The following is a 51019-nucleotide window of genomic DNA, read 5'->3' as shown; positions in this document are numbered from 1 at the left end:
AAGGGCCTAACGTCAAAAGAAAAAGGCCAACCCATCGCGGGGTTGGCCTTTGTCGTTTTGCTGGCGCACAGAGGGTTTGGCTTTTGCCTTTGACTTTCCTGCCCTTTGCGGCGCCTTGAATTTTTGTAAGCGGGCGGAAAAAGGAAGGAGGCTGTCTGAGCGAAGCGAGTTTGCCTCCTTCCCCGCCCGGTTACGGAAATTCAAGGAGGTTGTCGCCGCATCGGGCGCGCCTTTCTTTGCTTACTTTCTTTGGCAAGACAAAGAAAGTGAGTCGGTCCCGGCAGGGAACGAAAGGGAGGTGGACCACCCAGTCCAATCGTTGGCTGAGAACGCAACCAGAGGATCAGGCGCGCACGAACAGCCAAACCGTCAGGACGACGCCGACGACAACAACAAAGCCGCGCAGCACCTTCTCCGGCAGCCGGTGCAACAGCCACGCCCCAGCAAACCCGCCCGCGATGCCGCCGATGCCCAGGGCCAGCACTGCCGCCCAGTTCACCTGCGGCGAGAACGCAAACACGGCCACGGCTGACGCATTCATCGTCATGGCGAGTACGTTCTTGGTGGCCGCGGCCATGCGCACCTGCTGCCCTGCCACGGTCAGCGCCGCCAGCATCAAAAACCCAATCCCGCCACCGAAGTAGCCGCCGTAGATGGCAATCGCAAACTGGATCGTCGCCAACGTTGTGCTCGACAGGCTGGAGGCGGCATGCAGCGGCTTGCGCCGGAAGCTGCCCCACGCAAACACGCTGGTGGCAAACAGCACGAGATACGGCACCAGCTTGGCGAAGAACGACGGCGGTGTCGCCAGCAGCAACAGCGCGCCAAGCACGCCGCCGATCAGGCTGATGACGATCAACTGCTTGAGCGAGAGGTGATGCGCGCCAGCATCCACGCCGCCGGCCAGTTTGCGCCCGGCCACCGACGTGGTGATCTGGCTGGGGAACAGCGCGATCGTCGAGGTCATGTTGGCGGCCAGCGGGTTGAGCCCCGCCAGCAGCAACGCCGGAAACGTGATGAACGATCCACCGCCGGCAATGGCATTTTGCGCACCGGCATAGACGCCGGCCGCTGCAACGAGCAGGGCGGTGGAGAGCGAAAGCGTGGACATGAGCGGGGAGGAGGGCGATCGACTTGTCCGCGCATGGTAATGGAACGCCTGCGCGCGCGCTTGCTACCGATTGGGGGTGTTGCTTCCCCGCCGGCGCAGTTGCCATTCAATGACCTCGAACACGCCCTGCACGAGCAGCGCCAGGACGGCAGCCGGGATGGCGCCTGCGAGCAACGTTGCGCTGTCGTTGAGCGCCAGCCCGGTGGCAATGCGTTCGCCATAGCCGCCTGCGCCGATGAATGCGGCAATGGTTGCCGTGCCTACGCTGATGACGGCAGCCGTCTTGATGCCCGCCAGGATGACGGGCAGCGCCAGCGGCAAATCGACCACGCGCGTGCGCTGCGCGGGTGTGAAACCAAGCGCCAGTGCCGCATCGCGCAGGCCATCGGGCACCTGCTCCAGACCGACGATGGTGTTGCGCACGATGGGCAGCAGCGCATACAGCGCCAGCGCGATGAGCGCCGGCACCACGCCGATCGACCCCACTATGGGGATCAGCATGGCCAGCAGCGCCAGCGACGGAATCGTCTGCAGCACGCCCACCACCGCGAGGATCGGCTGCTTGATCCGCCGTCGTGCGGCAGCCAGACCCAGTGGCACACCAAGCAGTACTGCAACGCCTGTTGAGATGCCGACCAGCATGAGATGCCGTTGCGTCAGTCGCCCCAGGCCGTCGGTCAGTTGTGCGAAGAACGCGCGGGCTGGCGTGGCGGCGGGCGTAGTGCGCTGCCCGGCGAGGAACTGGCGCGCGACCTGCGCGAACGATTGGCTTTCCAGCTCGACGGCGGCGTTCATCGCCACCATGTCATCGCGTTGGATGCGGCCGGTGAGTGCGGTGATGGCCTGCCATTGCGCGGCGTGTTTCTGCGCGACGTCGCTGCGGTAGAGCAGCACCGCGTCGTAGCGCGGGAAGACGTGCGCGGTGTCATCGAGCACACGCAGATGCTCGCGGCGGATCTTGGCATCGGTGGAGTAGATGTCGATCACGTCGACCTGCCTGGCACGCAGCGCGTCGTAGGCAACGCCATGGTCGAGTCCGGTTGGACGTTGCGGCAGCGCATAGCGTGCAGCAATGGCCGGCCAGCCGTCGGCGCGGCCGAGAAATTCGTGCGACAGGCCGAGGCGCAGCGCCGGGTGCGTCGCCAGATCGGCAAGGGTGCGGATGTGCTCGCGTTCGGCGTCGGCCTCCTGCATGGCGAGCGCGTAAGTGTCTTCAAAGCCGAGCGGCACGCCCGCAGCCAGGCCCATGGGGCCAAGTGCACGGTTCACGTCGGCCAGTAGCGCGGCCTGATCTGGGTTGGCCGCTTGTGCCTGCGGCAGGTGAAGGATTTCAGCGGCGATGGTGCCGAGGTAGTCGGGGTAGGCGTCAATGCTGCCGTTCTGAAGCGCCGCGAAGACGATGGCGGTATTGCCCAGGCCCGGTACGTGTTCGGCTGGGCCACTTTGGGCGGCGGTCTGCGTGAGGATTTCGCCCAGCACGTACGACTCGGTGAAGCGCTTGGAGCCGATGCGCAGCGGTGCGTCTGCTGCCATCGCGGCGGGCGCGCTGCACGTCAGCCAGCCCAGCATGAGCCATACGAGGCAACGCCGGAGGAGGGGGCTACAGATCAGTCGCCGTGTATCCAAAGTTCGTTGAGGTCGGTCAGGCCCCAGTCGGTGGGTTCCTCTCTTGAAACGATCTGGTCGCCGGTGTGCGCCAGGTCGATGAGCTCGGGCGCAATCCGCGTGCCCGACGATATGGAGAAGAATACCTTGACCGTGGGCGTGAGCAACGCGCCCGGCGTGTGTTGCATGACCACGGCCAGCCGCCCCGAGCGCAACCGCACGAGCGAGCCCACCGGATAGATGCCCACGCTCTTGACGAAGGCGTTGAACACCATCGGGTCGAAATGGTTGCCGCGCCATTCGACCATGCGCTGGATCGCGTAGGCGGCTTCCCACGCTTTTTTGTAGGGGCGGTCGGAGGTGACCGCGTCATACACATCGCAGATGGCGCCCATGCGCGCAAACAACGAGATGCCTTCGCCGGCCAGCTTGTGCGGATAGCCGGTGCCGTCCATGCGCTCGTGGTGGTGCAGGCAGACGTCGAGCGCGATGTCGCGCATGCCGGTGTCGCCCACCAGGATGTCGTGCCCGGCCTGCGGGTGAACGATCACCGTACGGAATTCATCGGCGGTGAGCGCGCCCGGTTTGTTCAGCACCTCGGGCGGAATAGCGACCTTCCCGATGTCGTGCAGCAGACCGGCCAGGCCCGCGTCGCGGACTTCGTCATCGGACAGGCCGAGCTGGCGGCCGAGCGACACCATCAGCGCACACACGGCCACGGAGTGCAGGAAGGTGTAGCGGTCTTTCGTCTTCAGGCGCGCGAGGCTGATCAGTGCGCTCGGGTGGCGGTCGACCGAGCCGGAGATCGCCTCGACCAGCGGCAGCGCGTCACGCGCCTCGATGGTGCGGCCCATGCGCGCGTCGGAAAACATCGCCTTGACGGCAACTTCTGCCTTGCTGATCAGGCGCCCGGCACGGCGCATTTCTTCGGCGTGCGTAATCGGGCGCGGCGTGATGCCGGTGTCAGGCTGTGCTGACGGCGGGCTCGGGGGTGCGGGTGGCGCAGCGTTGGCTGCAGCCACGTCGGTGCCGCGTGCGGTATCGATCCAGACTTCTCGGATGCCGCTGGCACGCAGGCGTTGCAACTGGGTGGAATCTTCAACGCGAAAGCGGGCCCGCCAGAACGGGTGGTCCAGCCACGAGCCGACAAATTCCTCCAGATACATTCCCACCCGCAGGTGTTCGATGGCGATGCGCTTGCGCATGTTGGTGTTTAGACAATCGGATGCCTTGGCAGGGCACGTCCAATGCAGCGGGCGCAAGGGGGCGCTGCTGTGCCAATGGTTGCCATTCATCATATCGGACGCAGCGGGCGCGGCTTGAGGGGGGAAAGCCCGGTCATACCGGGTGCGACCGCGTGAGGCGAGGCCGTGCCATGTATGCGCCACGTAGTAAAGATGGCACCACACGCATGCTGCCGCCAGGGAAGACGAAGCAAAAAAAAAGGCGGCCGGAGATGGCCGCCTCAGTAAACCGGCACCGGCGCCGCTTGGGCGCCCGGCATCGGGGAGGGAGATGAATCAGGGGTGATGCAGATGTGCTTACAGGCCGTCGGTGAACGGGTCGCGCTTGCCGGCCAGTGCGCCATCGGTGTACGGGTCTGCCTTGCGCAGTGCGCCATCGGTGTAAGGATCGGCCTTGCGCAGCGCGCCGTCGGTGTACGGGTCAGCCTTGCGAGCGCCATCGGTGTACGGGTCGCCCTTGGTGACGGCCTGACCATTGGTGTACGGGTCTTTGCCCTGCACGCCGGCAGCGAAGGCGGGCACAGCAGCAATAGCGATCAGCGAGGCGATAAGCAGGTTCTTGGTCTTCATGATGGACTCCACAACAGGGGGGGTGAGCATTGCTGCAGGGCAGATTCGCTGCAGTGCAGTAACGCGATGGCATAAGCTTAGTCGTTGCTTGGGCGGTAAAAAAGCAGTTCTCTTAAACTCTTTGTTCAAAAAACACGAACAATTGTGACCCCTCAAGCACCGCAACCTGCACATAAGTCATTGATATGACACATGAATATGCGATGCGGGATAACCCTTACAGCGAACATCTGACGGTGCCGACCAGTAAAAAATTCCGGCCCGGGGTGCGACAGATTGTTGCGTTGCATTACAGACCTGGGGATTCCCCCTCCCTCCAGTAGGGCGGTCTGCCACTAAACATTCCACGCGAACGGTCGTTGAAGCAGATGCGGGCGACGCTTTCCGCCCCTGCTGCAAGGAAGACCATCATGACCATCACCACTGCGTCCATCGCCCGATTCGAGATCGACGGCGTCGCTTATCAGGCGAGGCTGTTTGCCATGCCGTTCTACGTGCCGGAAAACGGCCGCGTGCGTGCGCATGCGGTCGGGCGTCCGGAGATGCCGTTCGGTGGTGTGCATGTGCTTGCCCGATGGTTGGAGGCGCGCGTGCTGCCCGAAGGCGTGGGCTTGGTGATGGCCGATCGCCTGTTCTCGCATGGCGCGGTGGAGCAATGGTCGGGTGCCGATGGCGCGCGCGCGGCCAAGGTGTTGTCGCAGGTGGCGCTGGGCAGCAAGAACAGCCATCGCCTGTGGCGCAATACCGTGGCAGGCGGTTTTCGCGACGAGACGGCGTTCTTCCTGGGCGCTGCCTTCGTGCAGACCGATGCCGCCGTCGACGACGTCCGCCTGCTGGGCGATCTGATTCCGGCTGCCGAATGGTCGGGTGTGGCCGATGCCGCGTCCACCATGATGGGCCTGCACCTGTATCGCCCTGAGGAACCCGAAACGCTGGTCGATTGCGCGCTGCTGGCGCCGTCCTGGACGGAAGCCGCAGTGGAGCGTGCCGACGGCTATCGCGCGCTCACCCTGCTGCATTCCTTTACCGAAGACGACGAGGACATCCACGTCGACATCGAGTTGCTGCCGCCGGGCCAGGTCGTGCTGCAGGTGGAGTCGTGCTCGACGCGTTTTTCGGCGCGCTTCGACCCTGCGCTGCTGGGCCGCGACATGACCGATGCGCTGCTGCGCGATGCGCTCGCCCTGCAACACGGCCTCCCCGCCAACCTGCACTGACCCGACGCTGAACCCGCCGGCAAGCTTGCGCTTGCCTTGCGCATCCGCCGTACCCGCTGCACAGCGCCACCGCTTGGGCGCATCATCGCGGCTTCTTTCCTCACGCGCCGCCGCCCACCTGGGCCTGCGGCGTGTTCGCATGCCTGCCTTTGCCGTCATTCTCTCCACGTTGGCGCTCGATGCCATGGGCGTCGGGCTCATCATGCCCATCCTGCCGAGCTTGCTGCGTGAGCTCGATCACAGCGGTGACATCGCCTTCGAGTTCGGGTTACTGATCGCCGCCTATGCGCCCATGCAGTTCCTGTTTGCGCCGATCCTGGGGGCACTGGCGGATCGGTTCGGGCGCCGGCCGGTGCTGCTGATGTCGTTGGCCGGCGCGGCCATCGACTACCTGGTGATGGCGCTGTCGCCGCATGCATGGGTGCTGTACCTGGGGCGTGTGGTGGCGGGCATCACCGGCGCCAACTATGCCGTGGGCACGGCCTATATCGCCGACATCACAGCGCCCGCCGACCGTGCACGCCGCTATGGGCTGATGAACGCGTGCTTTGGTCTGGGCTTCATCGCCGGGCCGGCGCTGGGTGGCCTGCTGGGAGATTGGTGGCTGCGCGCGCCGTTTCTGCTGGCGGCGGTGCTCAACGGTGTCAATTTCCTGATCGCGTGTGTGGCGTTGCCGGAATCACGCCGTACCGAGCGCGCGCCGTTTGCCTGGCGCACGCTGCTGCCAGTGCAGTCATTGCGGCGCATGGCGCGCGTGCCGACGCTGCTGCCTTTCCTGATCGTGCTGGCCATCATCGAGATCGTCGGGCAGATTCCGCAGACGCTGTGGGTGATCCACGGTGAAGCGCGCTTCGGCTGGGACACGCGTGCGGCCGGCATGTCATTGGCGGCCTACGGATTGATGCATGCGCTGTCGCAGGCGTTCCTGACCGGGCCGATTGCGCGTGCCGTGGGTGAGCGCCGCGCCGTGGTGTTGAGCGTGATGATGGACATGGCCGGCTTTGCAGCCATGGCGTGGATCAGCGCCGGCTGGATGGTCTATCCGACCATGGTGCTGCTGTGCATGGCCGAGATCGGCATGCCCGCCATGCAGGCGATGTTGTCGCGCCAGGTGAGCGAACATGAGCAGGGCGAACTGCAGGGCGCGTTGGCCAGCATGGCCAGCGTCGCTGCCATGGTCGGACCGCTGGCGGCCACTGCGGTGTATGCGGCCACTGCGCAGTTCTGGTCCGGCACGGTCTGGCTGATGGGCGCCGTGCTCAACGGCGTGTGCCTCATCGTGCTGATGCAGCGTGCGGCCCGGCGCGCTGTTGAGGCATAGCGCGCCAGGGTCAGCAGGGGCTTACTTGGCAGGCACGTTCCACGGATACGTCAGCCACGCATCAAAGCGCTTGGCAAATTCACCGCTTTCCATCGTCTGCCGCAGCCACTGGTCGACGAAGTTCTTGAACACCACGTCGCGCGGCAGCAGGTAGGCCTTCTCCGAGAAATCGAACGGCGCCTCCGGGTGCACGGCGCACAGCTCCGGGTGCAGCTTCTGCTGCAGCTTGGTTTCCACCGCGTCGGTCATCATCAGGTCCGCACGGCCGGCGACGATCTCGTTGAAGATCGTCACGTTGTCCGGATACACGCGGATCTGCGCCTGCTTCAGATTCGCGCGTGCGAACTTCTCGTTGGTGCCGCCCGGGTTGACGATGGCGCGCACGTTCGGCTGGTCGATCTGCGCCAGCGTCTGGAACTTGGCCTGGTTCTCGCAGCGCGTGATTGGCGTCTTGCCGTCGCGCTGATACGGGATCGAGTAGAACGCCTTCTTCTGACGGTCCAGCGTCACCGACACGCCGCTCATGGCGATGTCGTAGCGGTCGGCGGCAAAGTCCTGCATCAGCGTCGACCACGTGGTCGGCACCACTTCCAGCTTCACGCCGAGCGCGCGGGCCAGTTGCTCGCCCATCTCCACGTCCAGGCCGATGAAGCGGCCGTCGGCGGGGGTCTTGTAGCTGAAGGGTTTGTAGTCACCCGTGGTGCCGACGCGCAGCGTGCCGCGGGCGATGATCTCGTCGAGGCGGTTGGTGGTCTGCGTGGTCTGGGCCAGGGCAGGCACGGCCAAGGCGGCGCACAGCACGAATGCGCTGGTGCGGATGAAGCGGTTAAGCATGAGTGTCCCCATCGGAAAGAGAAGCAAAAAGGCGCGGCTGCCGTAGCGCCGCGCCCGAATTGGTCTGGCATCCACCGCCAGCCGGTTATTGTCCGGCCGAAGGTCCTGCCGTCTTGTTCCACTGCAGCGCATTGAGCACCGCCAGCGACATCGCCGTCACCCCCGTCTTGATGGACGGCTCTGGCACCGGCGCAAACAGCGGCGAGTGGTTGGTCGGCAGCGGCTTCGCGCCCGGCTTGAGCGAGGCGAAGAACGTCTGCGGATCGTTCACGCCGATGAAGAAGAACATCGACGGGATGCCCGCGTCAACAAACGCCGAGAAATCTTCGCTGGCAGTGATGGGCGGCACGCGCAGCACGCGGTCGTTGCCAAAGGCGGTCTTGAACATCGCCTCCGTGCGCGCCACGACGGTCGGGTCGTTGTTGACCGCCTTGCCACCCTCGGTGATCTTGATCTCAGCGTCCGGCGCGCCTGACATCTCCGTCACCGCCTTGGCCGTGCGGCGGATGCCATCGAGCATCTTCTGACGGACCGCCGGCTTGTACGAGCGGATCGTCCCACGCAACAACACGCTGTCGGGGATGATGTTCTCTGCGCTGCCACCCTGGATGGCGCCAATGCTCACCACGCCGAACTCTTGCGGGTCTTTCTCGCGGCTGATCACGCTTTGCAGATCGACCACGAAGCGCGCGGCCATCATCACCGGGTCGATGGTCTTGTCGGGTGCGGAGCCGTGGCCGCCACGGCCCTTGAAGGTGATTTCCAGCCCATCGGAGTTGGACGTGATCGGCCCGCTGTTGAAGACGATCGAACCATACGGCCCCGGGCCCGTGTGCAGCGCAAACGCATAGTCGGGTTTGGGGAAGCGCTTGAAGAAGCCATCGTCGATCATGCTCTGCGCGCCGGACACGGTTTCTTCGGCCGGCTGCGCTACGAATACCAGCGTGCCGTGCCAGCGGTCCTTGAGCGACACCAGCGTCTTGGCCGTGCCCACCCACGACGCCATGTGCACGTCGTGTCCGCAGCTATGCGCCACGCCCACGTCTTCGCCGCGCCATTTGGTGTGCACGTGGCTGGCATAGGGCAGGCCGGTCTTCTCTTCCATCGGCAGCGCGTCGAGCTCGGTGCGCACCAGGATCGTTGGCCCTGGGCCGTTGCGATACACGGCCACCACGCCGGTCTTGCCCACGTGCTCCGTCACGTCAAAGCCAATCTTGCGCATCGTCTCGGCTAGTTTGGCGGCGGTGCGTGTTTCCTCAAACGCCAGTTCCGGATGCGCGTGGATGTCTTTGTAGAGCGCATCGAGCTGGCCATATTCAGCATTGACCGCCGCATCCACCGCGGGCTTGATCTGCGCCACATCGATCCCGCCTGCAGCAACCGACGCCTGTGCCGGCGCGGACGAACTGCCGCCGGGGCTGAATGGAATCTGCGCGAAGGCGGGCAGTACGGTCCCGGCCATCAACCAGGCGAGGGCTGTCCGTTTCAGGCGCTTCTGGCGGTGGGTCATGGGCATCTTCTTGTTGGCTCGTGTCGTTGTGGGCAAAGTCGTTGCTTCGTCAATCGATTCGATTATGCAGGGGGAGGCCGTTATGCACACCCGGGGTATCCCCAAGTCGACAGGTCAATGATCGTACGCCTGTGAAGCCGCCACGCTTGGCACTGGATAGGCGTTTTCCTAGACTGGGTTGGGTGTGCTGTTCCAGAGATCGAAACGCGGATGAATTCGACGTCGTGTCTACAGCTTGCGTTTCGCGATGCGCCGCCCGGTGAGACGGCGATTCGCGCGGCATTGGAAGCCGCGCAGCGGGTGCTTGAGCGCAGCGGCGTGTCGCCGCGCGACGCCTACGAGGCCTATCAAGCCTTTGCTACCGGGGCCGGCAGCCCCGATGTGCTGGCGCTGACCTTTGCCCGTGCTGAAGCCGAGGCAATGGACACGCTGGCCGCACACGGGTACGCCCGTTACGGCACGATCAGCCTCGCCGTTCTATAGCCTGTTCGATCGCCTGCTGACCGATTTCGGACTCGCGTCAGATTTCGGCCGTTTTCCCACCCAGCCGCCGTGCCGTTTCCGACACATGACGGTGGATGCGTGCGAGGAAATCGATCTCCGCGGCGCGTGTGGGCGAATGCCCCAGCGCTTGCGACAGGTGCGTCGCCACGAACGATGACTGCGGTGCCAACATGCTGATCAGGCGCAGCAGTTCACGCCGTGCCTGGGCAGCGTCGTAGCCGAGGTGGTCAGCCAGGGCCAGCAGGGCATCCTGATCGATGGCGTCGTAGCGGGCTTGCGCGTCGGGGGTGCGTTCGCCGTCGAGCGACAGCGCATCGGCATCCCACTCGTTGGCGTAGACGGCGGCGCAGAACAGGTGGTCGTGTGCGGCCAGGCGGACGCCGTCCGGGCCGATGTGGAAATGCAGCGTGCCAGCAGAGGCGTTGCGCCCGCCAATCAGCAGGCAGAACACCATCCAGCGGAACAGCGATGCCGTGGCGGCCGTCGGGTCGGCGCACATACGTGCGCATTGCGCGACCTGCTCAACGGTGATCGGCAGGAAGCGGTGCTCGGGCGAGAGCCCAAGCAATTGCACGGCGGACACGACATAGCGGGCCTGCACGAGCGCGGTGTCGTCGCTCTTGCAGCGCAGGGTGCGATCCAGGCGCTGCACGACGGCGGCAGTTTCCGGAAACTGGCGCAGGCCGAGGAAGGGCGTTTCCAGCCCGATGCTGCGGCCAAGCAGCGTGGCCCAGCAATGGTTGATGGTGGCGTAGGGCAGGTTGCTGCCTTCGCCCAGATCCAGCCGCACAAAATGGCTGGATTGCGCAGCGTTGGCCGGCGCGGCAAAGCGGCCCAGCCACATCGACACCGGCAAGCCATTGGAGGCCAGGAAGGGCAGGCTGATCTCGCTGGATTCCGGCACGGCACGCACGCCGTAGTGCGCGCGCGGTTCGGCCACGCGCAGCGGTGTGGGCTGGCGCGGGCGTTTAACGCTTTGCTGGAACTGCAGGACGAGATCGCGCTCGGACAGGCCGTCTGCGCGGCCACTGCAGGGCTTGAGCCCGGTGGGCACCAGCGACAGCGGGCCATCCAGATGCGGTGCAGCCTGTGCCAGATGCTCCAGCGCTGTCGCCGCAGCCTTGGGCGCCTCGCGTGCCGATTCCGGCAGCAGGTATTCAAAGAAGTGGCGTACCGGCTGGGCCTTTGCCGTATCGGCAATGTTGCCTGCGGCGCGCGGCAGATGCGGGCTCAGGTCAAAACCCTGCGAGGCGGTCCGCCACCGGGGGTCGTATTCGAACGCCCAACCGCTGCGGTCGCACGACAGTTGACCGATCAGATGCTTGTTCAGGTAGACGTCCAGCATGCGCGTATCCAACGTGTTTGACTGGAGCGTGCGCGGTTGGCCGTGTAGCGGAGGATCCGCCAGCCATCGGGAATTGCTGTGCGCAAATGCGATTGCGCGATTCCCTTGCACGCCCCTCTTCGACCGAGGCCCGAGCATAGCAAAGAAAATATAGGCAACAATCGGAAAAACCCGATTTCGGTGATGCAGTTTTCTGAAATCGGATTATCGAATCGTTAAGATCGAGTGCACGAAAGCCGATGTTTCTGGCGTCTATCTCAGTTTTGAGAATTTTTTAAGTCTGGCCGAAAATCCTTTGGTGACGCCATGGAAGACGTTTCAATGACGTCGAAATGGCAAGGTATGAATTGCAAGACGAGGATTTATCGCATTCGTGTCAGTAAATTGTCGCGTTGCACGAATTGGTGCCAAAGCGCCCCCACAATATGAAGGCCAGCGATGAAATACACCGCATTGCCAACAAATTCATGGGCTGATTTAAGTGTCGACTTCAAATCGGGGTTTTCTGCCACCAATCGGGGCAGCGTCCACGTGAGGAAGGTGACGTCCTTGCCGGCGGCCTGCACGAACAGGATGCCGCTGATGGGCATGGCGAACATGATGGCGTATAGCACCCAGTGCACCAGCTTGGCGCTGGCGATCTGCCAGGCAGCGCCAATGTTTGCCGGCGCGGTGTAACGCCAGCGCGCCCAGACGCGCACGCAGGCGAAGAGCAGGATGCACTGTCCCAGCATCATGTGGATGGACGTGAACAGTGCGCGGCCGGCGGAGCCCTTGGGCAGCGTGCCCTTGTATTCGATGGCCGCCAGCGCACCCGCGAACAGCAGGAACATCAGCCAGTGCAGGACGACGGAAGGGCGGGCGTAGCGCTCAGGCAAGGGCGACATGATGGTGTTTTCTCAGGGGAGGGAAGCACCACCCTAACGCACCCACCGGTCAAACAGATTGATCTCGCCCAGCCTGGCGGGCGAGATTTCACAAAAAGAACGATATCAGCGGCCCGAACGCGAAAGCGAATCCTTCTCGTTGGCAGTACTCGCCTTTTTGCCCAGCGCCAGTACGCCGGTCGACAGTGACGTGCCGAGCAAGATCACCGCGCAGCCCAGCACCATGTTGAGCGTGAGTTGCTCACCGAGGAACAGGATGCCCCACAGCACGCCAAACACCGGGATCAGGAAAGTGACAGAAGCCGCGCGCATCGGCCCCACATGTGCGATCAGCCGGAAGAACAGAATGTAGGCAATGCCCGTACAGGCGATGCCAAGGCCAATGACATGGAACCAGACGTCGCCGGTCGGCGTCTGCGCGGGCCACAGCCAGACCGCGAGCGGCGCCAGCACGATCGCTGCGAACAACTGGCAGCCAGTTGCGGTGGCCAGCGGCGGCACGCCGGTCAGGTAGCGTTTGGTATAGCTAGCGGCAACGCCATATAGCACGGTCGCGCCGATCGCTGCTGCCACAGCTAGCCCGCCCTGTTTTGCATCGATCACGGACGAGCCGCCAACCAGCACGATCACGCCCACGAAACCGATAGCTAGGCCCAGAACACGCCACGACGATAGTCGATCTCCCAACCAGAGAAAGGCGACGATCGCGGTGAACAGTGGCGTGGCGGCATTGAGCACGGAGGTGAAGCCGGCCGTCAGGGTCAGTTCCGCGTAGGCGAACAGGCAAAATGGAATGGCCGAATTCAGCACGCCTACAGCCAGCATGTGCGGCCAGTGCGTGCGGAGTGCACCAAGGCCCCCGCGCCACGCCAGCACGGGCACAAGGAAGCACGAGGCGATTCCCACGCGCAGCGCGATCAGCGCAACCGGTCCGAACTGCGGTGCGGCAACACGCATGAACAGGAAGGAGCCGCCCCAGAGGGCAGCAAGCGTCAGGAGTTCCAGCACATCGGAGCGGCGCATGAGGGTGTCTCGTTATCGTTGTGGGGTGTGAAACCGGGAGGGGGAACGTTGCGGACGCCATTGTCCGCGCTTCCAACGTTTCATGCTGATGCCAGATCCAGCGTGCCTTGGCGGGTGTCATCCGGCATCGGCAGGCGCGCACCCACCTGCGCGGGATGGCCTTCGAGCCGCAGCAGCGCGGCCTTGCGCGGCAGGCCGCCGGCATACCCGGTGAGGGCCCCGTCGGCACCCACCACGCGGTGGCAGGGGATGGCGATCGAGATCGGGTTGCGCCCCACCGCCGTGCCCACGGCACGTGCGTGCTCGCGCGTGAGGCCCAGGTGCGCGGTGATCTGGCCATAGGTGCTGCGCTGGCCGAAGGCGATCTCGCACAGCAGGCGCCAGACATCCTGTTGGAACGGCGTACCCGCAGGCGCCATCGGCAGATCGAAGATGCGCAGCTTGCCGGCAAAGTACGCCTCGAACTGCGCTTGCGCTTCACGGATGATCGTCAAGTCAGCGCCCGGTGCCATGCGCGCGGCGTTCATGGGAATCGTCTTCTGGCCGGTGAAGAACGCGCCGGTCAGATGTGTGGCCGTGGCGGTCAGCAGCAGATCGCCGAGTGGGCAGGGGAAGGTGTGGCGATACATGGTGGTCAGCTCGCAAGGGCAACCGGCGTGTCGGCTGGCTCGGGGTGGAACGCCTCGTCGCGGTGCCAGAGATGCATGGCGGCGTAAGCGCGCCACGGGGCCCAGGGTTCGGCGCGCGCGATCATGGCGCGGCGTGTGGGCAGGGCGCCATCGCCGTTGGCCAGGCGCTTGCGCAGCACGTAGTCGCCCAGCGGAAACGCGTTGGGCCAGCCGAGCGCGCGCATGGCGACGTACTGCGCGGTCCATTCACCAATGCCGGGCAACGCTTGCAGTGCAGCCAGCGTGGGGGCGAGCGGTACCAGCGGCTCCAATCGTAGCTGGCCGCCATCGATGGCGCGGGCAAGTTCAACCACGGCAACGGCGCGACTGGCCTGCAGGCCGGTGTCGGCAGACAGCGTGCGCGGGTCGACTTGTGCCAGCGTGGCAGCGGAGGGAAACGTCATCGAGAGGCCGGGGCGCCCGTCATGCGGTTGCGCCAACGCGTTGCCATGCGCAGCCGTCATGCGGGCCAGGATGCGCCGTGCCTGCGCAAGCGAAATCACCTGGCCGGTGATGGCGCGCACCGCAATCTCGAAACCGTCTACGGCGCCGGGCACGCGCAGGCCCGGCGCGTCGTCCGCCAGCGCGCCAAGATGTGCGTCCACGACGTCCGGCCGGCAATCCAGATCGAACAAGCGCCGTGCGCGGGCCAGCACGGGCGGCATGGCGTGCAGCAGGCTGGCCGACAGCGTGAGTGCGATGGCATGGCGTTGCGGCACGTTGCGCGCATGCAGCCAGCCCGTGTGCTGTGCACCGGCGTAGTCAACGGTGATCGTGCGCGCGTAGCTGTCGGCATCGACCACCTCCACGCCGTCGACGGCACGGGCGCGCAGGAAATCAAGCAACGCATGCCATGCAAACGGCGGGCGGTAGCCGAGCATGAGCGTGGGGCCGTCATCCGGGGCCGCTGCAACGGCGGTGCGGGTGCGTAGGCGTGTGGGCGCAAAGCCGTAGTGCTCGGCGAACCCGCTGTTCAGACGACGCACACTGCCAAAGCCTGCGGCAAAGGCCACGTCGCCAACGGGCAGGGCCGTATCCGTCAGCAGTCGCTTGGCGAGCAGCAGGCGCTGCGTTTGCGCGTATTCAATGGGCGAGACATCGAACTCTGCGCGGAAGATGCGTCGCAGGTGGCGGTCCGTCACGCCCACGGCAGCCGCCAATGCCGCGAGGTCGTGCTCCTGCAAAAAGCCCTCGTCGATCATGCGGGCGGCCGCGCGGGCGAGGTTGGACGACATCTCGCCCAGGCTGTGCCCTGGGGCCAGTTCCGGCCGGCAACGCAGGCAGGGGCGGAAGCCCGCGCGCTCGGCGGCGGCGGCCGTGATGAAGAAGCGGCAGTTCTTCTGCTGCGGTGTCCGGACTGCGCAGATCGGCCGGCAATATACGCCGGTGGACGTCACACCCACGAAGAACCAGCCGTCAAAGCGCCGGTCGCGCGATTGCACGGCGTGGTAACAGGCGTCGTGATCGAGGTGCATGGTGGTGGCCGGGGAGTTTGGAGCCTAGTCTAGCCCTGTCGGGTCGCATGCGTTCGCCGGATTCGGACAAGTCCCTCGGTGCCGAAAAGTCGGCATACCGGCACAATGCAGGAGGTCTGTTCGCATCCGGTTCAGATGCGAGCAGACCTCACAACAACACATCGGGAGATAGGCATGTCCAAGACCATCGTCATCACCGGCGGGGGCCGGGGTATCGGTCGCGCCACGGCAGTGCTGTGCGCGCAACGCGGCTGGTCTGTTGCGTTGCAGTATCGCGGCAACCGCGCTGCTGCCGAGGAGACGGTCGGCCTGATCGAACAGGCCGGCGGCCACGCGCTGGCGGTGCAGGGTGATGTGTCGAGCGATGAGGATGTGATTGCCTTGTTCGAGGCCGCCGCCGGGCGCTTCGGGCCGCTGCACGGTGTGGTCAACAACGCCGGCATCGTGGCCGAGGCGCAGGACGTGGCCGACATGACCACGCACCGCCTGCGCACGATGTTCGAGACCAATGTGCTGGGCGCCTTCCTGGTCGCGCGCGAGGCGGCGCGGCGGTTGTCGACGTCGCGCGGTGGCGTGGGCGGTGCTGTGGTGAATGTGTCGTCCGCGGCATCGCGGTTGGGCTCGCCGCATGAGTATGTGGACTATGCGGCGTCCAAGGGTGCGGTCGACACCATGACGCTGGGCCTGGCGCGCGAGCTGGCGCGCGACGGCGTGCGCGTGAACGCCGTGCGCCCCGGCCTGATCGAGACCGACATCCACGCCTCGGGCGGACAGCCGGACCGCGCACAGCGGCTGGGCTCCACCACGCCCATTGGCCGCCCGGGCAAGCCGGAAGAAGTGGCTGAGACCATCGTCTGGCTGCTCTCGGATGCGGCGTCGTACGTGACCGGTGCGCTGCTGGATTGCTCCGGCGGGCGCTGATCTCCAGGCGCGGAATCCCCCCCGTTGTCGATTTGCATCATCCCCAAATTTGGGGATGCGCTGCCCGGCTGACGTTTCTACGATGACCGGCGTGTCGTGATGGCAAGGACAGCCATTGCGGCATCCGGCATGCGCCATCAGAGCGCACCCGGTTCAATCCACGGGAAATCGGTAGAACCAACGTACGGGGGCTTCATGCAAACGAACAGCACCGGCCGCGGCCGGCATACGGGCGCTGTTGCCTTGACGGCGGCAGCATTGGCAGTGGCGCTCCTGGTCGCAGGCTGCGGTGGATCGGACAGCAGTTCGACCAGCCCCGGCGGCGGCACCACAACACCTGCCTCGGCGTCGTTGGCCGGTACGGCCGCCACCGGCAGCGCGTTACCTAACGCCAACGTGGCCGTGACGGACAGCGCTGGCAATTCGCCGTGCGTGGAAACCGCCATCACCACCACTGCGCTGGGCGCGTACACCTGCACGTTGAAGGCGGGCGAGGCGGCACCGTTCTTCGTGGTGGTGACCGACCCGACGGGCAACACCGCGCCGCTGGTGAGCGTGACCACCGTCACACCGCCCGCGGGCTCGCCGCTCACGCTCAATGCCACGCCGCTGACGACCGCCATCGTTGCGCAGCTCTCACCGGACGGCAATCCGCTCACCGTGGTCAGCTCCAAGACGGTGGACGCCACGGCGCTCAAGACGGTGACGGCCAACGTGGTCGCGCAGTTGGCATCCGTGCTCAGCGCCATTGGCGCGCCGGCCAACTATGACCCGTTCGGTACCAGCATCTCAGCCGCCACGGCATCTTCCAGCGGCAATACCGCCGACCAGGTGCTCGATATCGTCAAGGTGTCGAAGGATCCGACCAGCGGCCAGCTGCAGTTGTCCACCGTGGACAACCCCACGCCGGTGCCCCTGGCCACGGCCACCAGCGGCGGCTCGCCGCTTCCCGCACCGGCGGCCAACGTGTCGACGCTCACTCAGGGTGTGCAGGCGATGTCCAGTGCATTGACGACGTGTTTCGCGCAGCCCGTCGCGCAGCGTGCGGCTGCCACCGACACCACCGTGCTCGCCACCCAGGGCGGCGCCACCGTGACGTCGTTGGGCGCGGCCTGCCAGAACATCCTGTCGGACACCAGCAACGCGGGCGGCATCGCCTTCCTGCACAACGGGTACAACGGCGGGCAGTGGCTCTACAGCCTGCTGACCGCAAGCACGATGACGGGCGCACAGTTCAGCGTGCCCGAGATCATCGCGTTCTCTCCGGCAGCGTCGAACGCGTCCGGGCAGGATGAAGCGACCGTGAATATCAAGTACCTGGACGCCAACGGCAACCCGGGCAACCTGATCACGGTGGCGCGCTTCATTGCAGCGGGGGCATCGAGCGCGCATGCGTCCAACTGGTGGCTGGTGGGTAACCAGCAGCCGGTGGATATCACGGCCAAGACCGTGATCCGACGTGTCGAGCAGTTCAACCCAAGCGCCGGAAACTTCAGCCATTTCCGCAACGGGGTCCAGTTCCTGATCAATGCGGCAGGCCCTGGCACCGTCATCAGCGGCAAGGGCAGTCTGAGCTACGCGATCGTGAAGGGCCCGGGGCTGCCGCAGGCGGGGCTGGTCTTCATCCCGCCGGTGGTGAGCGGCCAGGTCTACATGGACCTGGCTAACAAGACAGGCGCGATTCCCACCACCTACCAGTGTGGGAATACGTCCACCACCAAAACGCCGACCTACAACTGCCCGAACTTCTGGATCTCCAAGACCATGGGGATCAGCGGTTCAGCGGCCTCTCAACCGGTGAGCGCCAACCCCAGCGGCGTTACCTGGGCGCAGTCTGGCGACAACCTCGACCCCACCGCCGTGACCAAAGGGGTGAAGTACACGATCGCGCTGTTCTACGGCTCGAACACGAACGCGGCAAGCCCGGACCTGAGTATCAAGAAGACGCTTCTGACGGACCTCGTCGCGGCAACGCAGGGCGTCAATCTGCCGTGGAATACGCCCGGGAGCCAGTCGCTGGCGGCGCTGGATCCGACCAACAGCAGTCTGAGCGGTCCGCTGACGTCGTTGACGGTGGATTGGGTGCAGAACGTTTCAGCCCAGCAAGTCGGCGGCGTGGCGGTCACCATCGACCCTGCCGGCACGTACAGCGCGCAGACGGCGGTGCCCAAGGGCGCTACGTCGGCGGTCATCACTCTGCCGAGTGGACAGCAAGTCCCGGCCCTGACGACCAGCACCTCACGTTCGCTGAACTTCAGCTACCGCATGCTGGACAACAGCGCCAAGAGCACGATCTATACGTACAACTAAAGCGGGGGAGAAGCGGGCGCCGCACCAGAACGGTGTGGCGCTTCGATCAGTCTCTGTACAACACGTGTAAGTCGGCAGTTGTACAGATCGTGGGCGTGCCTGTTGCGGGCACGCCCTTTTTTCATGCGCGCCGATCAGGCATCCGCCCCGGCCTTGAACGTATCGCACTGGCGGATATCGCCACCATCAAAGCCCTGGCGGAACCAGTGCATGCGCTGCTCCGACGTGCCGTGCGTGAAGGCATCGGGCGTGACGCTGCGGCCGGCGTTGCGTTGCAGGGTGTCATCGCCGATGGCGTGGGCGGCGGTGAGTGCCTGCTCCAGATCACCACGTTCCAGCAGGCCACGCTTCTGCGCGAAATGCCCCCACACGCCGGCCAGGCAGTCGGCTTGCAACTCCAGCTTGACCGACAGCGCATTGGCCACGGCTTGCGACTTGCCTGCCTGCGCACGGCTGACCTTGTCCGACACACCCAGCAGGTTCTGTACGTGGTGGCCCACCTCGTGCGCGACAACGTAGGCGGCCGCAAAATCACCCGGCGCGCCAAACTTGCGGCGCAGTTCATCGAAGAAGCCGAGATCCAGGTAGACCTTGGTATCGGCCGGGCAGTAGAACGGGCCGACGGCCGAGGTGGCGTCGCCGCAACCCGAGCGGATGCCCTGGCGGAACAGCACCAGCTTGGGCGGCTGATACGCGCGGCCGGCCTGCTTGAACAGTTGCGTCCAGGTGTCTTCGGTATCGCCCAGCACGTGCGAGACCAATTGCTTGCTGCGGTCGTTGTCGGTCTCACCCGTGGGGCGGGCGGGTGCGTGCTGCGTGCTCTGCGTGGTGGGCGCGTTTTGCGACACCTGCATCACCATGCCCAGGATTTCCAGCGGGTTCTTGCCCATCAGCAGGCCGACCACCGCCACGATGGCGATGCCGCCGATGCCCAGCCGCATGCCGCCACCGCCAAATCCACCGCCCGAGGATGCGCGTTCATCCTCAACGTTGTTGCTTTCGCGCATGTCATCCCAACGCACGTCGTTCTCCCTGGATTTCCTTGATGTGCAGACTCGGGTGTCACACCCGGTAAACTTTGCAAAGTCTACCTGCCTTGCATGCGCACGGGCACTCCGTCGGATGGCCAAATCGTCTGTTTCTGGGGCAAGGGTGAGCACCGGCAAGGGTTGGCGGGTGTTTGTCGCAATGCACAACGTCCGGCAAGGAATTTGCTACTGACGGCTGATCGCCGCAACGAGGCTGCTGGGCCGCTTCACGCTGTCACGTGCGTGTCATGCGGCCATTCCCGAATAACGATCGGCAACGCGCGATGTTGCCGACCCAGGATCTTGAGTTCTCGCCATGCGCTTGCCCGCTTCCGTTACCACCCAGCCACCCGAACCCATCGATACCCCGCAACCGGCTGCCGCCTATTTCGACCCGATGGAGGTGGCCGACGTGCCGCAGGCGCAGGTGGAGCGCGAGCCGTGGTGGTCGCGTGTTTCGAGTGCCATCGTCAACGGCGCATTCACCAACGTGGCGGCTGCGTTCATTGCAGTGACGGGGGCGATCTACGTGGGGATGGCGCACGCACCGTGGGTGCACAGCCTGGCGGGGCATACGCCCGCCGCCGTGCAGGCCAGTGACGCAACGAGCGTAGCGATGGCGGTGACCCCGGCCAGCGCTGCAACGCCGCTGGCCGCGCAGCCCGATCCGGTCGAGGCAGCGCGTGACCGCATGGAGCAGCGTGTCTACTCGCAGGTGCCGCCGGCTAGCACACACACGGTGGCTGCGACGGAGTCCACCAACGACGTTGACAGCGACGGCCCTGTCGCGAGCACGCCGCGCCGCCACCATCGCGGCACCCGACACGTCACCTATCGCAGGGCGACCAGTGCGTGGAATGCGCACTGGTACAAGGGCGCGTAAGCGGCGCCTTGAACGCAGACATCAGGCCAGCCGCAATGCGCGGTCGGCCTCGACGGTCTCCAGTGCTTGCAAGGCTGCCACCAGGCGGCGGCGTAACGATTCCGTGACCGGCAGGATCGGTGCGCGTGTCTGCTCGCCGATATGTCCGAGTTCGGCCAGCAGCGCCTTGACCGGCGCCGGGTTGGGCTCCGCAAACAGCAGGGCAGCCAGTGGCGCGAGTGCTTGGGCCAGACGCCTGGCCTCGTCGACGCGGCCTGCGCGATGGTGTTCCACCAGGGCCACGAACAACTCCGGTCGGATGTGCGCCCCGGCCAGAATGCCGCCTGCACCGCCGTGCGCGAGGCAGTCGAGCAGCGCGCTGTCATCTCCACTCAGCACATCCAGCGGGCCGCCTTGCAGCGCGCCAAAGTTATCGGCCACGCATTCCTTGATGGCGACGATGTTGGCCTGCTCGGCCAGCACCAGCGCGGTATGCGGGGCGATGGCCACGCCCGTGCGCTTGGGCACGTTGTAGAGCACCACCGCGCGCGACGTGCTGGCCGCCACCTGCGTGTAGTGCCAGCGCAAGCCCGCCTGCGATGGGCACACGTAGTAGGGCGGTGGCACGAGATAGCCCGCGCTGTTCCAGCGCTCGTAGTGGCGGATCTGTGCGCAGACCTCGCGCGTGTCGGCCGCGCCCACGCCGATCAGGTAGGGTGTGCGGCCGTCGCATGCCTCAGCGATCGTTTCCAGCACGGTGTAGCGCTCAATCTGCGAGAGCAGCGCGGCTTCGCCCGTGGTGCCCAGCGCGACAAAGCCTGCGACGCCCGCGCCCTGGTAGTGACGCACCAGCCGGCGTAGCGCAGCCGTGTCGACTTTATCGTCGTGAAAGGGGGTGACCAGCGGAATCCAGATGCCCGAAAACATGGCGCGCCTCAGTGCAGCAGGTGGGCATGCCCACGCTTGAGCTGGGTAACGCGGCCGAGCGTGGCGCGCGGCAGGCCGCGCAGCAGGGCGCCGATGACGGCATCCACATCGGCATGCACGAGTTCCAGATCCACGCTGATGGTGTGACGGCGTGCGTCGTGTTGGACGATGTACAGGCCGAGCGCGTCGCCCAGCAATGCATGCAACTGACGGCGAACCGCATGGGGTTCATCGCTTGGCACCGTTACGCGCAGGCTCACATACTGGCGTGCCGGCGTGGCAACCACGCGAGAATCCACACGAGAGGCCGCTGCCGGCGAGGGCGGCAGCAGCTGCGGAACGAGCGAAGACAGAAGCATGGATCGGCCCATGATGCGAAGGCGGTGGCTGGCATCGCCAAGTCGTTGAACATGGTGACACCGTATCGGTTCGCTCGTAAAAAGCGTGAAAAAGGGCAGTGGGGCGGTGTAAAGAAAGAGTAAACGCTCAGGAAGCGCGTCCGGCCTTGCGGTGGCGCAACGCGATGATCGTCAGCGAGATGCCGCTCACCACGGCCGCCGTCAGCACGTAGTAGCTCGGCGCCAGCGTATCGCCCGTCGTGTGGATCAGCCATGTGACGATGAACGGTGCGAACCCGCCGAACAGTGTCACGCCCAGGCTGTAGTCGAGCGACAGGCCCGTTGAGCGCACGCGCGTGGGGAAGATCTCCGACATCAACGCTGGCATCGGCCCCGAATACGCCGCCTTGAAGATGCCCGATACGGCTTGCAGCGCCAGCAACGCGCCGATGGTCGGATACGCGTGCAGCAGTGCAAACATCGGATAGATCAACACGATCATCAGCACCGACGTGGTGAGCATGATGCGGATGCGGCCGATGCGATCGGACAACGCGCCCATCACCGGCGACAGCAGGAACTGCAGCCCGCCGTTGAGCACCACCACCGCGAACGACTGCGCGGCCGGCAGATGCAGTTGCTTGACGGCATACGTCGGCATGTAGAGCTGCAACACGTACACCGACACGGTGGACTGTGCCACCACGCCCACCGCCAGCAGCAGGTTGGTCCACTGCGCCTTGAACGAGGCTTGCGGGTCGACCGTCGTCTTCTTCTGCTCGGCAACGAACTCAGGCGTTTCGTCGAGGTGGCGGCGGATGTAGAAACCGACCGGGCCGACCAGCAGGCCGAAGATGAACGGCAGGCGCCAGCCCCAGCCCTCCAGGTCCGCCGGCGTGAGCGAGGCCGTGAGCAGTGCGCCCAGCCCAGCGGCGAGGATGGTCGCAATGCCCTGGCTCGCAAACTGCCAGCTTGCGTAGTAGCCGCGCCCGTGTTTGCTGTGCTCCACCATGAACGCCGTCGCGCTACCGAACTCGCCGCCCACCGCAAAGCCCTGCACCAGGCGCGCGAGCAGGATGGTGATCGGCGCGACGACGCCGATCTGCTGATAGCTCGGCATCACCGCAATCGCCAGCGTGCCGACGATCATCAGCAGGATCGACAGCGTCAGTGCGGCCTTGCGCCCCTTCCTGTCCGCATACATGCCGAGCACGATCGCGCCCACCGGCCGCGTGATGAACGACACGCCAAAGCTGCCCACTGCAAACAGCAGCGATACCCACTCGTCATCCGCCGGAAAGAACAGCTTGCCGATGATGGACGCAAAGAACCCGTAGACGAGAAAGTCGTACCACTCCAGCGCATTGCCGATCGACGACGAGATGATGATGCGCCGCGCGTGGGCCGCATCGGTTTTTTCAGGGCGAGCGGGCGCAGCAGCGCTTGCCGCAGAAGGGGCGGTCATGATGAGGGTTCCTTTGGTGCCGGCCGGGATCGTTGTTATGGAACTGCAGCGCGTTGCCCGCCCGGTCCACGGGTCAACGCGCTTGTGTACGCTGGCTTAGAAGCCCACGGCGTGGCCATCGCGGCGACTGTCGCTGGCGGCCACGTAGCCGTGGTCAGCATCGTCAGACAAGCGCCAGATGAACTGGCCCGAGCCGAAATCCATATACGGATCGGCCACCGATTTGAGCTTGTGTCCGCGCGCCTTCAGTGCGGCGACGGTGGTGGCGTTCATGGTGGCCTCCACGTCGAGCGTGAAATCACGGTTGACCTTCCAGCGCGGCGCGTCGCACGCGGCCTGCGGCTGCTGCTTGTAGTCGAGCATGCGCACGAGCGTCTGCAGATGGCCTTGCGGCTGCATGTCGCCACCCATCACGCCAAAGCTCATCTGCGGCTTGCCATCCTTGGTGAGGAAGGCCGGGATGATGGTGTGGAACGGCCGCTTGCCACCTTCCACCACGTTGGCCGAGCGCGCGTCCATCGAGAAACCGAAGCCGCGGTTCTGCAGGCTGATGCCCGTGCCAGGCACCACCACGCCCGAGCCGAAGCCCATGTAGTTGGACTGGATGAACGAGACCATCATGCCGTTCTCGTCGGCCGCAGTCAGATACACCGTGCCGCCGGCGCGCGGCATGCCGAAGGTGGGCACCTGTGCGCGGCCCATGTCGATCCGCTTGGCGCGCGCATCGAGGTACGCATCGTCGAGCATCTGCTCGGGCGTGACTTCCATCGAGCGTGGATCGGCCACGTACTTATAGAGATCAGCAAACGCCAGCTTCATCGCCTCGATCTGCAGGTGCTGCGAATCGGCGGAGTCGACCGGCAGCGCGCTCAGGTCGAAGCGGTCGAGAATGCCCAGCGCGATGAGCGCGGCAATGCCCTGGCCGTTCGGCGGAATCTCGTGCAGGTCGTAGCCGCGGTAGCGCTTGGTGATGGGCTTGACCCACTCGGGCTGATAGTTGCGCAGGTCTTGCGCGATCATGGTGCCGCCGCATTCGCGTGCGTACGCCGCGATGCGCTCGGCGAGTTCGCCTTCATAGAAATCGCGCCCGTTGGTCTGGCCGATGCGGCGCAGTGTGGCGGCGGCATCCGTCAGCTGAAATTTCTCGCCAACTTCGGGCGAGCGGCCGTGCGGCATGAAGGCCTGCGCGTAGCCGGGTTGATTGTGCAGTTCAGGAATCGCCGCAGCCCACTTGTGCGCGACGATGGGCGAGACGGTGTAACCGCGTTCGGCAATCTCCGCGGCGGGTTCCAGCACATCGGCAAACGGCAGCTTGCCAAAGCGCGCATGCAACGCGGCCCAGGCCGAGATGGCGCCGGGCACCGTCACCGCATCCCAGCCGCGCGTCGGGCGCTTGGGGGTGCCGTTTGCGTCTTCGCCGTACTTGTTGCGGAAGTAATCCAGGTTCCACGCCTGCGGTGCCGTGCCGGAGGCATTCAGGCCGTGCAGCTCCTTGCCGTCCCACAGGATGGCAAAGGCATCACTGCCCAGGCCGCACGAAACGGGCTCCACCACAGTCAGCATGGCTGCCGCCGCAATGGCCGCATCTACCGCGCTGCCGCCCGCGAGCAACATGCGCAATCCGGCCTGCGCCGCCAGCGGGTGCGAGGTGGAGACAACATTGCGCGCAAACAGCGGAATGCGCACGGTGGGGTAGGGGTTCTGCCAATCGAAGCGGTGGGACATGGCTTGGGAAAGGAGGTGGGCTGAGTGGATCGGATGATTATTTGCGGTGCACGGAATTTAATAAAGCTAAAATTCGTTGGATATTGCTTAAGAAAAACTTGAGAGTCGTCTACGCCGGCTTGTGGGTACCGTGTGAGCACCGTCCGCTTTCTCCGCACCTTCGTTGCCGTGGCACGCCACGGCTCGTTTGCCGCTGCTGCCGAGCGCGTGGCGCTCACGCAGGCGGCCGTCAGTCTGCAGATGCGCGCGCTGGAAGCCGAGTTGCGTCGCGACTTGTTCGATCGTTCCGGGCGTACGGTCACGCTCAACGCGCATGGCCGCGCACTGCTGCCCCAGGCCGAGCACCTGCTGGGCCTGTACGACGCCATGCGCATCGGCGATGAACCCCAGACCGAATTGGCCGGTGCTGTCGCGATTGGCGCCGTGGTATCGGTGATGGGCTCGTTAGCCCACGCGGTAGCGGGGCTCAAGCAGGCGCACAAGGGGCTCGACGTCAAGCTGATCACGGGCAAGTCTGGCGAGCTTGCTGAGCAGGTGGAAGCGGGGGAGTTGGATGGTGCGCTGGTGGTCGAGCATCTGGAGCGCCTGCCTGCCAACCTGGCCTGGCACCCGCTCTACACCGAGCCGCTGGTGGTGGTGGCGGGTCGCCACACGCGCGGCCGCGCAGAAGAGGTCCTGCGCACGCATCCGTTCCTGCGCTTCGACCGCGCAGTACGCACCGGCGCACTCATCGACCGCGCCCTGCGCAAGACGCACATGGCCGTCAACGAATTCATCGAGGTCAACTCGATCGAGGCGATTGTCGAACTGGTGCGCCAGCAGGTGGGCGTGACGCTGGTGCCGCGCCTGCGCCGCGCAAGCTGGGAGAGCGACCCCGCTCTGCGCGTGCTGCCCATGCCGCCGCAAACGCCCGTGCGCACCGTCGGCATGATCGAACGGAAAGAGCATGTGCGGCATGGAGTGATTCAGGCGGTACTCGATGCGCTCGAAACCATACTTAGCAAGTCCAGCGCCTAAGCTTTAAGCATCACCAATGGCTATGGAGACTGCCATGAACGCATTCGTCGAACGTTGGCGCGACGAGCTGATCCTGCTCGGTCGCGTGCTGATGATGCTGCTGTTCCTGATTTCCGGCTGGGGCAAGCTGACCGGTTTCCAGGGCACCGTCGGGTACATGGGGACGGTGGGCGCACCGATGCCGATGCTCGCCGCCGCCGTCGCGGTCGTCATGGAGTTCGGTGTGGGGATCGCGCTGCTGATCGGCTTCTGGGTGCGACCGCTGGCCTTGCTGATGGCGCTGTTCGTGCTGGGCACCGCGCTCATCGCACATACCTTCTGGAACGTGGAAGGCGCCATGCAGACCGCCAACATGGTGCAGTTCTACAAGAACCTCAGCATCATGGGCGGGCTGTTTTTGCTGGCTGTGACGGGGGCGGGGAAGTACGCGGTGCAGAAATCCTAGGGCAACGCTTTTAGCGCAACGACCGCTGCACCAGCACCACCACCGCCAACACCCCACATACCACTGCAAACCAACTGAAGAGCTGCGTGCCGGCCAGCAGCGTGGCCTGGCGGTCGATCTCGGCCGACAGGCTGGCCAGCCGTTGTGGCGTGAGCGGGTTGGCTGCCTGCAGGTCCGACGTGAAGCGCGTGACGTGCGCGACGATCAGCGAGCGCGATTCCGCCTGCTGCGTCTGCAGCGACACCACGGCCAACCCCGTGCCCACCGCGGTGGCGAACTGGCGCGCGATGTTCTTCATCTGATAGCCGTGCGCGAAGTCTTCGCGGTCGAGATCGAGGTAGGTCATCATCGCCACCTGAATCATCACCGCAACCGGCGTCATGCCTTCCAGAAACGACACGGGAAAGAACGCGTAGTCCGGCGCGCCAGGCATCAGACTCGTGGCCAGCAACAGGGCAGCCGCGGCATAGATGGCAAAGCCGATGGCGATAAAGCGGCGCTTGCGGAAGAAGAACGGCAGCCAGACCGTGAAGATCACTGCCGCCACGGTCGACACCGCACCGCTGATCATCAGGAACAGCGTGGTCGTCCGGAAGGTGAAGCCCAGTCCACCTTGCGACACGGCCGGAAACAGGTACGACCAGTACCCACTCATCAGGTAATACACGCCGTAAAAGCCGATGCCCCACAGGTAGCGGCGGCCACTCAGGCGCGAGAGGTCGAGCCACGGGTCCGGGTGTGTGCGCAGGCGGTGGATGGCCAGCAGCAGCGCAGCGGCACCACCCAGCAGCAACAGCGGAATCACGGGCGATGCGGTCAGCCGGTTGTAGCGCAGCTCCGACAAGCCCATCAGGAACGACAGCGCACCGATGGCGATGGCGCCCACGCCCACCCAATCCCATTGACTGTCTTCCGGCGGTGCTTCGTGCGGGCGGCGTGCGGCGCGTGTACGCGGCTGATGGTGCTCAGGCGGCAGGAAGAACATCGCAACCCAGGCCACCACGGCCAGCCCAAGCTCCAGCCAGAAGATCACGCGCCATTCGCTGTACTCCAGCACTTCGGCGCAGATCCACGGCGCGATGGTCGTCAGCCCGAACAGCCCCACGCTGAACATCATCATGGGCGGGATGCGCTCATCGGGCTCGGTGGTGAGCTGCACCAGAATGCGCGAGGCCGAGAACAGCCCGCCCGCGCCCAGCCCCTGGATGGTCCGGCCGATGACGAGCTCGCCAATGTTGTTGGAGGTTGCGCAGACCACGCAACCGATGCCGAACAGCACAATGCCCGCCAGCGCGAACATCCGGTAGCCCACGTGCGCGGCAATGCGGCCGATGGCCAGGTTGGCCACGACGGCCGCCACGGCATAGGCGGTGACGGCGTACAGATACGCATCCGGGCTGGCATGCACGCCGCCCTGGATATGCTGGCCCGCCACGGCCATCATCTGGGAAGAGACGAAATCGAGGCCCGTAGCCAGGCCCACCGCCAGGCCAAAAGCGTGGATGCGCGCCGAAGAAAAATGGGGAAACGCCCGCAGCGAGGCGGGCGGAAGGATTTGCAGCGACATGTGCCCGAGCATAAACTTGCCCGCCAGCCGGATAAACGGCCAACTCTAGGAACACTGTCCAGTCATGCGAACAATGGAGTGGAACGACTGGGAAACCTTCTGCCGCGTGGTGGAGGCTGGCAGCTTCACCGCCGCCGCCGAGGCATTGGGCATTCCCAAATCGACCGCTAGCGCCGCCGTATCGCGGCTGGAGGCCGCGCTCGGTGTGCGGCTCATGACCCGCACCACGCGCCAGTTGCGCCTGACCGAGGCTGGCTCGCACTTCTACGACGACATCGCCCCGCTGTTCGAGCGCCTGCGCGAAGTGCACGCCGACACCACCGCCGCCAGCGAAGCCGTGGCAGGCACGCTGCGCATTGCCGCACCGTACGAGGTGGGCGCGCAGCACCTGACCGAGCCGGTGTGCCGCACGCTGGAGAAATACCCGCATCTCCAGATCCAGGTGCATATCTCGTGGGAGCAGCCGGATCTGCTGGCCAGCGGCTACGACATCGTCTTCGTGATGGTCGATCAGGTGCTGCCCGATTCGTCCTTGGTGGCGCGGCGTGTGGTGCTGATTCCGCGCGGTTTGTACGCATCGCCGACCCTGCTGGCGGAACGCCCGCCGCTCAAGACGCCTGCCGATCTGGCGGGCTGGCCGTGCCTGTCCGGCCCCGACGATGCAAGCTGGGCCTTCCGGCCCGTTGGCGAACCCACGGCCGAGCCCCTTGAAATTCCCATCCAGCCGCGCCTGCAGACCTTGAATGCCGAGATGCGCGCACGCGCTGCCGTGCGTGGCCTGGGCGTGGCCCGCATGGCGCGCTCCGTGGGTGATACGGAAGTCGCCACCGGCCGCCTGGTGCGCGTGCTGCCCGATTTCGAACTGACCGCGCTGCGCGTTTACGCGCTCATGCCTGCGCGCAAGCTGGTGCCGCGCAAGGTGCGTGTGTTTCTGGATGCGCTGGAAGCGGAGGGCGCGGCCGCCACGGTGGCCGCATCCGCGCCCGCCTAGCCGAAGACCGGCGCCGGATGTCACAATCGGCGCTTTCCTATTCGGATTGTGAGGATCGGCGGCCATGCGTTTGCGCCAGATCGAAGTCTTCCGCGCGGTGATGCTGGTCGGCACAGTCAGCGAAGCGGCGCGCATGCTGAACGTGTCGCAGCCGGTAGTGACGCGCGTGCTGCAGCACACCGAGCTGCAGCTCGGCTTTCGCTTGTTCGATCGCACCAAGGGCCGCCTGCAGCCCACCGCAGAGGCATTCGAGCTGTTTTCTGAGGTCGAGCGCCTGTATCAGGAGGTCGAGCGCGTGCGGCGCGTGTCGGCCAACCTGCGGCACAAGGGGGCAGGGCGCCTGCGCGTGGCGGCCACACCCAGCCTGGCGCCGAGCATTCTCGCGCCCGCCGTGCGGCGCTTCTCACAGCGGCATCCCGATACGCTGGTGCGTGTGTTCACGCATCACACCGCCGAGATCGTGCAGGGCCTGCTCTCGCAGGACATCGACGTCGGCTTTGCCTTCGCGCCGCCGGTGCATCCGGCCATCAGCACCACGCCGGTCGCGCAGGGCCGCATCTTGCTGGCCGCGCCGCGCGCCTGGGTGGGCGGCAAGACGGATGGGCGCGCGCTGCACAAGCTTGTCGCTGAGAAGCCATTCATCGGGCTGGAAGATCAGATCTCGCTCGGCTCGCTGGTCGGGCAGACCTTGGCGCGCGGTGGTCTAGCACCGCAATCGACGCTAGAGGTGCAGACGTATTCGCTGGCACGCTCGTTGGTGGAGGAGTCATTGGGCGTGACGATGCTCGATCAGTTCACCGCCGCCACTGGCAGCATGGATCGTATTGCGCTGTTCGCGCTGGAGCCGGCGCAGACGTTTGACGTGCGCGCCATGCGTGCCGAGCACCATGCGCCGTCTTCGCTGGCGGATAGCCTCGTGCAATGCTTTGCCGATGCCGCCCGCGCGCTGTCCGATGAGCTGCCGCAACGCCTGGAGCCGACGCCGTTCGTCCTCAAGACCGGCACCAATGTGGACGCCGCCGCGGCCGACTAACTTTTTCGCCGCACGCGCGTCTAACGGGTTCTGTTGACCTTGCAAGGAGACTGATCGATGCGACGTTCTACAACTGCCTTGATCTTTGGTGTGGCGCTGTCTGCCGGTGTGTTCAGCGGCGTGGCTGTGGCGCAGCAGCAATCGCCGGTGCCCGGCATGTCGTCCGATGATCTGAACACTGCGCTCGACTTTGCCAAGGCGGGCCTGAACAAGGCCATCGACCAGGCGCGTGCCTATACGGCGTTGCCGATCAAGGACCCGCGCGATGTGCGGTACACCTGTGAGGGCGGCAAGACCCTCGCGGTGAAGTACATGACGGTGGGGGATACGCCGCTGGCGTCCATGGTGCTCGACGGCAAGACGCTCGTCTTTGCCAATGTGATTGCGGCCTCGGGTGCGCGCTATGCGTCGGGCCAGTACGTCTGGTGGACCAAGGGTCCCACCGGCTTCCTGACCGATGAGACCCTGCCCGCAGGTCGGAACCCGGGCAACATGCTCTACCGCGATTGCAACGAGACGACGCGGTAACCAGCTTCAGTTGGATCAGACTTCCAGCAAGTCGCGTCCGACGATGATCTCGCCCTTGAAGTACGGGCGCACCGCATCCAGCCACACCGAATCTTCCAGGAACGGATAGCCGCCCGGCACAAAGTGCGACAGCACCAGCGTCTTCACCTTGGCCTCGGTGGCGATGCGGCCGACGTCTTCGGTGGAGGTGTGGCTGGCCAGCAGATGCTCGCGCAGCGTCTTGGCGTTGGGCTCGGTGGAGAGCAGCTTGTCGAGCGACGGCAGGTGCATGACTTCGTGCACGAGCACATCCGCGCCGTAGGCTAGGCGCACGAGGTTCTCGCTCGGTGCCGTATCGCCGGAGATGACGATGGATCGGTCGGCCGAATCGAAGCGGAACGCAAATGCCGGCGAGACCGGTGGGTGCTTCACCAGCGCGCTCGTCACCTTCACGTTGGCGTCCTGCATGACCAGCCCGCCGTCGGTCAGTTCGTGCGGGTGGATCATCGGCGCCAGCGGCGGGCGGCCTTCGTCGGCAATGCGGGTGCGGATGTCGTAGTCGTACAGCTCGAGGAACTTGGTCGTCATCGCGGCCAGCGGGGGCGGGCCCCAGGCGTCGACCGGGCCGGTCAGGTCGGTGGCCCACGCGAGCAGCAACAGCGTGCCGTAGTCGGCGTTGTGATCCGAGTGCTGGTGCGTGATGAAGATGTTGCGGATGGCCTTGAGCTTGAGCCCCGCACTTACGTACTGGCGGCCCACGCCGTTGCCGCAATCCACCACGTACGACACGCCGTTGATGACGATCACCTGCGCCGGCGCTGAGCGGTTCTTCTTGGGTGTCGGTCCGCCGCCGGTGCCCAGCAGGATCAGGCGCGTGCCCTTGGGCGCATCGGCTGCCGAAGCTGCCAGCGGCCAGCCTGCGGAGGCAGCACCCGCGCCCACGGCCAGCGCGCCGGCTTGCCGCATCCAGCGGCGACGGTTGTTGTCGAAAGCGTGCATGCGGCGGTCTCCTCTCTGTTGTGGTGTGCGTTCGCGTCTTAGCGGGGCAGCCCGCCCACCTTGGTACCGGGCTTGATCCCCTTGCGAGCAAACCAGCCCTTGTTCATCTCCAGCGCATAAACGCCGGCCTTGGTCGGGCAGTGGTTGTCTTCGGTCTGCGGCTTCATCTCGGCAATGTCGGAGATGGTGCCGTCGTCGGTGATGAAGGCGATCGACAGCGGCAGGTCCGTGTTCTTCATCCAGAAGCAATGGCCGGCGGATTCATCAAACACGAACAGCATGCCGGCTGTGTCGGGCATGGTCTTGCGGAACATCAGGCCGGTCTCGCGCGATTGCGGGGTGGCGGCCACTTCCGCCTTGACCTTGTACATGCCGATGGTCAGGTCGGCGACGGGCAAGCCGGTTTGGGGGCCGGTGGGTGTTTGCGCAAATGCGCCAGTGGCGGCAACGGCCACGGACAGCGCGGCAAGCAGACGGGACAAGGTAGTCATGGAGGTTGTGGGCTAGAAACAGAACGCTCCATGATCGGTACTCGGCTAGCCGCCGTCAATGAGACTGCTCCCAAGGGCGGAACGAAGTTGTTACCGCGTGTTTGTTGCCGGACGTTCGGTGGCTGCCGTTTTGGCGGCGGCCTTGGGCGCGTGTGCCGAGCGCGCCTTGTCCGCAGCCGCATCCGGCATCAGCCCCACGTAACGCGCATCGGTGAGCGTGCGCAGGAAGGCGACGATGTCGTCGATCTCGTCTTCCGTCAGCGCAGGCGTGGTGCCAGGGCGGCGGTTCATCGGCACGGCGTTCACGTTGACATTGCCTTGATATTTGGCGGGCACGTCGTTGAAGCGCAGGGGTGTTCCCTTTGTGCCCGGGTACCACTGCGCCGGGTCGGTCGAGCGCGTGGCGTAGAAGGCCACCGTGTCGCGCAGCGTGCGGAATACGCCGTTGTGCATGAAGGTCTGGCGTACCGCCACATTGCGCAGGCCCGACGTGCGGAAGTACCCACACCACTGGTCGTGCTCGGGCCACTTGAGCTTGTGGGCGGTCTGGCACAGGCCCACGTCGAAGTGTTTGGCGTCCTTGTTGGCCGGCAACAGCGGATTGCGCGGCACGGCGATGGCGTCGTAGCCGAAGTCCGTGAACAGTGAGCGCTCGGGCCGCGACGACGACTCCATCATCAGGTGACACGACGCGCAGTTGCCCTTGTCCGGGTTGCGGAACAGGGCGAGCCCGCGCATCTCGGCGGGGGAGAGCGGTGTGCGCTTGCGTAAAAAGTCATCGAAGCGCGAGGTGAACGGCGCCAGTTCGTCGCTCTGGAAATAGGCCCCCAGCGCCTTGCCCAGTGCGCCAATGAGGCGTTCCGGGTCGCGCACTGCATCGGCGCCGAATTGCTTTGTCAGCGCCTGGCCCAGGTCGGTGCCGGCCACCTTGCGCTGCAGGGCGCGCGGCGACGGGTTGCCCATCTCATCGGGGCTGAACAGCGGGCCACGGATCTGCTCGGCCAGCGTATCGGCGCGGCCATCGACAAAGAAGCCGCCGAACGGCGACGGGAAGCTGGCGTCGTCGTCCTGAAAGAAGTAGCGATGCGGGATGTAGCGCAGGTACAGCAGCGACGGCGCATTGCGCGGCGCCACGTGCCCCGGGCGGCTGCCGGCCGGCACGCCGATGCGCAGCGCCTCGCCTTTCAGCGTGGGCGCGAAGGCACGGCTGGGGTCATGGCATGCCGCGCACGATGTGCCTTGCGGCTCCGACAGGCGTGGGTCAAAGAACACCCGCTTGCCGAGTGCGACGAGGTTCGGGTCCGGCTTGAACGATGTCGACTCGGCAGGCGGGGGCACGGCGTCCAGCTTGGGCGTCATGCCAATCGATTCGGCTGCCGCCGCACCCGAGAAGAGTGCGGCAGCAACCAGCAGCGCAGTGCTCAGTTTTTTCAAGGTGCAACGAAGCCCGTCTTGTCACACACCAGGCTGGAGCCGTTCTGCGTGCAGGTCGTCAGCAGCTTGCCGTTGACGGTGTAGGCCTTGAACAGCCAGCCCTTGGCGGGTGCCGGCTGGCGGTCCATCACCATAAAGCCGAACGAGTTGTTGTGCGAGATGCTGCCAACCGTCACGCCCGAGGCCGGGCTGATGGCCGGGAACGGATCCGGCAGGGCCACGTCCAGCGAATCACCGGCATTGCCCGCCACGATGGTCGCCGGGTGGTTGCTGGTGAAGTTGATGGCCTGGAAGTCATGCACGTGACCATGCAGCGCGACTTGTACGCCCGGCGGGTAGTAGGCCGTGGCGTTCAGGCTGTTCATGACCGACAGCAGTGCCGCATTGCCGCCCAGCGGCGTGCTGCCCGCGATGGGCACGAAGCCCAGGATCGGGTGATGGTTGGTGAAGATCGACATCACGCCCGGCTTGGCGGCCAGCGTGCCCACCGTGCTGAACTGCTTCTGGTAGGTCTGGAACCACGGGTCAGTGGTCGCCAATGCGGTCGTGCCAGCCTTGGCCGAATCGAACACGATGACCTGCGTGTCGGTGCCGATGGCTACGGCGTACGGGTCCGATGCATTGGCGCCGGTGTCGTTGGCCGGGTTGTCGCACGAGCGGGCGGCGGAGTAGGGGCGCGGGTCCAGGAAGCGGAACCACCCCTGGCCGGCACGCGCGCATTCTTCATGGTTGCCGCGCACGAGCACCCACGGGGCGGCGGCCATCAGCGGCGCGGCGGGCTGGAACAGGTCGGATTGCCACGTATCCCAGCCGTAGCCCCACGGGCTGCCCTGACAGCCGGCCACGTCGGGCGGGCAGGCGTTTTCACGGTAGTGGTAGTCGCCCACGTGCAGCACGAGGTCCGGGTTCATCGCCGCCGCCGTGGTGGCCGCTGTGGCGAACGGCCATGACAGCGGGTCATTGCACGACTGCCAGCTGTTGCTCGACTTCTTCATGCGGCAGCCGGTGTCCGCCAGGATCACCACGCGCTGCGGGTTGGCCTTGGGCAGCGGCAGCACGCGCGAGCCGATCGATGCGACCTTGGCTGTGGATGCCACCGTGGCCTCGCAGGCATTCACCGGGAAGGATGAAGCTTTCGAATCGCTGGCGGCGCTGGCCGTGGTGCGCTGGGCGATGGTGCCGGCAGCCACGCGCAGGCTCATGCGCGTGGAAGTGCCGTCCACCGTCAGCAGCGGGCAGACCGTGTTGTCCGCCGGGGAGGCGCTGTTCGTATACGTGGTGACTGCGCGCACGACAGCCTGGTTGCTGTCGCCAATCTCGACCCACGCGGCCTGGATGTTGCTGTCGGCGGTGGCGGCGTCGGCTGGCGTGGCAGCCACCGGCGTCGTGTCAGACGACGAGCCGCCGCAGCCGGCAATCACGGCAGCGGCAGTCAGTGCGGCAAGTGTGACCATCGTGAACACGGTGCGTTTGCGCCGCACCGGAGCGAACATCGATCGAATTTCCATTGCGCCTTCCCTGATTCTTGTTGTGAGGAAGGCGCACGGTACCCAAGACAGATGGCGCTATTTTGACAGCCCCGCATGCGGGCTCAGGGAGATTGTAAAAATTGCGGGCAAAAAAAAGCAGACGCATAAGCATCTGCTTTTCTGTGTCGGCCGAGCCGCGAGGGCCCGGCAGAAGCACCAACTTACTGCTTGGCAGCGTCAGCAGCCGGAGCAGCAGCGTCAGCCTTCTTAGCGGCCTTCTTGTGCTTCTTGGCGTGCTTCTTGGCCTTAGCCGGAGCCTTTTCAGCGGCAGCCGGAGCAGCAGCAGCGTCAGCAGCCGGAGCAGCCGGGGTTTGTGCGTACACACCAGCAGCGAACAGGCCGGCGATCAGGGCAGCGATCAGCTTCTTCATGGTGAATCCTTTTATCGATCAGTGAGTTAACCAACGACCCGCTAAATGAGTCATCTGCAATAACGCAGGCTGCTGCGGGCGCGTTGACACGTCGCGTTGATTTTTTTTGAGGTCATTTTGACGGGGTCAGCGGCACGCTGGCCGGGATGTGGCGCATGTTGCGCTGCGCAAAAAAGATGCCCGACTTCTGAGCGGGAGGGCCGGGCTTTCGGACGTGTCTGATTGGATCAAAGTAGACCGGCCCTGAGAATCGCCCGGACTCTGTCCAGAATCCGCCGTGCCGCTCTCTCCGTTGTCCTCCCATCCCCTCAAGCCTGCCCGATTCACCCGTCGCGACTTCCTGTTTGGCGGCGGCGCGCTGGCGACGCTCGCCGTCACGCTGGGCCTGCGCCGGGTGCCCGATCAGGCTGCCTCCAGCCTGGACGATTTCATGCTTGTGTCACAGACGCTCTCCGGCCAGCCGCTCGACCGGCAGATAGGGCTGAACTGTTTCAGCAATCTGTATCGGGCCGATGCCCGCTTCGTCGACCACATCCAGACCCTGGCCTGGCTGGTGCGCCATCACCCCGGGTTGGACGGCACGGGCCTGATTGGCTTGCTGGAGGCCGATCGCCATGTGGAACTGCGCGCCGCCCTCGGCCGCCTGGTCGACGCCTGGAGCGCGCAGGCCGGCGCCAACCCCGCGCTGGCCGATGCCCGCAGCCTGATCGAACGCGCCTCCGGCGCCACCCTGCCCAGTGGCTGACCGGCCGTTTCGCCATGTGCGCGACTGTGGCGGATGGTGAAATTTTCCGGCATAATGCGAAATTAACTCTTGTGTCTTATATAAGAGTTAAGGCTTGCGAAATTTGTGCGGTGCACCGTGAGAGTGTCATCGCAGCCCGCTAGAATTACCAGTTCATTGCAGCGTGCCGGCTCGGCCAACCCGGGGCAGCACGCTGTGCTGTCAACCCCCACCGTCCACCCGCTCACCCGCGGTCTGCACTGGAGTCGTCCATGTATCAACACATCAAGGTCCCGGCCGGCGAGAAGATCACCGTCAACCAAGACTTCTCCCTGAACGTCCCCAACAACCCCATCATTCCCTACATCGAGGGTGACGGCACTGGCTTCGACATCACCCCGGTGATGATCAAGGTGGTGGACGCAGCCGTTGAAAAGGCCTACGCCGGCAAGCGCAAGATCTCGTGGATGGAGATCTACGCTGGCGAGAAGTCGACCAAGGTGTACGGCCCGGACGTGTGGCTGCCGGAAGAAACCCTGCAAGTCCTGAAGGACTACGTGGTGTCCATCAAGGGCCCGCTGACGACGCCGGTGGGCGGCGGCATCCGTTCCCTGAACGTGGCGCTGCGCCAAGAGCTGGACCTGTACGTCTGCCTGCGCCCGGTGCGCTACTTCAAGGGCGTGCCTTCGCCGGTGAAAGAGCCGGAGAAGACCGACATGGTCATCTTCCGTGAGAACTCGGAAGACATCTACGCCGGCATCGAATTCGAAGCCGAGAGCGAGAAGGCCAAGAAGCTGATCAAGATTCTGCAGGACGAATTCGGCGTCAAGAAGATCCGCTTCCCCGAAACCTCGGGCATTGGCGTGAAGCCGGTGTCGCGCGAAGGCACCGAGCGCCTGGTGCGCAAGGCCATCCAGTACGCGATCGACAACGACAAGCCGTCGGTCACGATCGTGCACAAGGGCAACATCATGAAGTTCACGGAAGGTGGTTTCCGTGACTGGGCCTACGCGCTGGCACAGAAGGAATTCGGCGCCGAGCTGATCGACGGCGGCCCGTGGTGCAAGTTCAAGAACCCGAAGACGGGCAAGGAAATCGTCGTCAAGGACGCGATTGCCGACGCCTTCCTGCAGCAGATCCTGCTGCGTCCGGCCGAGTACTCGGTCGTGGCGACGCTGAACCTGAACGGCGACTACATCTCCGACGCCCTGGCTGCGCAAGTCGGCGGTATCGGTATCGCCCCGGGCGCGAACCTGAGCGACTCCGTTGCCATGTTCGAAGCCACCCACGGTACGGCACCGAAGTACGCTGGCAAGGACTACGTGAACCCGGGTTCCGAAATCCTGTCGGCCGAAATGATGCTGCGCCACATGGGCTGGACGGAAGCCGCTGACCTGATCATCTCGTCGATCGAGAAGTCGATCCTGTCGAAGAAGGTCACGTATGACTTCGCCCGCCTGCTCGAAGGCGCGACCCAAGTGTCGTGCTCGGGCTTTGGTCAGGTGATGATCGACAATATGTAAGCGCGTTTCGCCTGATTTCACGGCGAGCCAAAAACCCCGGTAGATCAACGATCTCCGGGGTTTTTTTATTTCAGGTCGTATAACGTGCGAGAGCGAATCATGAAAGTATCCCGGAGCCGGTGGCTCAAATCTGCTGCAATCTTCGTCGGGCTCACGGTGGGCCTCTTCACCCTAACAACTGAGGCAAAGGAAGTGCGTAACCCAATCCGAAATATCGTCCTGGTGCACGGTGCCTTTGCCGATGGCTCCAGTTGGACAGAGGTCATTGCAGCACTGCAGCGCAAGGGCTATCACGTGACCGCTGTCCAGAACCCGCTCACCTCTCTGGAAGACGACGTTTCTGCCACCCGTCGCGTGCTTGCCCGGCAGTCGGGAGATGTCATTCTAGTGGGGCACTCGTATGCCGGTGCCGTGGTGACTGAAGCGGGGAATGCAGACAATGTCAAAGGCATCGTCTACCTCTCGGCGCTTGTACCGGACAGCGGAGAATCCGTGTCCGATCTGCTGATGCGCCTGAAGGCGCCTATGGATGGCTTGAAGCCCGACAATGAAGGCTTCATCTGGCTCGACGACCCGGCCGCTTATCGCGACGTCATGGCGGGCGATGTGCCCGAGGCCCATGTGCGCATTCTTGCTGCTACGCAGGTTCCAATTTCCGTATCCGCCTTTACTGGCAAAGTCTCTCATGCGGCGTGGCACGACAAGCCAACGTGGTACCTCGTTACCGAAGAAGACCATGCGCTCAAGGTGCCAGTGCAGCGCACGTTGGCCAAACAGATCGGAGCCCACATGACGACTGTGAAGTCGAGCCACATGTCGTTGGTCTCACACCCCGCCGTGGTGGCCAATCTGATCGATCGTGCCGCCAAAGACGCGCAACATTGATCAGGTAACGTGATAGGGGCCCACTAGGGCCTGTTGACGCTATCGCAGGCTCTCGGCGATAAGGGCGCAGGTAATGAACGCGGCGAACATGGCGTCGAGCTTGTCGTAGCGAGTAAAAACGCGGCGCCTCGCTTTGAGTCGGCGGAACAAGCGCTCAACGCAGTTGCGCTGGCGATACAGTTGCCGGTCGTATTCCCAGGGCTGGCGGCGCTGAGGGTTGGGCGGGACGACCGGCACGAGCCCCAGGCGCTGCGCCAACTCACGCGTGGCGTCGTCCTGATAGGCGCTGTCCATCAACAACGCAACGCGCCCCTCATGCGGGCCAAGCTGCTCGATCAGGCGCCGCCCTTCAGGGGCGTCGCCCGCTTGCCCCGGCGTCAGGCTCCAAGTCACGACGTTGCGTTCATCCGCGGCAACCAGATGCAGTTTGGTGCTCCAGCCACCGCGGGATTTGCCGATGCTCTGCGGTCCGTTTTTTTGCGTGCCCCAGTGCCGTCCGGATGCACTTTCACGATGCTCGAATCCAGGCTGATCGTCTCAATGCGCACCCGCATGAGCCGGCGTCGCTGCAGTTGCTCGAACACCCGGTCCAGCACGCAGGCACGGCTCCAGCGCATCATCCGCACGTACACCGTATTCCACTTGCCATAGCGCTCGGGCAGGGCTCGCCACTTACAGCCGTTGGCCGCTACATACAGGATGGCGTTGAGTACGCGCAGATTGTCCAACTGCACGTTGCCTCGCTGGCGCGGAAACACGTCCGCGATTTGCTTGTATTGCTCTTCTGTCAGTTGCATGCCGCCTAGCTTCCGACAGAACGCCATCTGTTACTGGCAATTTGAGTCAACGGGCCCTAGGCGCTCGCTACCCGTCCGCATGCGCCGCGCGGCTGCCAGGTAGCGCAATGTTGTCCCGGTGGCCGTGACGTAAAAACCCCCGGCCACTTCGGCTGACCGGAGTCTTTCATTGAGGTTCTTCCTCGATTGATCGCAGCATGCCGTTCAACAGCAACTCTGCCGAGCGCGCCCCTGACACCGAGACGGCGCCGTTGAAAACGAAATGCGGGGTGCTCAGTATCTCCCCCTTGGCCGGGCGCCCGCGCTTTGGCCGTTCGCGCTCAGGCTGGGCAACGCAGCTGCGGATGTCATGCAGGCAGGCGAGCAAGGCTTGTGGTTTTGCACCATGTTCCATGCCCAACCGCTCCAGCACCTGCAGGTTGCCGATGTCTTCTCCTTCTGCAAAGAAGGCTCTGAACAATCGGTCGACCAGCCCGATGCTCTCGAAGGTGGTGCACTGTGTCGCCACGCAGCCAACCATGCTGTGCGCCGCAGTGGTGTTCGGCAAGATGTTGATGCGTTTGAAGTCGAATGCGATGCCGGCGGTTTGGCCAGCCTGCTGCACCTGCTTGCGCCGCAACGCCACGGCCGTGGGGCCGCCGAACTGGGTCAGATAGAACGACTGGTAGGACGTGCCACCAAGCGGTGTTTCCGGCATCAGCGGATGCGAGCGCCACTGCACCTTGGTCTTGGCGGTTGGTTGTAGCCGCTGGAACTCGCGAAGGGCGACTTCCAGGTGGCGTATGCCAATCCAGCTCCATGGGCAGACGAGGTCGAAGAAGACGTCGATGGTGAGCGGGTGCCTCGGATGATCGATGACTTGATGGTTTGCTGGCGCGTTCATATTGGTGAAGCCTCCGCACGGTCAGCCATCGCGTTAGGTTTGGTGGCCGGTGCTGTTGGGCACAGCCGCCATGAAGAAAGAGCGAGGAGGGCGCCCTCCTCGAAGATGTACCAAGGGGACGAGAGGGGCATCTCCCCTGGTACGGGGTTGTTTCGGTTGTGGCACTGCCTACTGCCGGGGCAGAGCGGTACCGTCGGCATAGCTGTAGACACCCGCTGCGCCCGCAAGCGTCGACACGTTGCCTGTCGGGCTGATCATCCGGATCAGGCTGTTATACAAATCGGTCACGTACACGACGCCGTTGCTGTCAACAGCGATGCCGACGGGAATCGTGAACTGAGCGTTCGTGCCGAGGCCATCCGCACTGCCGGTGGCGCCCGAGCCAGCCAGTGTGGTCACCACGCCGGCGGGCGTGACCTTACGGACGGTGTTGCCTTGGGATTCCGTCAAATAGAGGTTGCCGTTTCCGTCGACGGCGATGAATCCAGGGACTTTGAAGGCGGCAGCGCTTCCCGTGCCATCGGTGTGGGCACATACCCCGGAACCGGCCAGCGTAGTCACCGCGCCAACCGGCGAGACCTTGCGGATATTGCAGCTGGTTCTTTCCGCGACGTACACCGTGCCATTGCCGTCAACGGCCACGCCTATCGGGTCATTGACGCCGCTGGTCAGGGTGCTCACGGTGCCGGCAGGCGTGACCTTGCTGAGGGTGTTGGTGCCGGAATCCGCCACGTAGACGTTGCCTGCCGAGTCGACGGCAATGCTATTGAGCACGCTGGAGGCGCCGCCAGCGGAGGCCAGCGTGGTCACCACACGGGCAGGTGTGATCTTGCGGATGGTCTTGGAGCCGTTATCTAGCACATAAACGTTGCCGCTGTTGTCGGTTGCGATACTGACTGGGTTGTTAAAGCTGGCCGCCACTCCGGTTCCATCCACATTGCCAATCGCGCCGGAGCCGGCGAATGTCGACACCACGCCGGGTATTGTGATCTTGCGGATTCTGCTGTTGTACGTATCGGCCACGAATAGGTTGCCGCTGCCATCCACTGCGATGCCATATGGCACGCTGAATCGCGCCGTGGATTGGAAATTGAGCGTGATGTTGACCGATTGCTGCAACGCGCCGAGCGTGGCCGTGACGGTGGCCGCATCGTTTGCGGTTGTGTATGCCGGGTCGGGGATATAGCTCACCGTGGCACCGCTGGTGGTGCTCAGGCTGCCATGGCCGCGAACGGTCCATTGCACGTTCGCAGCAGACAAGGTCGTGTTGGGATTGGCGATGGTTGCCGTCAGGGACACGGGGGTGCCGCTGGCCGAGGTTGACGCACTCGAAGGCGAGAGCGAGAGCGTGGCACTGGGTGTGACGGAGATCGTGCCGGTGAATGGCGCGCTACTGCCATCCGTGGCGCTGACTGTGGCGACTGCTGCCGTGGAGAGCGTGGCCGGTGGCGTGAAGGTGGCGCTGCCATCCGCGTTGACAGTGATCGTGCCGATCGAGGCTGCCCACTTCAAGGCGCCATGGCTGATGGTTGACGGCACCGTCAGCGTGACCGAGCCATTGCCGGCTTGCACCGATGGGCTGCTCAGCGTCAGCGTTTTCTCGCTCGCAGGCTTGAGCGCGATGCTGACCGATTCCGTATGGCCACCCGCAGTGACGGAGACGACGGCCTGCGTGTCGTTGCTGACGGTTGCTGGCGTGAAGGTGACGCTGTTGCCTTGCGTGGCGCTGAATGTGCCGGCGCCGGACGACCAGGTGGGCGTGTCGGTGGTGAACTGCGGCGAGACCGACATCGCGATCGGCGCATCGCCCACGTACCAGCTCACCTGGCCGGCCACTGGGCGCAGGACGGGCGCGTGCAGGGTGATGGTTTTCGAGACGGTGGTGTTCCCCAGCGCGGCAGTGATCGTGACCTGCGCATCAGCCTGTACGGTGGCGGGCGGAGTGTAGATCACGCTGGCACCCTGGGTCGCGCTCAACGCGCCCGGGCCGGTCAATGACCAACTGGTTGTGTTGCTGCTGGCAGTGAAGGTCAGCTTGCTGCCGCTGCCATACGTATCGAGGCCGGCAGGATGATCAACAGACAGCGGGGCCGACGACGAGGTTGTTCCCGAATCGGTGGAGGAAGGTCCACCGCTGCAGCCGGGTAGCAGCATGACGGAGGCGCAAATCAGTACGCCACAGAGCGTGGTCTGGTATCTAAGCATGGAGATGTTGAAATCGAGCGAGAAGCAGAAGCGGCGTGCGTACAGCCGCGAGGCCATTCAAGCTGCAAGGCAGCACATGGATTTAACTTATCGCGTGCCGTGGGGGATGGGGAGGTCGCATGTTTTGCGCGCCTGCATGATTGTTTTGCCGGCCGGAAAAATCTTGGCCGGGCGGCAATCCGTGCAGAAACTTTAGAGCGCAAGCATCAGGAGAACGCCGCCAAGTCCTGGTCGGAGCGTGCTTTAATCGCGCCCATGGCTGAAGACACTACTGTCTCTTTTCCTTCCGATCCGTTGCACGGGCAGCGCATCCTGGTCGTTGACGATGTCGACGAGACCCGCATGCTGCTGGTGGATTTTCTGCAGCGGCGGGGTTGTCGCGTCTATATCGCGCGGGATGGGCAGGACGGTGTTCATAAGGCCCAGAGCGTGGTGCCGGATTTGATCCTGATGGACATCCGTATGCCGGTGTGTGATGGCATCACCGCGTGCAGGCTGCTTAAGGCCAATCCCGCTACCCGGAGCATCCCACTCATCTTTTTGACCTCTGCAGCCTTGCCGCAGGAGCGTGTGGCCGGACTTGCGGCCGGCGCGGTGGACTATGTGACCAAGCCCTTCGATTTTGTAAGAGGTCCGCCTGCGCCTGTGTATCCATCTCAAGCCTCTGGCCGCGCCAAGTGGCGCGCCAGCGGAAGGGGATGTGAATGCGGCCTCCAGCACGCTGGATGTCACGCTGTATCGGGCGACACGCAAGCTGCTGCTTGAGCAACTCGCGCAGACGCCCAGCTTGGTGGAGCTTGCCGCTGCAGTGGGCACCAACGCGCGCCGGCTCAACGCGGCGTTCAAGCAGTGCGTGGGCGTGACCGTGTTTGATTTTCTGCGCGAGGAGCGCATGAAAGAGGCGCGGCGCATGCTGTCCGAGACCGCGCTCGACGTGCAGTTGATTTCCCGGGAGCTGGGCTACAACAGCGCTGCCAATTTTTCCACCGCGTTTCGTGATCGCTTTGGGCTGACACCCAGCCAGTTCCGGCAGGATTCGGGGGGCCTCGCGTGAGTTCTTGCGCGTTCGCCGTCGCATCGTCGCGCCGGCGTGTGTGCTGGGCGCTGTGCTTGGCACTCGTGCTGGCTGTGCTTGTCGGGTTGATCGGCCAGCCGACGTGGGCCAAGCCGATTGACGTAGGGCAGAGGGGGGGCACCGATGCCAAGCCTCTGACGCTGCTGCGCGATCTATCTCTGCTGGAAGACAAGACGGGCCGGCTGGATTTTGAGGCTGCCATGGCCAGCACCGACTGGATGGCAATCCCTGGGGAGAGTTTGAACCCGGGCTACACCGCTTCTCGCTTCTGGCTCAGAGGAACGCTGCGCAACAACAGCGCTCAGCCGGTGACGCGTTGGCTGGCGGTGGACCCTGCGCGCTTGGAGTCGGTCGACTACTACCGGCTGGCGCCCGATGGGCACACCGCGCTCGACACCATTCCGAGCGGCAATCGTCTGCCGCTGGACGCCCGGCCCATTCCGGCGATGATTCCGGTGTTCCCGGTCACGCTGGCCCCAGGCGAGCAGATGATGTTTGCCCTGCGGGTCCACAGCCGCTCTGCAGTGAATATTGATCCGCAGCTTTGGGAGCCCGCTGCGTTCCGTCAGCGCGAAGGGTATGACCTGATGCTGCAGGCCTTCCTGCTGGGCCCTGCATTCATGCTGGCGTTGTACGCGCTCATCCAGGGATGGTCCGGGCGGGATCGCGGCTTCCTGCTGCTGTTCGGGTGGATCTGCCTTGCCGTTCTCTACAGCATGGCGATTCAGGGGTACCTGTATCGCTATGTATTGCAGGCCGGCGGGGAGTGGGTCCTGCGCGCACCTTCCACGTTGGGTGTGCTCACCACGGTGTTCTACGCCGCAGCTACGATGACCTTTGTCGGTCTGGGGCGGATCGCCGTCTGGAAGTGGGTCTATCGCACGGTGGGAGTGTTCCTGGTGGCCGGGTGCTTGTGGACCCTGCTGGGGGATTACCGCGCCGGCGCTGTCTATTCCAATATCGTGGTCGCCGTGTTCAACGTGCTGTGGGCGCTCTCGATGGTGGATGCCTGGCGGCGAGGCTTGCCCAACGCCCGGTTGTTCATGTTGACGTTTGGCGTTGTGTGGGCCGTGCAACTGGTGGGGCTGCTGGAGTTCCACGGCATCCTGAACCGTGGCTGGCATGCTGGTCTTGGGCTGTCCTGGCTGGTGGAGTTGGCGACGCTGCTGATGATGGGCGCGCTTGTGATTCAGCGCTCGCGCGAGACGTCTGCCGCGCACGCCGCGATCCAGCAGGCGCTGCTGGATGCCAAGAGCCAGGATCAGCTCAAGCTCGAGCACGCTGTTGTCGAGCGCACGCAGGAGTTGCGCACGGCCCTCATTGACGCTGATGAGGCGAACCGCGCCAAGACCGATTTTCTCGCGCGCATCAGCCATGATCTGCGCACGCCGTTGACGTCCATCATCGGCTTTGCTGAGCTGGTGCAGACCGCGGGTCAGGAGAACGCTGAGCGGGGGCGGATCATCGGTCGCAGTGCGCGGCACATGCTCGCCATGGTGAACGATCTGATCGACTATGCGCGTGGCGGCGAGCCGGACGCATTGCACAGCACGCCGGTCTACGTGCATGCGCTGCTCGATGCTGTTGTGCAGGAAGGTGCTGAGCTGGCTCGGCGTCGCGGCAACCAGTTCACTTTCCACATCGCACGGCCGTTGCCGCCCGTACTTGAGCTGGATGCCAAGGGCTTGCGGCGCGTGCTCGGCAATCTGCTGGACAACGCAACCAAGTACACCACGAGCGGCAGCATTGAACTCCTGATCGATTGCGAGGGCGAGGTGCAGATCGGGCAAGCCGTGCGGCTGACCTTGATCGTGAAGGACACCGGGCCCGGTATCGCCCCTGAAGATCAGCAGCGCATTTTCGAGCCCTTCCAGCGGCTGGACACGGCGCGCACCCAGCCTGGCACGGGGCTTGGGCTGGCCATCGTCCGGCAGTGGATCGAACGCATGGGCGGTACGCTGAAGATCGACAGCGCGCTGGGTGCCGGCACGTCGATGCGCCTGGATGTGACGGCAACGGTCGCCGCCGAAGATGCCGTCTCGCGCCACCACGTTGCCGACATCGGTGCGGTCGCGCCCAGCATCGACGGCAGCGGCTTGACCATCTGGATTGCGGAAGACACGGCCGACATCCGTCGCTTGCTTGCCGACGAACTATCGAGTCTGGGCTTTGCCGTCGAGACTGCCTCCGACGGTGTCTCGATCATCGAGCGAATGGCGCAGGCGGGCGATGCGCGCCCCGACCTCGTACTGACCGACTACCTGATGCCCGGCGCCGATGGCTTTGCAGTGCTGGTGGCTGCTCGGCAACACCTGCCCGGGGTTCCTGTGGTGGTCCTGTCGGCGATTCCGTTAACCGCATCGGCCAACGACGGCCCTGCAACGCCTGCGTTTGATGCCTCCCTGCTCAAGCCGATCAATCTGGCCGAACTGCAAGAGGCCCTGATGCGCTTGCTGGGGCTGCACCGGCTCCCGCCCGTGGCGGATGCTTCCGAGGCAGCACCATTGGTTGGCCCGCCGCCGCAGGCGCGCGCGGTGGCGCTGGCATTGATCGACTTGGGCGCCATCTCCGATCTGATCGACTGGGCCGATGCCCTGCACACTGAGTATCCGCAATGCGAGGCATTTGCCATGCAAGTCCGCCAACTGGCTACCCGTGGTGATCTGGCAGCGCTGCAACGGCTCTGCAGTTAGCGTCAGGCTCGCGGGTCAGGTAAAGCCCCATTCGCCAGTGGTGCGTTTCTGCTGGTGCGGTGCAGCACGTGTCGCACACCGTCCGTCGTGACGCGACTGCGGGTGAGCAATGCCTCACAAATGCGGTCGGGAAACGTTTGTCAGTCATCGCAATGGTGACTAGACTGGCTCCCATGTGACTTTCTGTACCATCGGCAGGAAGCCCCGCCGATGGCACTGGCCCGCCCCTGGAGCGCCCGACCTTGTGAGCCCCAACGATCGCCGCCTTGCCCGCCATCTGTTTGTCGCCGTCACCATCAAGGTGGCGGTGCTGGCCGTGCTGTGGTGGGTCTTCGTGCGAGATCACCAGGTGCCGGTCGATGCAGAGCGGGCCGCCGACCGAATTGGAATTGGCGTGACACCACCAACAGCGCAGGGAGGGCATCCGTGATATCCGAGCACTTGGTCGATCTATCCAGGCTGCAGTTTGCGGCGACGGCGCTGTACCACTTCCTGTTCGTGCCGCTCACGCTGGGCATGGTCTGGCTGCTGGTCATCATGGAGAGCGTCTACGTGATGACCAACAAGGTCATCTGGAAGGACATGACGCGCTTCTGGGGCAAGTTGTTCGGCATCAACTTCGCCCTGGGGGTGACCACCGGTATCACGCTCGAATTCCAGTTCGGTACCAACTGGGCGTACTACTCGCACTACGTGGGCGACATCTTCGGGGCGCCGCTGGCCATTGAAGGGCTGATGGCGTTCTTCCTGGAATCCACCTTCATCGGCCTGTTCTTCTTCGGGTGGGATCGCCTCACCAAGACGCAGCATTTGCTGGTGACGACGCTCATGGCGATCGGCACCAATCTCTCCGCGCTGTGGATCCTGATCGCCAATGGCTGGATGCAGAACCCGGTGGGTGCCGACTTCAACTGGCAGACTATGCGCATGGAGATGTCGGACTTCTGGGCCGTCGTCTTCAACCCCGTGGCGCAGGCCAAGTTTGTGCACACGGTGTCGGCCGGTTACGTGACGGGCGCGATGTTCGTGTTGTCGATCTCGAGCTGGTACCTGCTGCGCGGGCGCGATGTCGAGTTTGCGCGACGCAGCTTCCGGGTGGCGGCAGCGTTTGGGCTGGCCAGCGTGCTCTCTGTGATCGTGCTGGGCGATGAATCCGGCTACACGGTGGGCGAAGCGCAGGAAACCAAGATGGCCGCCATCGAGGCCATGTGGGAGACCGAGCCCGCACCGGCCAGCTTCAACATGATCGCGTCGATCAACCAGCGCGAGCAGAAGAACGACTGGGCGGTCGAGATTCCCTATGTGATGGGCCTGATCGGCACGCGCTCGGTGTCCAAGCAGATTCCGGGCATTCACGAGATCAAGGTGCGCAACCGCGGCCGCATCGTGAGTGGTATCGAGGCGGTGGCCGCACTGGAAACGCTGCGCAAGAACCCGGACGATGCCGCCGCCCACCAAACGCTGCAGATCCATCAGCAAGACCTGGGCTTTGGCCTGCTGCTCAAGAAGTACGTGACCGATGTGCGGCAAGCCACGCCCGAGATCATCGACAAGGCGGTCGACGACACCGTGCCGCGTGTGTGGCCGATGTTCTGGGGCTTCCGCGCCATGGTCGGATTGGGCTTCCTGATGCTGGCGCTGTTCGGCCTGTCGTTCTGGAGCACGCTGCGGCCGCAGCGCAAGGCGCCGGCGTGGCTGCTGCGCTGGGCACTGTGGATGCTGCCCGCGCCGTGGCTCGCTGCTGAGCTTGGTTGGGTGGTGGCGGAATACGGCCGCCAGCCGTGGACGATTTACGGCGTGCTGCCCACGCACCTGAGCGTGTCGACGCTGAGCGAGGCCAGCCTGTACGGCTCGCTGGCAGGCTTCATCGGCTTCTACACGCTGCTCTTGATTGTCGAGATGTACCTGATGATCAAGTTCGCGCGGCAGGGGCCCGGCAGCCTCGGTACCGGTCGCTACGATTTCGAAGCCGCCCACGCTTGAGGAGGCCACCATGTTCGACTATCCCACCCTCAAGGTCATCTGGTGGCTGCTGATCGGCGTGCTGCTGATCGGCTTCGCCATCATGGACGGGCACGACATGGGCGTTGGCACGTTGTTGCCCTTCGTCGGCAAGACCGACGACGAGCGCCGTGTCGCCATCAACACCATCGCCCCGCACTGGGACGGTAACCAGGTCTGGTTCATCACCGGCGGCGGCGCGATCTTTGCCGCGTGGCCGCTGGTGTATGCCACGGCCTTCAGCGGGTTCTACTGGGCGATGCTCGCCGTGCTGTGGGCGTTGTTCTTCCGCCCGGTTGGGTTTGATTACCGCAGCAAGATCCATAACGCCACATGGCGCAAAGCGTGGGATATCGGCCTCTTTGTCGGGGGCGCGGTGCCGCCGCTGATCTTCGGTGTGGCGTTCGGCAATCTGCTGCAGGGTGTGCCGTTCCACTTCGACACCTTCATGGTGGTGACGTACACCGGCACGTTCTGGCAATTGCTGAACCCGTTCGCCATCCTGACCGGCGTGGTGTCGAGCGCGATGATCACCATGCACGGCGGCATCTATCTCGCGCATCGCACCGAAGGGGCGATCCAGCAACGTGCGACGAAGGCCGCAACCGGCGCCGCGATTGTCGCCGTGATTGCCTTCGTCGCGGCGGGTGCATGGCTGCGCTGGGGTGGCATCGAAGGCTATGCCATCACCTCAGCCATCGACCCGGCTGGCGTGTCCAACCCGATGGCCAAGACGGTGGCGCGCGCCGCCGATGCGTGGTGGCACAACTACCAAGTGCAGCCGTTGCTCTGGCTGTTGCCCTTGCTCGGCGTGCTTGGGCCGCTGCTGGCAACGGTGCTGGTGCGGGCAGGGTGCACGTTGATGGCCTTCGTGCTGTCGGCGCTGGGCTTGGCGGGCATCATCACCACGGCGGGCGCGTCGATGTTCCCGTTCGTGCTGCCGTCGTCCAGCATGCCCGCCGCCAGCCTGACGGTGTGGGACAGCGTCTCCAGCCACTTCACGCTGGGCCTGATGTTCTGGGCGGCGATCATTTTCACGCCCATCATCCTCATCTACACGAGCTGGTGTTACCGCGTGATGCGCGGCAAGGTGACGGTCGAACACATCCGGGCCAACGAGCACTCGCTCTACTAACCCCGCTAGCCACCGGAGGACATGACATGTGGTACTTCACTTGGGTCCTGGGCGTCGGCTTTGCCGTACTGCTGGCCGTGCTCAACGCGATGTGGGGTGAGGTGAGCGACGCGCGCGCCGCCGGTGCTGCCACCGACGAGGACCGCGCGTGAGCACGGCCAACGTGAGCGAAGCCCATAAGCCGCGCATCCACGCAGCCAGCCTGGCCGCCGGGCTGATCGTCATGGCGGTCGGCACGGTGTATCCGTACATCGTCACCAATGGTGCTGGCCATGCGGACCACACCCTCGCCATGCTGCTGTTCTGGGCGATGAGCGCGGGGTTGGTGCGTGGTGTGGGGTTTGTTCCGCGCCACTGGGTGTGGCGCGTGTTGTTTTCCGGGTGGTCGTGCGCGCTGGCACTGGTGCTGTTTGGGCTGCTGCGCGTCCTTCGTTAAGGACTAGTGTGGCAGTCGGGTGGGGCCAGCGGCAGGTGGCTCCGACGTGCGCCCGCGCAGCGCATCGCGCAGGCGCCGCACACCACGCCACAGCTTCGGCAGCAGCCAGACAGCCACCAGCAGCAAGATCGCCAGCACCACCAGGAATGCGGCCGGCAGGAAGAACGACATCAGCAGCCCGCCGGTCGCTGTAATGTCCTCACTGAACGACGCCACCCAGTTCGAGAATGGCTCGGGAGAAGCGTTGATCAGCGCACGCGTGCCGGCTTTGGTGGCGTGCGCTGTTCCAGCCAGGGTGCCGCCAATCAACCCCGCCGCCACCATCCATTGCGGATCGAGCTGCCCAAATGCGGCCGCCGCCAGGATGGCCCCGGCGGGAATGCGGATGAAGGTCTGGATGCTGTCCCAGACAGAATCGAACCCCGGAATCTTGTCGGCCAGGAACTCTGCCACGGCCAGCACACCGGCCAACCCGATCACCCACCACGATTCGAGCATCTGCAGCCCCGGAGGCAGGTGCAGCCAGCCTGTGCGGCCCAGCACACCGGCGGCAAACACGGCCAGGTAGAGGCGGAATCCGCTGGTCCAGGACAAGCCTGCGGCCAGCGCGGCAGTTTCCAGCATGGGGCTCCTTGCGTGTTCAGGCAGCCAGACGGGCGCTTGCTGATATCGGCAGTGTAGTGCCCGTAGGCCCGCCCGGTTGGCTTACAGCAGCGACTTGCCCTGCGACAGGATCTTGTCGCACGCCTGCTTGGTGATCTGCTCCTTGACGCTGCTCAGGTCAAACGTGCTGCCGTTGGAGCCGGTGAGCAGGCCTTTTTCGCCATTGCTGTAGCCAGTGTCAGAGGCAGGGGCACCGCCCAGCTTGCCCAGCAGCTTGTCTTTGACCGAGGCTGCGCCCGATGCGCCACCCAGGTAATTGTTCTTGAGGCAGAACTCCAGCACGCCGGCCACGTTGCCCGTGCTGCCGGAAGTAAGCGAGCCCAGCGAGGGCAGACCGCCTGCCCCACCAAGATTGCCGAGGCTGCCCAGGCCGCTGGACGAGCCCTGGCTAGAACCCTGTGTCGCGCCCTTGATGAGATCGCCGATCTGGGCTTGGGCAGCAGCCGGCAGCAGCGCAGCAACCAGGGCGAGGGCGGCAGTGGTACGGGTGAGGTGGCAGGTCATGAGGGGCTCCTTGGGTGGACGGTGCGGATAACGGGGGGACACCACTACCGTAGCGCACGGTCGGACGAAATGACGTGTTGCGCAACGTGCAGCATTGCCGCCATTCTCCACCGCCCCGGCAACAAAAAACCCGGCAGGTCGCCGGGTTTTTTGCATTTCAGTACCCTTGCCAGAGGCCGGGTGCTGGATGACGCGAATCAGGCTGCCTGGATGTTGGTGGC

Annotated in this window: 49 protein-coding genes and 1 pseudogene (1 of these 50 cut by a window edge); 21 read left to right on the top strand and 29 right to left on the bottom strand. The window is 64.7% G+C overall.

Going from position 1 to position 51019, the window contains the following annotated elements; all coding sequences use genetic code 11:
- Positions 1-343: 343 nt before the first annotated feature.
- From C404_RS47370 to C404_RS47355, 4 genes are all read right to left on the bottom strand, one after another.
- Positions 344-1111, bottom strand: a complete 768-nt coding sequence (locus C404_RS47370; protein WP_021195813.1) for a TSUP family transporter — start codon at positions 1109-1111, stop codon at positions 344-346.
- Positions 1112-1174: 63 nt separating this feature from the next.
- Positions 1175-2737 (bottom strand): ABC transporter permease/substrate-binding protein, encoded by a 1563-nt coding sequence (locus C404_RS47365; RefSeq protein ID WP_031329650.1) that lies wholly within the window; start codon positions 2735-2737, stop codon positions 1175-1177.
- Positions 2719-3921 (bottom strand): HD-GYP domain-containing protein, encoded by a 1203-nt coding sequence (locus C404_RS47360; protein ID WP_031329649.1) that lies wholly within the window; start codon positions 3919-3921, stop codon positions 2719-2721. The genes C404_RS47365 and C404_RS47360 overlap by 19 nt, the downstream gene beginning before the upstream one ends.
- A 336-nt stretch (positions 3922-4257) precedes the next feature.
- On the bottom strand, positions 4258-4530 hold the full coding sequence (locus tag C404_RS47355) for a hypothetical protein (protein WP_021195810.1): 273 nt from the start codon (positions 4528-4530) through the stop codon (positions 4258-4260).
- Between the two features lie 410 nt (positions 4531-4940).
- Here C404_RS47355 and C404_RS47350 point away from each other — a divergent pair, with 410 nt between their 5' ends.
- Positions 4941-5747 carry a hypothetical protein gene (locus C404_RS47350; protein WP_021195809.1) on the top strand — a complete coding sequence of 269 codons (807 nt, stop codon included), beginning with the start codon at positions 4941-4943 and terminating at the stop codon, positions 5745-5747.
- A gap of 139 nt (positions 5748-5886) precedes the next feature.
- On the top strand, positions 5887-7068 hold the full coding sequence (tet, locus tag C404_RS47345; protein WP_021195808.1) for a Tet(A)/Tet(B)/Tet(C) family tetracycline efflux MFS transporter: 1182 nt from the start codon (positions 5887-5889) through the stop codon (positions 7066-7068).
- A gap of 21 nt (positions 7069-7089) precedes the next feature.
- Here tet and C404_RS47340 read toward each other — a convergent pair whose 3' ends face one another.
- Both C404_RS47340 and C404_RS47335 read right to left on the bottom strand, forming a co-directional pair.
- On the bottom strand, positions 7090-7902 hold the full coding sequence (locus C404_RS47340; RefSeq protein WP_021195807.1) for a transporter substrate-binding domain-containing protein: 813 nt from the start codon (positions 7900-7902) through the stop codon (positions 7090-7092).
- A gap of 85 nt (positions 7903-7987) precedes the next feature.
- Entirely contained in the window at positions 7988-9412 is a 1425-nt protein-coding gene (locus tag C404_RS47335) for a M20 family metallopeptidase (protein ID WP_031329648.1), read from the bottom strand.
- A gap of 210 nt (positions 9413-9622) precedes the next feature.
- Here C404_RS47335 and C404_RS47330 point away from each other — a divergent pair, with 210 nt between their 5' ends.
- Positions 9623-9895, top strand: a complete 273-nt coding sequence (locus tag C404_RS47330; RefSeq protein WP_021195804.1) for a hypothetical protein — start codon at positions 9623-9625, stop codon at positions 9893-9895.
- Positions 9896-9932: 37 nt separating this feature from the next.
- Here the strand turns inward: C404_RS47330 and C404_RS47325 are convergent, their stop codons facing one another.
- The 5 genes from C404_RS47325 to C404_RS47305 all read right to left on the bottom strand — a co-directional run bounded on the left by C404_RS47325 (position 9933) and on the right by C404_RS47305 (position 15314).
- Entirely contained in the window at positions 9933-11261 is a 1329-nt protein-coding gene (locus C404_RS47325; protein ID WP_021195803.1) for a HipA N-terminal domain-containing protein, read from the bottom strand.
- A 362-nt stretch (positions 11262-11623) separates the two neighbouring features.
- Entirely contained in the window at positions 11624-12148 is a 525-nt protein-coding gene (locus C404_RS47320) for a cytochrome b (protein ID WP_021195802.1), read from the bottom strand.
- 105 nt (positions 12149-12253) lie between these two features.
- Complete coding sequence (locus tag C404_RS47315) at positions 12254-13171, bottom strand: DMT family transporter (RefSeq protein WP_021195801.1); 918 nt, start codon at positions 13169-13171, stop codon at positions 12254-12256.
- Between the two features lie 80 nt (positions 13172-13251).
- On the bottom strand, positions 13252-13800 hold the full coding sequence (locus tag C404_RS47310; protein WP_021195800.1) for a methylated-DNA--[protein]-cysteine S-methyltransferase: 549 nt from the start codon (positions 13798-13800) through the stop codon (positions 13252-13254).
- A 5-nt stretch (positions 13801-13805) separates the two neighbouring features.
- Positions 13806-15314: a DNA-3-methyladenine glycosylase 2 family protein gene (locus tag C404_RS47305; RefSeq protein ID WP_021195799.1), complete on the bottom strand. Its 1509-nt coding sequence runs from the start codon at positions 15312-15314 to the stop codon at positions 13806-13808.
- Between the two features lie 174 nt (positions 15315-15488).
- Here C404_RS47305 and C404_RS47300 point away from each other — a divergent pair, with 174 nt between their 5' ends.
- Positions 15489-16235, top strand: a complete 747-nt coding sequence (locus C404_RS47300; RefSeq protein ID WP_021195798.1) for an SDR family oxidoreductase — start codon at positions 15489-15491, stop codon at positions 16233-16235.
- Between the two features lie 195 nt (positions 16236-16430).
- Positions 16431-18545, top strand: coding sequence for a hypothetical protein (locus C404_RS47295; protein WP_031329647.1), 2115 nt, complete (start codon positions 16431-16433; stop codon positions 18543-18545).
- A 134-nt stretch (positions 18546-18679) separates the two neighbouring features.
- On the opposite strand, the gene ypfJ is transcribed toward C404_RS47295, so the two are convergent.
- Positions 18680-19567: a KPN_02809 family neutral zinc metallopeptidase gene (ypfJ, locus tag C404_RS47290; protein WP_031329645.1), complete on the bottom strand. Its 888-nt coding sequence runs from the start codon at positions 19565-19567 to the stop codon at positions 18680-18682.
- 322 nt (positions 19568-19889) lie between these two features.
- Between ypfJ and C404_RS47285 the strand changes: the two genes are divergently transcribed.
- Positions 19890-20456 carry a hypothetical protein gene (locus C404_RS47285; protein WP_021195794.1) on the top strand — a complete coding sequence of 189 codons (567 nt, stop codon included), beginning with the start codon at positions 19890-19892 and terminating at the stop codon, positions 20454-20456.
- 21 nt (positions 20457-20477) lie between these two features.
- Here the strand turns inward: C404_RS47285 and dapA are convergent, their stop codons facing one another.
- The 4 genes from dapA to C404_RS47265 form a co-directional block, all read right to left on the bottom strand.
- Positions 20478-21362, bottom strand: a complete 885-nt coding sequence (gene dapA, locus C404_RS47280; RefSeq protein ID WP_021195793.1) for a 4-hydroxy-tetrahydrodipicolinate synthase — start codon at positions 21360-21362, stop codon at positions 20478-20480.
- 8 nt (positions 21363-21370) lie between these two features.
- Positions 21371-21721 (bottom strand): hypothetical protein, encoded by a 351-nt coding sequence (locus tag C404_RS47275; protein WP_021195792.1) that lies wholly within the window; start codon positions 21719-21721, stop codon positions 21371-21373.
- A 127-nt stretch (positions 21722-21848) separates the two neighbouring features.
- Positions 21849-23165 (bottom strand): MFS transporter, encoded by a 1317-nt coding sequence (locus C404_RS47270; RefSeq protein ID WP_021195791.1) that lies wholly within the window; start codon positions 23163-23165, stop codon positions 21849-21851.
- 96 nt (positions 23166-23261) lie between these two features.
- Entirely contained in the window at positions 23262-24890 is a 1629-nt protein-coding gene (locus C404_RS47265) for a gamma-glutamyltransferase family protein (protein WP_021195790.1), read from the bottom strand.
- A 132-nt stretch (positions 24891-25022) separates the two neighbouring features.
- Here C404_RS47265 and C404_RS47260 point away from each other — a divergent pair, with 132 nt between their 5' ends.
- Complete coding sequence (locus C404_RS47260) at positions 25023-25907, top strand: LysR family transcriptional regulator (RefSeq protein WP_021195789.1); 885 nt, start codon at positions 25023-25025, stop codon at positions 25905-25907.
- A gap of 34 nt (positions 25908-25941) precedes the next feature.
- Positions 25942-26352 (top strand): DoxX family protein, encoded by a 411-nt coding sequence (locus tag C404_RS47255; protein ID WP_021195788.1) that lies wholly within the window; start codon positions 25942-25944, stop codon positions 26350-26352.
- Positions 26353-26362: 10 nt separating this feature from the next.
- Here the strand turns inward: C404_RS47255 and C404_RS47250 are convergent, their stop codons facing one another.
- Positions 26363-27919, bottom strand: a complete 1557-nt coding sequence (locus C404_RS47250) for an MFS transporter (RefSeq protein ID WP_031329644.1) — start codon at positions 27917-27919, stop codon at positions 26363-26365.
- A 73-nt stretch (positions 27920-27992) separates the two neighbouring features.
- On the opposite strand from C404_RS47250, the gene C404_RS47245 reads away from it, so the two are divergent.
- The 3 genes from C404_RS47245 (at position 27993) to C404_RS47235 (ending at position 30471) form a co-directional block, all read left to right on the top strand.
- Entirely contained in the window at positions 27993-28910 is a 918-nt protein-coding gene (locus tag C404_RS47245) for a LysR family transcriptional regulator (protein WP_021195786.1), read from the top strand.
- A gap of 64 nt (positions 28911-28974) precedes the next feature.
- Positions 28975-29943, top strand: coding sequence for a LysR family transcriptional regulator (locus C404_RS47240; protein WP_021195785.1), 969 nt, complete (start codon positions 28975-28977; stop codon positions 29941-29943).
- Between the two features lie 57 nt (positions 29944-30000).
- Complete coding sequence (locus C404_RS47235; RefSeq protein ID WP_031329643.1) at positions 30001-30471, top strand: MliC family protein; 471 nt, start codon at positions 30001-30003, stop codon at positions 30469-30471.
- Positions 30472-30486: 15 nt separating this feature from the next.
- Here the strand turns inward: C404_RS47235 and C404_RS47230 are convergent, their stop codons facing one another.
- The 5 genes from C404_RS47230 to C404_RS47210 all read right to left on the bottom strand — a co-directional run bounded on the left by C404_RS47230 (position 30487) and on the right by C404_RS47210 (position 35274).
- Positions 30487-31449: an MBL fold metallo-hydrolase gene (locus C404_RS47230; protein WP_021195783.1), complete on the bottom strand. Its 963-nt coding sequence runs from the start codon at positions 31447-31449 to the stop codon at positions 30487-30489.
- A gap of 38 nt (positions 31450-31487) precedes the next feature.
- On the bottom strand, positions 31488-31940 hold the full coding sequence (locus tag C404_RS47225) for a DUF192 domain-containing protein (RefSeq protein ID WP_021195782.1): 453 nt from the start codon (positions 31938-31940) through the stop codon (positions 31488-31490).
- Between the two features lie 90 nt (positions 31941-32030).
- Positions 32031-33374: a cytochrome-c peroxidase gene (locus C404_RS47220; RefSeq protein ID WP_021195781.1), complete on the bottom strand. Its 1344-nt coding sequence runs from the start codon at positions 33372-33374 to the stop codon at positions 32031-32033.
- Positions 33371-34882, bottom strand: a complete 1512-nt coding sequence (locus C404_RS47215) for a metallophosphoesterase (protein WP_031329642.1) — start codon at positions 34880-34882, stop codon at positions 33371-33373. Before C404_RS47215 ends, C404_RS47220 begins: the two co-directional genes overlap by 4 nt.
- Positions 34883-35064: 182 nt before the next feature.
- Positions 35065-35274 carry a hypothetical protein gene (locus tag C404_RS47210; RefSeq protein WP_021195779.1) on the bottom strand — a complete coding sequence of 70 codons (210 nt, stop codon included), beginning with the start codon at positions 35272-35274 and terminating at the stop codon, positions 35065-35067.
- Between the two features lie 292 nt (positions 35275-35566).
- Here C404_RS47210 and C404_RS47205 point away from each other — a divergent pair, with 292 nt between their 5' ends.
- From C404_RS47205 to C404_RS47195, 3 genes are all read left to right on the top strand, one after another.
- On the top strand, positions 35567-36019 hold the full coding sequence (locus C404_RS47205; protein WP_021195778.1) for a sugar dehydrogenase complex small subunit: 453 nt from the start codon (positions 35567-35569) through the stop codon (positions 36017-36019).
- A gap of 251 nt (positions 36020-36270) precedes the next feature.
- Positions 36271-37521, top strand: a complete 1251-nt coding sequence (gene icd, locus C404_RS47200; protein ID WP_021195777.1) for an NADP-dependent isocitrate dehydrogenase — start codon at positions 36271-36273, stop codon at positions 37519-37521.
- A 156-nt stretch (positions 37522-37677) separates the two neighbouring features.
- Positions 37678-38406 (top strand): alpha/beta hydrolase, encoded by a 729-nt coding sequence (locus C404_RS47195; RefSeq protein ID WP_049285658.1) that lies wholly within the window; start codon positions 37678-37680, stop codon positions 38404-38406.
- Positions 38407-38445: 39 nt separating this feature from the next.
- Here C404_RS47195 and C404_RS60035 read toward each other — a convergent pair.
- From C404_RS60035 to C404_RS60700, 4 genes are all read right to left on the bottom strand, one after another.
- A protein-coding gene (locus tag C404_RS60035; RefSeq protein ID WP_152524463.1) for an IS5 family transposase occupies positions 38446-39203 on the bottom strand; the annotation gives its coding sequence in 2 pieces (ribosomal slippage) (positions 38446-38888 and positions 38888-39203; 759 coding nt in all).
- A gap of 166 nt (positions 39204-39369) precedes the next feature.
- Positions 39370-40086, bottom strand: a complete 717-nt coding sequence (locus tag C404_RS47180; RefSeq protein WP_021195773.1) for a DsbA family oxidoreductase — start codon at positions 40084-40086, stop codon at positions 39370-39372.
- Between the two features lie 168 nt (positions 40087-40254).
- On the bottom strand, positions 40255-42348 hold the full coding sequence (locus C404_RS58880; RefSeq protein WP_152524462.1) for a hypothetical protein: 2094 nt from the start codon (positions 42346-42348) through the stop codon (positions 40255-40257).
- Positions 42349-42534: 186 nt separating this feature from the next.
- A complete protein-coding gene (locus C404_RS60700; RefSeq protein ID WP_021195770.1) occupies positions 42535-42708 on the bottom strand; it encodes a hypothetical protein in 174 nt (57 codons plus the stop codon).
- Between C404_RS60700 and C404_RS47170 the strand changes: the two are divergent.
- The 7 genes and pseudogenes from C404_RS47170 (at position 42634) to C404_RS47140 (ending at position 49631) form a co-directional block, all read left to right on the top strand.
- Positions 42634-43345: pseudogene (locus tag C404_RS47170) on the top strand (response regulator transcription factor). The gene C404_RS60700 and the pseudogene C404_RS47170 overlap by 75 nt on opposite strands.
- A 65-nt stretch (positions 43346-43410) precedes the next feature.
- Complete coding sequence (locus C404_RS47165; RefSeq protein ID WP_232317402.1) at positions 43411-46059, top strand: hybrid sensor histidine kinase/response regulator; 2649 nt, start codon at positions 43411-43413, stop codon at positions 46057-46059.
- A 244-nt stretch (positions 46060-46303) separates the two neighbouring features.
- Positions 46304-46489: a cytochrome oxidase putative small subunit CydP gene (gene cydP, locus C404_RS47160; protein ID WP_021195767.1), complete on the top strand. Its 186-nt coding sequence runs from the start codon at positions 46304-46306 to the stop codon at positions 46487-46489.
- Entirely contained in the window at positions 46486-48042 is a 1557-nt protein-coding gene (locus tag C404_RS47155; protein ID WP_031329636.1) for a cytochrome ubiquinol oxidase subunit I, read from the top strand. Before cydP ends, C404_RS47155 begins: the two co-directional genes overlap by 4 nt.
- 10 nt (positions 48043-48052) lie before the next feature.
- On the top strand, positions 48053-49195 hold the full coding sequence (gene cydB, locus C404_RS47150) for a cytochrome d ubiquinol oxidase subunit II (RefSeq protein ID WP_021195765.1): 1143 nt from the start codon (positions 48053-48055) through the stop codon (positions 49193-49195).
- Positions 49196-49221: 26 nt separating this feature from the next.
- Positions 49222-49347: a cytochrome bd-I oxidase subunit CydX gene (cydX, locus tag C404_RS59425; protein ID WP_021195764.1), complete on the top strand. Its 126-nt coding sequence runs from the start codon at positions 49222-49224 to the stop codon at positions 49345-49347.
- Positions 49344-49631 (top strand): cyd operon YbgE family protein, encoded by a 288-nt coding sequence (locus C404_RS47140; RefSeq protein WP_021195763.1) that lies wholly within the window; start codon positions 49344-49346, stop codon positions 49629-49631. Before cydX ends, C404_RS47140 begins: the two co-directional genes overlap by 4 nt.
- Before the next feature lie 3 nt (positions 49632-49634).
- Here C404_RS47140 and C404_RS47135 read toward each other — a convergent pair whose 3' ends face one another.
- From C404_RS47135 to C404_RS47125, 3 genes are all read right to left on the bottom strand, one after another.
- Positions 49635-50255: a DUF4126 domain-containing protein gene (locus C404_RS47135; protein ID WP_021195762.1), complete on the bottom strand. Its 621-nt coding sequence runs from the start codon at positions 50253-50255 to the stop codon at positions 49635-49637.
- Positions 50256-50336: 81 nt separating this feature from the next.
- The gene (locus C404_RS47130; RefSeq protein WP_021195761.1) at positions 50337-50798 is read right to left on the bottom strand and encodes a DUF2501 domain-containing protein; all 462 of its coding nucleotides are present in this window, start codon (positions 50796-50798) and stop codon (positions 50337-50339) included.
- A 197-nt stretch (positions 50799-50995) separates the two neighbouring features.
- Positions 50996-51019, bottom strand: the final stretch of a protein-coding gene (locus tag C404_RS47125) for a cold-shock protein (RefSeq protein WP_004631953.1). 180 nt of this gene lie beyond the right edge of the window; only the last 24 of its 204 coding nucleotides appear in the window; its start codon lies beyond the right edge, outside the window; its stop codon occupies positions 50996-50998.

This window comes from Ralstonia sp. AU12-08, assembly GCF_000442475.1.
Classification (GTDB): Bacteria; Pseudomonadota; Gammaproteobacteria; order Burkholderiales; family Burkholderiaceae; genus Ralstonia; species Ralstonia insidiosa.
This window is presented reverse-complemented; position numbering and strand designations above follow the sequence as displayed.

What these genes read in the sequence shown, in the direction of transcription:
- C404_RS47235 (WP_031329643.1), top strand. Translation starts at nt 30,001, where the DNA reads ATGCGACGTTCTACAACTGCCTTGATCTTTGGTGTGGCGCTGTCTGCC.
- C404_RS47180 (WP_021195773.1), bottom strand. Translation starts at nt 40,086, where the DNA reads ATGAACGCGCCAGCAAACCATCAAGTCATCGATCATCCGAGGCACCCG.
- tet (WP_021195808.1), top strand. Translation starts at nt 5,887, where the DNA reads ATGCCTGCCTTTGCCGTCATTCTCTCCACGTTGGCGCTCGATGCCATG.
- C404_RS47265 (WP_021195790.1), bottom strand. Translation starts at nt 24,890, where the DNA reads ATGTCCCACCGCTTCGATTGGCAGAACCCCTACCCCACCGTGCGCATT.
- icd (WP_021195777.1), top strand. Translation starts at nt 36,271, where the DNA reads ATGTATCAACACATCAAGGTCCCGGCCGGCGAGAAGATCACCGTCAAC.
- C404_RS47300 (WP_021195798.1), top strand. Translation starts at nt 15,489, where the DNA reads ATGTCCAAGACCATCGTCATCACCGGCGGGGGCCGGGGTATCGGTCGC.
- C404_RS47255 (WP_021195788.1), top strand. Translation starts at nt 25,942, where the DNA reads ATGAACGCATTCGTCGAACGTTGGCGCGACGAGCTGATCCTGCTCGGT.
- C404_RS47320 (WP_021195802.1), bottom strand. Translation starts at nt 12,148, where the DNA reads ATGTCGCCCTTGCCTGAGCGCTACGCCCGCCCTTCCGTCGTCCTGCAC.
- C404_RS47225 (WP_021195782.1), bottom strand. Translation starts at nt 31,940, where the DNA reads ATGACTACCTTGTCCCGTCTGCTTGCCGCGCTGTCCGTGGCCGTTGCC.
- C404_RS47350 (WP_021195809.1), top strand. Translation starts at nt 4,941, where the DNA reads ATGACCATCACCACTGCGTCCATCGCCCGATTCGAGATCGACGGCGTC.
- C404_RS47270 (WP_021195791.1), bottom strand. Translation starts at nt 23,165, where the DNA reads ATGACCGCCCCTTCTGCGGCAAGCGCTGCTGCGCCCGCTCGCCCTGAA.
- C404_RS47325 (WP_021195803.1), bottom strand. Translation starts at nt 11,261, where the DNA reads ATGCTGGACGTCTACCTGAACAAGCATCTGATCGGTCAACTGTCGTGC.
- C404_RS47310 (WP_021195800.1), bottom strand. Translation starts at nt 13,800, where the DNA reads ATGTATCGCCACACCTTCCCCTGCCCACTCGGCGATCTGCTGCTGACC.
- C404_RS60700 (WP_021195770.1), bottom strand. Translation starts at nt 42,708, where the DNA reads ATGAACACCGTCCTGCCCATCCCGCGCGATATAGACGCGACAACCCCG.
- C404_RS47245 (WP_021195786.1), top strand. Translation starts at nt 27,993, where the DNA reads ATGGAGTGGAACGACTGGGAAACCTTCTGCCGCGTGGTGGAGGCTGGC.
- cydB (WP_021195765.1), top strand. Translation starts at nt 48,053, where the DNA reads ATGTTCGACTATCCCACCCTCAAGGTCATCTGGTGGCTGCTGATCGGC.
- C404_RS47130 (WP_021195761.1), bottom strand. Translation starts at nt 50,798, where the DNA reads ATGACCTGCCACCTCACCCGTACCACTGCCGCCCTCGCCCTGGTTGCT.
- C404_RS47370 (WP_021195813.1), bottom strand. Translation starts at nt 1,111, where the DNA reads ATGTCCACGCTTTCGCTCTCCACCGCCCTGCTCGTTGCAGCGGCCGGC.
- C404_RS47135 (WP_021195762.1), bottom strand. Translation starts at nt 50,255, where the DNA reads ATGCTGGAAACTGCCGCGCTGGCCGCAGGCTTGTCCTGGACCAGCGGA.
- C404_RS47305 (WP_021195799.1), bottom strand. Translation starts at nt 15,314, where the DNA reads ATGCACCTCGATCACGACGCCTGTTACCACGCCGTGCAATCGCGCGAC.
- cydX (WP_021195764.1), top strand. Translation starts at nt 49,222, where the DNA reads ATGTGGTACTTCACTTGGGTCCTGGGCGTCGGCTTTGCCGTACTGCTG.
- C404_RS47360 (WP_031329649.1), bottom strand. Translation starts at nt 3,921, where the DNA reads ATGCGCAAGCGCATCGCCATCGAACACCTGCGGGTGGGAATGTATCTG.
- C404_RS47355 (WP_021195810.1), bottom strand. Translation starts at nt 4,530, where the DNA reads ATGAAGACCAAGAACCTGCTTATCGCCTCGCTGATCGCTATTGCTGCT.
- C404_RS47285 (WP_021195794.1), top strand. Translation starts at nt 19,890, where the DNA reads ATGCGCTTGCCCGCTTCCGTTACCACCCAGCCACCCGAACCCATCGAT.
- C404_RS47210 (WP_021195779.1), bottom strand. Translation starts at nt 35,274, where the DNA reads ATGAAGAAGCTGATCGCTGCCCTGATCGCCGGCCTGTTCGCTGCTGGT.
- C404_RS58880 (WP_152524462.1), bottom strand. Translation starts at nt 42,348, where the DNA reads ATGGCCTCGCGGCTGTACGCACGCCGCTTCTGCTTCTCGCTCGATTTC.
- C404_RS47335 (WP_031329648.1), bottom strand. Translation starts at nt 9,412, where the DNA reads ATGACCCACCGCCAGAAGCGCCTGAAACGGACAGCCCTCGCCTGGTTG.
- C404_RS47215 (WP_031329642.1), bottom strand. Translation starts at nt 34,882, where the DNA reads ATGGAAATTCGATCGATGTTCGCTCCGGTGCGGCGCAAACGCACCGTG.
- C404_RS47250 (WP_031329644.1), bottom strand. Translation starts at nt 27,919, where the DNA reads ATGTCGCTGCAAATCCTTCCGCCCGCCTCGCTGCGGGCGTTTCCCCAT.
- C404_RS47230 (WP_021195783.1), bottom strand. Translation starts at nt 31,449, where the DNA reads ATGCACGCTTTCGACAACAACCGTCGCCGCTGGATGCGGCAAGCCGGC.
- C404_RS47315 (WP_021195801.1), bottom strand. Translation starts at nt 13,171, where the DNA reads ATGCGCCGCTCCGATGTGCTGGAACTCCTGACGCTTGCTGCCCTCTGG.
- C404_RS47340 (WP_021195807.1), bottom strand. Translation starts at nt 7,902, where the DNA reads ATGCTTAACCGCTTCATCCGCACCAGCGCATTCGTGCTGTGCGCCGCC.
- C404_RS47240 (WP_021195785.1), top strand. Translation starts at nt 28,975, where the DNA reads ATGCGTTTGCGCCAGATCGAAGTCTTCCGCGCGGTGATGCTGGTCGGC.
- C404_RS47295 (WP_031329647.1), top strand. Translation starts at nt 16,431, where the DNA reads ATGCAAACGAACAGCACCGGCCGCGGCCGGCATACGGGCGCTGTTGCC.
- dapA (WP_021195793.1), bottom strand. Translation starts at nt 21,362, where the DNA reads ATGTTTTCGGGCATCTGGATTCCGCTGGTCACCCCCTTTCACGACGAT.
- C404_RS47330 (WP_021195804.1), top strand. Translation starts at nt 9,623, where the DNA reads ATGAATTCGACGTCGTGTCTACAGCTTGCGTTTCGCGATGCGCCGCCC.
- C404_RS47275 (WP_021195792.1), bottom strand. Translation starts at nt 21,721, where the DNA reads ATGCTTCTGTCTTCGCTCGTTCCGCAGCTGCTGCCGCCCTCGCCGGCA.